Below are 55,881 nucleotides of genomic sequence, written 5' to 3' on the forward strand. Positions count from 1 at the left end.
TGCACGCGGCCGAATTCGCCAATCAGCCGGTGTATTTCGGCGGCCCGGTACAGACCGATCGCGGTTTCGTGCTGCACCGCCCCGCCGGTGAATGGCATTCGACGCTCACCGTCAGCGAAGAAATCGGCCTGACCAGCTCGCGTGACATTCTCGAATCGCTCGGCGAACGCGGCGAGCCGGGCGAGGTGCTGGTGTCGCTGGGCTATGCCGGCTGGTCGGCCGGGCAGCTCGAACAAGAGCTGGCCGACAACGCCTGGCTGACGGTGCCAGCCGAGCTCTCGATCATTTTCGATCTGCCGCCCGAAGAGCGCTTTGCCGCAGCACTGCAAGAACTGGGTGTCGACTTCACTCACCTCAGCGAGGTTGCCGGACATGCCTGAGGCGGCTGCAGCCGCCCCGCTGCTTCCGACCCGTGGCACCGTTCTGGGCTTCGACTTCGGGCTGGCGCGCATCGGCGTGGCCGTGGGCGAACTCGAAACGCAGCACGCCAGCGCGCTGACCACCATTGCCGAAGAATCGCGCGACCGCCGCTTCGGCGCCATCGGCAAGCTGCTCGAAGAGTGGCACCCGGTGGCCATGGTGGTGGGCATTCCGCGCCATCTCGACGGCACAGAGCACGACATGACGGCGCGCTGCCGGCGTTTTGCCAATCAACTGCACGGCCGCTTTTCACTGCCGGTTCACGAGATGGACGAGCGCCTCACCTCCGCAGCCGCCGATGCCTCGCTGCACGACGCCGGCGCCTCGGGTTGGCGCGAGCGCAAGAGCCAGCTCGATGCCGTCGCGGCACAGATCATCCTGCAAGACTTCCTCAACGGATCCGCTCATGCACACCCCTGACGCAGAGACCCTGCTCGAACAGCTGATCGGGCAGATGCGCCCGCAGGTCACGCCCGACACCGCACTGGTGGGCATCCGCACCGGCGGCGTGTGGCTGGCCGAACGTCTGCACGCCGCGCTCGGCCTGACCGGGCCGATCGGCTCGATCGACGTATCGTTCTACCGTGACGACCTCGGCGCCCGCGGCCTGCCCCCCAACCCGCAGCGCACCGACATCCCCTTCGATGTCGAAGGCGCCCACGTCATCATCGTCGACGACGTGCTGTACACCGGCCGCACCACCCGTGCGGCCCTCAACGAACTGTTCGACTACGGCCGCCCGGCCTGCGTTGAACTCGCGGTGCTGGTGGACCGTGGCGGGCGCGAACTGCCCATCGCCGCGCGCTACTGCGCCCACACCCTGCCCGAACCCCTGCCCGCCTCGCAGATCCTCGAACTGGGTCGCGATGGCGCCGGCACGCTCTCCCTGAGGCTGATCGATGCGTAACCCCCAGCTCGACTCCAACGGCGGCCTGCGCCACCTGCTGACGCTCGACGGCCTGCCGCGTGAGATTCTCACCGCCATTCTCGACACCGCCGCGCCGCTCACCGAAGTGGCCGAACGCGAGGTCAAGAAACTGCCGGTGCTACGCGGCAAGAGCGTGTTCAACCTGTTCTTCGAAAACTCCACGCGCACCCGCACCACCTTCGAGATCGCCGCCAAGCGCCTGTCGGCCGACGTGGTGAACCTCAACGTGTCGTCCAGCTCCACTGCCAAGGGCGAGAGCCTGCTCGACACCGTCGACAACCTGTGTGCCATGCAGGCTGACATGTTCGTGGTGCGCCACGCCGCCAGCGGCGCGCCCTTCCTGATCGCGCAGCATCTCATCGCCCACGGCCGCAACGACATCCACGTCGTGAACGCCGGCGACGGCCGGCATGCCCACCCGACGCAGGGCCTGCTCGACATGTACACCATCCGCCACTTCAAGGGCGACTTCAGCAATCTGGTGGTGGCCATCGTCGGTGATGTGCTGCATTCGCGCGTGGCGCGCTCGCAGATCTCGGCACTGCTGACGCTGGGCGTGCCCGAAATCCGCGTGATCGGGCCGAAGACGTTGCTGCCCACCGGCCTCGAAGCCTGGGGCGTGCGCGTTTTCCATGACATGGAAGAGGGGCTGAAAGATGTCGACGTAGTGATGATGCTGCGCCTGCAGAACGAACGCATGAACGGCGCCCTGCTGCCGACGCCGCAGGAGTTCTACAAGGTGTGGGGCCTGACTGCCGAGAAGCTCTCGCACGCCAAACCCGATGCCATCGTGATGCACCCCGGCCCGATGAACCGCGGTGTCGAAATCGAATCTGCCGTCGCCGACGGCGCGCAGGCCGTCATTCTCAATCAGGTCACCTTCGGCATTGCCGTGCGCATGGCCGTGATGAGCATGCTTGCAGCCTGACCGACAGGAACGAACAGCCGACATGAAAATCAAGATCAGCAACGGCCGTGTCATCGACCCCGCGCACGGCGTCGACGCGGTGCAAGACCTCTACATTGCCGCTGGCCGCGTGGTCGGGCTCGGCAAGGCCCCCGAGGGCTTCGAAGCGCAGCGCGTGATCGACGCCACTGGCCTGGTGGTGAGCCCGGGCCTGGTGGATCTGGCCGCACGTCTGCGCGAACCCGGCTACGAATACCGCGCCACGCTCGAATCCGAAATGGACGCAGCAATGGCCGGCGGCATCACCAGCCTCGCCATCCCGCCCGACACCGACCCCGCACTCGACGAGCCCGGCCTGGTCGAAATGCTGTGCTACCGCGCCAAGCAACTCAACCGCGCCCACGTCTATCCGGTGGGCTCGCTGACCATCGGCCTCAAGGGCGAGCATCTTTCCGAGATGGCCCAGCTCATTGAGGCCGGCTGCTTTGCCTTCAGCCAGGCCAACGTGCCCATCGTGGACAACGCCGTACTGATGCGCGCCATGCAATACGCCGCCACCTTCGGCTTCCGTGTGTGGCTGCAGCCGCTGGCGCCCTTCCTGTCGCGCGGCGGTTGCGCGCATGACGGCGAGGTGGCTTCGCGGCTGGGTCTGGCCGGCATTCCGGTCGAGGCCGAGACGGTGGCGCTATTCACCTATCTGCGACTCGCCCGCGTCACCGGCGCGCGCCTGCACATCACGCGCCTGTCCAGCGCCGAAGGTCTGGCACTCATCGAGCAGGCCCGCAGTGAAGGCATGGACGTCACCTGCGACGTGTCGATCAACCACCTGCACCTGTGCGATCAGGACATCGGTTACTTCGACGCCAATTGCCACCTCGTGCCGCCGCTACGCGCCGCCAGCGACCGCGACGCGCTGCGCGCCGGCCTGGCCGATGGGCGCATCAATGCGCTGTGCTCCGATCACACGCCGGTGGATGACGACGGCAAGCTCGCGCCGTTCAGCGAGTCCGAGGCCGGCGCCACCGGCCTCGAACTGCTGCTCGCGCTGACGCTGAAATGGGGTGAGGAATGCGGCGTGCCGCTGCCCACCGCGCTTGCCCGCGTCACCTGCGATGCCGCCGGACTGGTAGGCATCACCAAGGCCGGCCATCTGGCCGAGGGCGCGCGTGCCGACCTGTGCATCTTCGACCCGAGCGCCAAGCGCATCGTCACGCGGGACTGCCTGCGCAGCCAGGGCAAGAACACCCCCTTCCTCGGGCACGAGCTGCCCGGCATCGTGCGCTACACGATGGTCGAAGGTCAGGTGATGTTCGAAGGCTGATGAGGCGTCGCCCCCGGCGGGCATACCGGCCCGGGGGCGATACTGCTGGATCAGTAGCTGCCGACGATCAGCGGCATGAACAGGCCGCGCAAGCCCGCCAGCACCACCAGCAGAATCTGCAGCAACAGCAGCAGCACCAGCGGCGAAAGGTCGACGTTGGCAATCGTCGGGATGATGCGGCGGAACGGCCGCAGGAAGGGCTCTGCAAGCCGACGCACGATCGGGGCCGCCGGCGCGTGCGGCGCCACCCACGACAGCACCGCCGACACCAGCACCAGCGCGAACACCAGATACACCGCCATGCGCATCAGCTCGATGAAGCCCATGCCGGCCAGCCCCAGCGCAACGCCACCCGGCCCGCCGAACGGCACACCGCGCAGCGACAACTCCAGCGCCACGTAAATCACCTGAGCCAGCCAGGCCGGCAGCAGGCTCGCCATGTCGAGCCCCCACACCCCCGGCACGACGCGGCGCAGCGGACGCACCAGCCAGTCGGTGGTAGCCAGCACGAAGTGCCCCATCTGGTTATGGAAGGGCACGCGCTGCCATTGCATGAAGAAGCGCGCGAGTAGCAGCAACGTGAACGCGCCGAAAACGAAGTTGAGCAGCAGGAAAACGATCTGACCGAGCATCTCAGAGGCCTCCGAGCTCGTCGCCAAGCGCACGCCCGCGCGCCTCGGCTGCGGCAACCGCCTGCCCGATCAGGCCACTGAAGCCGCCTTCGCCCAGCACCGCCAGCGCAGCGGCAGTGGTACCCCCTTTGGAGGTCACCTTTTCACGCAGCACGCCGGGAGCGTCCTCGGACGAAGCGGCAAGCTTCGCAGCCCCCAACACCGTGTCGAGCGCCAGCCGGCGCGCCGTTGCTGCATCGAAGCCACGCTCGATGGCCGCAGCCTCCAGCGCCTCGATGAAATGAAAAACATAGGCCGGGCCGCTGCCCGACACCGCGGTGACCGAATCCATGCGGGCTTCGTCATCCACCCACACCACGCTGCCCACAGCAGCCAGCATGCGCTCGGCCAACGCGCGGCCGGCGGGGTCCACCGCGGAAGACGCGAACACGCCCGTCACCCCGGCGCCGATCAATGCCGGCGTATTGGGCATGGCGCGCACCATGCGCGCGTGATTGCCCAACCAGCGCGACAGATCCGCACTGCGCAGCCCGGCTGCAACGCTCACCACCAAGGCGTCACCCAGCGTGCCGGCCAAGGGGGCCAGCGCCTCGCGCATCTGCTGCGGCTTCACGGCAAGCACCACGGCGTCGGCGCCGATTGCCGCACTGACATCCGCGGCCACGCCGACGCCGAGCGACCGCGTCAGCCACTCACGACGTTCCGCGGACAGTTCGACCACGACAATCCCTGATGCCTCGAAGCCGCGCTCGAGCATCCCGCCAATCATTGCGGCGGCCATGTTGCCGCCCCCCAGAAATACGATCTTCATGCTGCCGCTCACTCCGTGATCGCTCATGTATAGGTTCGTGCGCCGAAAATGGCGCTGCCCACGCGCACCAGCGTGCTGCCCTCGGCGATGGCCGCCTCCAGGTCGTCCGACATGCCCATCGACAAGGTGTCGAGCACGATGCCGTCGGCCGCCAGCGCGTCGCGCAGGCCGCGCAGCGCCGCAAAGCGACTGCGCAGCAAGGCAATATCGGACGTGGGCTCGGGAATGCACATCAGGCCGCGCAGGCTGAGCCGCGGCATCTGCGCGACGGCGCGGGCGAGGGCCGGAAGCTCGCTCGGCACAACGCCGCTCTTGCTGTCTTCGCCGCTGACATTGACCTGGAGGCATACCTTCAGCGGCGGCAAATCCGGCGCACGCTGCTCGGACAGGCGGCGGGCGATCTTCTCGCGCTCGATGGAATGCACCCAGTCGAAATGCTCGGCCACCTGGCGGGTCTTGTTGGACTGCAGCGGCCCGATGAAATGCCACTCCAACCCAAGGCTGGCCAACTCGGCCGCCTTGGCGGCGCCTTCCTGCACGTAGTTCTCGCCGAAAGCCTTTTGTCCGGCCGCCGCAGCCTGACGCACATCGTCGGCCGGCCAGGTTTTGCTGACCGCCAGCAAGGACACCTCATCGGACCTGCGTCCGACTGCCTCGGCTGCGGCCGCAATGCGCTCGCGCACGGCTTGCAAGTTGGCAGCGATTGTTGTCATATACCGGCGTCTGGCCTGTGGTTTCAGCAGGCGCCGAGTATAGCATCGCGCTTTCGGCGCCTTTCCCGACCCAACGTATCCCGAAAGCCCATGGACATTACTGAACTGCTCGCGTTTGCGGTCAAGAACAAGGCCTCCGACCTCCACATGTCTGCCGGCTTGCCCCCGATGATCCGGGTGCACGGCGACATCCGGCGCATCAACCTGCCGCCGATGGAGCACAAAGACGTACACGCCATGGTGTACGACATCATGAACGACTCGCAGCGCAAGCAATACGAAGACGAGCTTGAGTGCGACTTCTCGTTCGAGATACCCAACCTGTCGCGTTTTCGCGTCAACGCCTTCAACCAGAACCGTGGCGCCTCGGCCGTATTCCGCACGATTCCGTCCAAGGTACTGACGCTCGAAGACCTCAATGCGCCGAAGATCTTCAAGGAAATCGCCGAGCAGCCGCGCGGCATCGTTCTGGTGACCGGCCCCACCGGCTCGGGCAAGTCGACCACCTTGGCGGCGATGGTCGATTACATCAACGAGAACCAGTATTCGCACATCCTCACCATCGAGGATCCGATCGAATTCGTGCACGGCTCCAAACGTTGCCTGATCAACCAGCGCGAAGTGCACCGTGACACGCTGTCGTTCAACAACGCGCTGCGCTCTGCCCTGCGTGAAGACCCGGACGTGATTCTGGTCGGCGAGATGCGCGACCTCGAAACCATCCGCCTCGCGCTCACCGGCGCCGAAACCGGCCACCTGGTGTTCGGCACGCTGCACACCTCTTCGGCTGCCAAGACCATCGACCGTATCGTCGACGTCTTCCCGGCCGACGAGAAAGAGATGGTGCGCGCAATGCTGTCCGAATCGCTGCGCGCGGTGATCTCGCAGACCCTGCTGAAGACCAAGGACGGCACCGGCCGCGTGGCGGCGCACGAGATCATGCTGGGCACCCCGGCCATCCGCAACCTGATCCGCGAAAACAAGATCGCGCAGATGTACTCGGCGATTCAGACCGGGCAATCGGTGGGCATGCAGACGCTCGATCAGTGTCTGAGTGATCTGGTCCGTCGCAATATCGTTTCGATGCCTGAAGCGCGAATGCGCGCGCAGAACAAGGACGCCTTCGCAGGCTGACGACAACCCCGGCGGAACACCATCATGGAACGCGATCAGGCCCTCAAGTTCATGCACGATCTGCTGCGCCTGATGGCGCAGAAGAACGGCTCCGACCTGTTCATCACGGTGGGTTTCCCGCCCGCCATCAAGGTCGATGGCAAGATCCTGCCGCAATCCAGCCAGGTACTCACCGCCCAGCACACTGCCGAGCTTGCACGCGCGATCATGAACGATCGCCAGGCCGCCGAGTTCGAGTCCACCAAGGAATGCAATTTCGCCGTCGCTCCGCCGGGCATCGGGCGCTTCCGCGCCAATGCCTACATGCAGCAGAGCCGCGTCGGCATCGTGCTGCGCACCATCTCGCAGACCATCCCGAGCTTCGAGGATCTCGGCTTGCCGGCCATCCTGAAGGACGTGGCCATGACCAAGCGAGGGCTGGTGATCTTCGTCGGCGGCACCGGCACCGGCAAGACCACCTCACTGGCTTCGATGGTGGATTTCCGCAACGAGCACTCGCACGGTCACATCATCACGGTTGAAGACCCCATCGAATTCGTGCACCAGCACAAGAACTGCATCATCACGCAGCGCGAGCTGGGTATCGACACCGACTCGTGGGAAGCGGCGCTGAAAAACACCCTGCGGCAAGCGCCCGACGTCATCCTGATGGGTGAAATCCGCGACCGCGAAACCATGGATTACGCCGTCGCCTTCGCCGAGACCGGCCACCTGTGTCTGGCCACGCTGCATGCCAACAGCACCAACCAAGCGCTCGACCGCATCATCAACTTCTTCCCGGAAGACCGCCGTCAGCAGTTGCTGATGGATCTTTCGCTGAACCTGCGCGCATTGGTGTCACAACGCCTGCTGCCGCTGAAAGGCCGCAAGGGACGCGTGCCGGCGGTCGAAGTCATGCTCAACTCGCCGCTCATCGCCGACCTGATCTTCAAGGGCGACGTGCCGGGCATCAAGGAGATCATGAAGCGCTCGCGCGAGCTCGGCATGCAGACCTTCGACCAGAGCTTGTTCGATCTCTACGAAGAAGAACTCATCACCTACGAGGACGCGCTGCGCAACGCTGACTCGATCAACGATCTGCGTCTTCAGATCAAGCTCAACAGCCGCCACGGCGACCAGGACTTCCTGGCCGGCACGCAGAACCTCGACATCGTCTGAAAGCGCTCAGCCCTCGCTCGGCGCCACCGCATCCTTGCGGCCGCTGCCGGCAAACATGCGGTACTCATACAGGCGGCACTCCAGCGCACCATTGAACAGCGGCGTACGGCGGCTGGCCTTGAGGCCCATGCCTTTGGGCAGCTCCGCATCCGCGCTGAGGAAGTAGCAGCGCCAACCGGCCCAATGGCCTTTGAGGGCGTCGCCCAACTCGGGGTAGAACGCCGCCAGCTCGCTCTCCTCGCCCAAGCGCACACCGTACGGCGGATTGGTGACCATCACGCCGCTCTCCGCGGGCGGATCGATTTCGAGAATGTCCGCGGTCATCAGACGCACGCAATCCGCCACGCCCGCCGCGGCAAGATTCACGCCCGTGCGGCGGATCTGCTCGGACACCAGATCGGAGCCATAGATCTTCAGCGCACGCGGCGGCTTGCGGCGCTCTTCAGCCGCCTTGCGCAAACCCATCCACGCCGCGCGGTCGAAATTGCGCAGCTTCTCGAAGCCGAACGAGCGCCCCAGCCCCGGCGCCACATCCAGTGCGATCTGCGCCGCTTCGATGAGGAAGGTGCCGCTGCCGCACATCGGGTCGATCAACGCTTCATCGGGCGTCCAGCCGGTCAGACGCAGGATGCCGGCGGCAAGGTTCTCCTTGAGCGGGGCTTCGACCGCGGCCCGCTTGAAGCCGCGCTTATAGAGCGGCTCGCCAGAGGTATCGAGGTAGAGCGAAACCGTGTCGCGCGTGATGAAGGCGTGCACCCGCACGTCGGGGTTGGCCGTATCCACGCTGGGGCGCTTGCCCGACACCGTGCGGAAGTGGTCGCACACCGCATCCTTGATGCGCAAGGTGACGAACTCGAGACTCTTCAGCGGCGAGCGCTGCGCCGTGACATACACGCGAATGGTGTCGTCGAGCGTGAACCAGCGCGCCCAGGTGGGGGCGTAGGCGATCCGGTAAATATCCTCTTCGCCGCGATAACGCCCCTCGGTGATCTTCCACAGCACGCGGGTGGCAATGCGCGACTCGAGGTTCACGCGGTAGCAGGTCAGCCAGTCGCCCTTGAAGCCGACACCACCATGAGTGGGCTCTACTGCCTTGGCGCCCAGCGCATTGAGCTCATCGGCCAGTGCGGCTTCAAGACCGCGCGGGCAAGGAGAAAAAAACGATTCGGCCATCAGGCCCTCCGGATCAGAACGGTTTGAGCACCGTCAGGAATACGATTGCGAACAGCACCAGCACCGGCACTTCGTTGAACCAGCGGTACCACACGTGGCTGCGCGTATTGCGCCCCGCAGCGAAGTCGCGCATGAGCTTGCCGCAGTAAAGGTGATAGGCCACCAGCACCAGCACCAGCGTCATCTTGGCGTGCAGCCAGCCACCGGAAAACCCGTAGCCCTGCCATAACCACAGCCCCAGGCCAAGCGCCAACACGCCCAGCGGGGTCATGAAGCGATACAGCTTGTACTCCATCAGCGCGAGGCGCTCGCGCGTAGCGGCGTCTTCGACCATGGCGTGGTTCACGAACAAACGCGGCAGGTAAAACAGGCCGGCAAACCATGAAACGACGAACACGATGTGCAGCGACTTGAAGATCAGCACGCATGGTTTCCTGTGTTGGCAAGGGCCGCGGCAAAGCCGTCGGCCACTGTCGGGTGAATCAAGCGCAGCCGCAATTCACGCTGCACGCGCGCGCCGTCGATGCGGCGCGACTCGGACATGAACGACAAGGCCATGGGCGACAGCCTCTCCGCCAACTCGGCGCGCGTCATGCGCGGCGGCGCCGGCAGATCGAACATCGACGCGGCCAGATCGAAGTACTCGCCCATCGTCATGTCGGAGCCATCCACCGCATTGTAAACGCGCCCGGCCTTGCCCCGGAACAAGGCTATGCATGCCATGCGGGCGAGGTCATCGGCGTGGACATGGTTGGTGAAGACGTCCTCTTCGGGCCGCAGCACCGGGTCACCACGCCGCAGGCGTTCCAGCGGCAGGCGATCGGCCGCATAGATGCCGGGCGCGCGCAGGATGCTCACCGCAACGCCGTTGCGTGCACCAAAGGCACGCAGCTGACGCTCGGCATCGACACGGCGAAGCGCACGCGCAGTGGTGGCGGCACAGGCTTGCGTTTCGTCGATGCGCGCGCCCTCGCAATCGCCGTAAACCCCTGTCGTACTTATGTATATCAGGCTCTGTGGTAGACTCCGGCCGCTCGTGAGCGCCGCCAGCAGCCGTTGTGTGCGCGCATCTCCAGCCCCCTGCGCAGGCGGCGGGGCACAGTGCAGAACGGCGTCGGCAATGCCGGCCAGGCGAGTCAGGCTGCTGCGATCGTCAAGATCAGCCAGCAGCGGCATCGCCCCCAGCCGACGCAAACGTTCGCAGCCATCGGCGCGACGCGTCACCGCAACGACGCGAAAGCGCTGCGCGAGCCACGGGATCGCACGACCGGCGACGTCGCCGGCGCCGACGATCAGGATTCTTTTCATCGCAGGATTATCCCACGTCCGATGCCCTTCACGATTTCACTCCAGCCCGGCGAACAGTCCTTCGCCATCGAACCGGATCAAACCATTCTCGAGGCAGCGCTGACTGCCGGCTTCGTTGTGCCCTACGGCTGCCGCGACGGCGCCTGCGGCGCCTGCAAGGCGCGCATCGACGAAGGTGATTTTGAACAAGGCCCCGTATCCGGCACGGCCCTGAATGCCGCCGAACGCGCCGGCGGCATGGCGCTGCTGTGCAAGGCACACGCATTGAGCGACCTCACTATCACCGTGCGCAGCCTGACGCGCGCAGGCGACCTGCCCATCAAGAAACTGCCGTGCCGGGTGCAGTCCATCGAACGCGCAGCCTCGGATGTCATCGTGCTCAAGGCCAAACTGCCCAGCTCAGACACCTTCCGCTTCCGCGCCGGCCAGTACATCGACTTCCTGCTCGACGGCGGGCGCCGCCGCAGCTTCTCGATCGCCAATGCGCCGACCAATGCCGACCACCTTGAACTGCACATCCGGCGCATCGACGGCGGCAGCTTCACCGGCCACGTTTTCGAGAACATGAAAGAGCGCGACATCCTGCGTTTCGAAGGCCCGCTGGGCAGCTTCGGGCTGAGCGCCGGCGACGCGCCGATAGTACTTATCGCCGGCGGCACCGGCTTTGCGCCGATCAAGAGCATGGTCGAAGACCTCATCGCCGCCGGCCGCTCACGCCCGATCACGCTTTACTGGGGCTCACGCACCCAAGACGGCCTGTACATGGATGAACTCGCGCGCAGCTGGGAGCAACAGCTCCCCGGCTTCCGCTACGTGCCGGTACTTTCGGAAGCTACGCCTGAAGATGGCTGGACAGGCCGCACCGGGCTCGTACATCATGCCGTCATGGCGGATTTGCCGGATCTTTCCGGGCACGAGGTCTATGCCTGCGGTTCCCCTGCCATGATCGATGCCGCGCGCGCCGACCTCGCAGACCGTTGCGGGCTGCCCGCCGAGGCATTCTTTGCCGACGCTTTCACCTTCGCCAGCGCCTGAGCCATGCCCCAACCGACCATCTTCACGCGAGAACCCGTCGTCAACCGCAAGCGCGCCATCACGGCCAATCGCCTGATCGCCCACGCGCCCGACGTCGCTTCGGTGGTCGAAGCACTCAACGCCCTGCAGGATGTGTGGCCCACCCAGTATCCGGTCTTCGTGTCGCTGGCACGCCTGGTACCCACGCCGGATCTGATGGACTGGCAGGCGCCTGCCAACGCCATGGTCGAAATCCCGGCTCAGGCAATCAACCACCCACGCACGCTTGAATTGCTCGGCACGCTGCAAGGCGCCGGCGTGCAAACCTGTCTCGCGTGGTACTCGCCGGATGTCGCCGCGCCGAGCGGCACCGACTGGCGCTTCGTCATTGCCGATGCACGCAAGCACGTCACGCCGGGCAATCCGCCGGGCGTGCCGCTGGCTTGGGGGCTGAGCGATCTGGCCGCGTTCCAGACCGCCGTGCAACAAGGCTACGAAGGCGCATCGGGCTGGTTCTTTCTGCGAGGCCACCCGGCCTCGAAGGCGCTTACACCGGCGCACGGGCAGATCGTGCAGTTGCTCAATCTGGTGCGTGCCAACGCCGACATCGGCAAGATCGAGCAGATCCTCAAGCAGGACGTGGCCATCTCGTACAAGTTGCTGCGCTACATCAACTCGGCCGGTTTCGGTCTGATGGTGGAAATCCAATCGTTCCGCCACGCCGTCAGCATCCTGGGCTACGACGCCCTCAACAAATGGCTTTCGCTGCTGCTCGTGACCGCCAGCCGCGACCCCTCCGCCCCTGCGCTGATGCAAACCGCCATCGTGCGCGGCCGCTTCATGGAAATCCTCGGCGCGTCGTGGCTCGACAGCAGCCATCACGACAACCTGTTCATCACCGGCGCGTTCTCGCTGCTGCCCTTGCTGACCGGGGCAAGCATGGCCGAGCTCATCGAAGCCATGTCGCTGCCCGAAGGCATCGTCGATGCCTTGCTGTACGACTCGGGCGAATACGCCCCGCTGCTGCGCCTGGCCCACCTCACCGAAGGCTTTGACGGCGCCGCACTCGGCAAGCAGGTCGAGGAGTTGCAGCTACGGCCGGAGCAAGTGAATGCAGCCCTGCTGTCGGCCTTGAGCTTCGCCGACGCCTTGACCGCCTGAGCCGGCCCAAGTCGTAAACTTTCCGGCAGTTCATGCTGCCCCTTGGGTACAATTCGCGGACATTCACCCCACCAGAACATCCATGGGTTCGAGCATGCGTCACCCGCAGGCGCTCCTGCACGATGCGGCCTCACTGGCGCAGCGCAACACGCTGCTCGGCCTGCTCGGCGCGAGCCCGCTCGACCTCGACGCGGTCACCGACAGCTTTCTGGACGACCCCGTGCTGCTGCACGCCTTGCTGCGGGCCTTACCGCTCGAGGGCGCGCGCATTGGCACCGGCCTGCGCACCGCAGTAGCCCAGCGCATCGGCCAGTTGGGCCCCGACATGCTCACCGCCTGGCTGCTTTCGCGGCCGGCACCGCTACGCACATCCCGCACCGACCTCGCCCTGCGGACGCAATCGCTGCATGCCGCCAAACTTGCGCGCGCCATCGCTCACGTCGCGGGCCAGCCCTTCATCGACGATGCCGCATTGGCCGCGCTGTGGTCGCGCCTGGCGCCGTTGCTGCAGGCCGTCCCCACCCAGCGCGGCGCACAGCCTGCGCCGACCCGTTCGCTGAATGCACAACTGGCGCAGGAATGCGGCTGCCCCGAACTGGTGGTGGACGCGCTGGTGCTGGCCGACAGCGCCGAAGAGCAGATCGTGCAGGCGCACACTCTGGTGGGTGTGGTGTGGAGTGCCAACCGGCTGGCGGCCAACGCCGCCAACTGGCTCGAAGCCTGCGCACGCGTCACCGGCCTCGACACCGACCAGCTCGCCAACATCCTCGCCAGCGTGGGTCAGACCGTGCAGCTTCCGACCGAAGCCGAAAGCGACGGCCCTGCCTCCAGCCTGCCCACACCGCTGGCCACCACGCCATCGCGTCTGGTCGAAGCAGCGCTGGCCGGTTTTGCGCTGAAGGCCTTTGCCGGGCTGGACGATGCCAGGCTGCGGGCACGCTATGAGGCGTGCACCCGCCTGCTATGCGACCAGCAGCCTCTGCTGGTGGTCGTCGCACACGGCGATCAAATCGAAGTGCTGCCGCTCACGGGTCAGTTGCATGTAGCCGCGCTGTATCACGAGACGCCGCACCCGTTGCACGACGAAGCCAGCGTGCTCGCGCTGTGCATTCGCAGCCAGATGCCCACCTCGTGCCATCACGACGACGGCCCCGGCCGCTCGGTGCGCGATTGGCAGTTGAGCCGCTGGCTCGGTCAGCGCGGGTTTGTGTGCCTGCCGTTCATGAGCGGCGGGGTAGCCGGGGCGGTCCTCGTCGCCCCCGAACGCTCTCCGCTGCCCACCACCGACATCACCCGCACGCTGGTGGCGCTCACCTCCAGCGCGGCCGCCGTTGCGCTGGAACAACACCAGCGCCGTGACATTGAAGAGGCCCTGCGCCACAGCATCGAGCTGCGCCACCGCGAACACACTCGCCGCATCGCCCACGAAGCGCGCAACCCCTTGTCGGTGATCCGCAGCTACCTGCATCTGATTCCGCAGCGCCATCGCGACGTCACCGGCCTGGCCGACGACCTGCGCATGGTGCAAGACGAAATCGACCGCCTTGGCGGCCTCATCGACGCCGTCGCTCAACCCCCGGTCGAAGTCGAAGAGCCTCGCTTCTGCGATGTCAGTGTCTTGTTGCACGACATGCGCGCGATGCTCGGCGAAACGCTGTTCGCCAGTCGTGGCATCCATTTCGAGCTACGCACCACACCCGAGCTGCCCCCGGTTGCCATGCCGGCCTCGGCGCTGCGGCAGGTGGTCCTCAACCTGCTGCACAATGCCGCCGACATTCTTCACCCGGGCGGTCGCTGCACGGTTGCACTGGCCGGCGAGCTCATTGCAGACGGTGTCCGCTGCCTCGAAATCCGTGTCATCGACAACGGCCCCGGCCTGCCGCCGGAGCGCCTTGGCGACCTCTTTTCACCGCGCCCGAGCGCCAAGGGGGGTCAGCATCAGGGCATCGGCCTGACGATCACCCGCGAGCTTCTGGAGCAATGGCGGGCACGCATCCTGTGCCGCAGCCAACCCAGCGTCGGTACAAGCTTTCAGCTGCTTGTGCCAGTCGAGGTTTCCGAATAGATTAGGGCGTCATTTCTAGACGCAACCCGGCGCATATGGTCATCCCTGGTGACGCTTTTTTCCAGAATCAACTCTCAGAGTCCCAGGCTGACACCGAGACCACTGCGCGCATTCTCATTGTCGACGACGACGCCTCGTTGCGCCGCGCCCTGCCGCAGGTGCTTGCCGCCCCCGGCCGCAACTTCGACCTGACCTGCAACATCGGCGAGGCCTTGAGCCGCCTGGCCGAGCGGCACTACGACCTGGTGGTGCTCGATTACCGCCTGCCCGACGGCACCGGTCTTGTGGTACTCGACTGGCTGTCCGAGCATCAACGCGAAGAATCGGTGGTGATGATCAGCGGCGAGGACGCCATCGACGCAGTCATCGGCGCACTGCGTCGCGGTGCCGATGACTTCGTGCGCAAGCCCTACCACATTGTGCAACTGCAACGCGCGGTACAGAACGCCTTGCACAAGACCGTGCTGGAGCGCGCCAACCGCGCCATGAGCGAACGCCTGCGGGCGTCCGAGCGGTTGCATCGCTTTCTTGTCGAACATTCGCCCGACCTGATCTTCACCCTCGATGCACAGGGCTGCTTCAGTTACGTCAATCCGCGCATCGAGGAGTTGCTGGGCTTCCAACGCAACTTCCTGCTCAAGCAACCATTTGCCTCACTGGTGGTGGGCGAAGACGCCGAACGCGTCACCGAAATGCTCGAAGCCCAGCATGCGCGGCCGGACACCGGCTTCACGCTGGAGTTGCGCCTGCGTCGGGCCGAAATCGACATGGGCGACAACCACATCAGCGTGGTGCTGCAGGGGATTCCCATGCTGGGCCGGGGCGACGGCAACGATTCGGGCTATGCCGGCCTGTACGGCATTGCGCGCGACATCTCCGACCAGAAGCGCGCCGAAGAAATCATCAGCTTCCAGGCCTATCACGACCAGCTCACGCGCCTGCCCAACCGCAGCCTGTTCCGCGACCGCCTCGAGCTTGCACTGACGCAGGCGCGCCGTCACAGCCGCCCGCTGGCCGTGCTGTTCATCGACATCGACCGCTTCAAGCTGGTGAACGACACCTATGGGCACAGCGAGGGCGATGCCCTGCTGCGCGGAATTGCGGCGCGGCTGTCCGGCACCTTGCGGCGCAGCGACACGCTGGCACGCGTTGGCGGTGACGAGTTCACCATTTTGCTGCCCGATATCCGCGGGGCCGAGTGCGCCGAGACCCTCGCACGCAAGATTCTCACGGCGCTCGACGCACCGCTCACGCTGAGCCACGGCGAATTCCGCGCCACCGTCAGCATCGGCATTGCCATTTACCCGTCGGACGGCGAGAGCTCGGAATCCCTGCTGCAACATGCCGACATCGCCATGTCGCAGGTCAAACGCTCCGGCAAGAACGGCTTCCGCTTCTTTGCGCCCGAGCTCAACACCCACCACCAGGGCAGGCTCGCCCTGGAGAACGACCTGCGCGTGGCGCTCGAACGTGAACAGTTCGAATTGCACTTCCAGCCACAGGTCAGCCTGTCGCGTCGGCGCGTGGTCGGGGTTGAAGCCCTGCTGCGCTGGAATCACCCCGACAATGGCCTGATCAGCCCGGCCACTTTCATCCCCATCGCCGAAGAAGTCGGCATGATCGGCGACATCAGTCTGTGGGTGCTGGAAAATGCCTGCCGGCAGTTGGCGCAATGGCGTGCGCGCGGTCACGACACCATCAAGATGTCGCTTAACCTTGCGCCGCAAGACTTCGACCGCGGCGACATCGTGACTGCGGTCATCGACTGCATTTCACGCCATGAACTGCCGCCCGGGCAGATGACGCTGGAAATCACCGAAAACATGATGATGCAGGACACGCCGGGGGTCACCGCCAAGGTGCGCCAGTTGCGCGAAGCCGGCGTGGGCATTGCCATCGACGACTTCGGCACCGGTTACTCGGCTCTGGCCTATCTGCAAAAGCTGCCGATCAGCACGCTGAAGATCGACCGCAGCTTCGTCAAAGATCTGGGCGGCCTGATGACCAACCCCATCATCTCGGCCATCATCGGCATCGCCCGTGGCTTCGACCTCGAACTCATCGCCGAAGGTGTCGAGCACCCGCAGCAAGCCGCCATGCTGCGTGCTCTGGGCTGCGACGTGATGCAGGGCTACTATTTCGCTCGCCCAGTGCGGGCCGGGGATGCCGAAGCCTTGTTCTCGATGCCTCCGCGCGCCGTGTCGAATTAAGCCCGGATCGCCAAAAACAAAAAAGCCGGCATTGCCGGCTTTTTTACGACTGCATCAAGGGAATTACTTCTTGCCCAGGATCCAGGTGGCGAGCTTCTTGGCCTCGTCATCGGTGACGTTGTTGGGCGGCATCGGAACCGGACCCCATACGCCCGAGCTACCGCCCTTGATCTTGCCAGCCAGCATTGCAACAGCGTCGCCATTACCTGCGTACTTGGCTGCAACATCCTTGTAGGCCGGACCGACCAGCTTCTTGTCTACTGCATGACAGGCCATGCAGTTCTTGGCCTTTGCCAGAGCTTCATCAGCAAAAGCAGGCGCAGTACAGAGAAGACCTGCTACTGCGACCGCGGACAGGATTGCCTTCATGTTTTCTCCTCTTCCCTTGTTGGAGTTGAATCAGCCTTTACGGGCTGCGCTGATACTAAACGACTCCCCTGGCTTTGCCTACCCGCGATTTCCCGCTTCTTCAAGTAGATATGTAAGGGAGTTGGCATCTGACACCGGGGCCATGCATTGGTTGCCAAGACACACCCAGGCCGCGGCTCCGGCGGCTGGCCGAGGCTTAGCCAACACCGGCGGAACGCTGCGTAGATCCTGCGGCACGGTAATGCTCAAAGCATCGAGGCGGGGCTTGGCCTGCACCGCGGCCTGCAGAGGGCGCAGCGCATCGGGCTCACCCGACAGCACTACCAGCGTGGGCGGGCGCAGCACCTCGGCCAAGGCCAGCGCCAGACTTGCGCAGCCGAGCGGATTGCGCGAGAGCACGGGCCAGGCGGCCCGTACCGTGCGCTCCGCGGCGTCCAGATAACGCAGCTCGCCAGTGAGGTGGCCCAGGCGACCCAGCGCACGCGCGGCCACGCCGTTGCCTGACGCCGTGGCGTTGTCGTGCATCGGCTTGGGCCGCAGAATCAGCGTCTCGTGGTCGTGGCGCGTGAAGAAGAAGCCACCGCCTTCACGGTCTTCGAAATCGTCGAGCAAGGCATCGGCCAGTTCTTCGGCAAAGGCCAGCACCTCGGCATCAAACTCGATCTGCAGTAATTCGATAGCCGCATCCATCAGAAAGGCGTGGTCATCCAGATAGGCGTTCAGACGCCCCGCCCCGCCGTCGCTGGTAGCCAGCAAGCGTCCGTCACGCCACATCTGTTCGCGCACGAAGAGGAAGGCACGGCGGGCCGAGGCAAACCAGTCGTCTCGCCCGAACACCCGGGCTGCATGCGCCATGCCGGCAATCATCATGCCGTTCCAGCCCGCCAGCCGTTTGTGGTCGCAGCCCGGCCGTACGCGTTTGTCACGCTCGGCCAGCAAGGCGGCGCGGCCCTGCGCGAGCAATCGCGCCGCCTCGTCTTCGGATACACGCGCCTTCTTCGCGGTGCGCTCCAGGGGCTCGGCCACGTACAGATGCCAGGCGCCCTCGAAGTTGGCGCGCTCGTCCAACCCGTAGTGGCGCTCGAAGGCCTTCCATGCCTCAGGCGGCACGATGCTCTGCGCCTGCTTTCGGTCCCACACGTAAAAGCGCCCTTCGTGCCCCTCGGAATCGGCATCGAGGGCAGCGTAGTACGCGCCTTCGGGCGACTGCATCTCGCGCATGACCCAGCCGGCCGTGCGTTCCACCGCCTCGCGGTGGCAGGCCTCGCCGGTCAGTTGCCACGCCATCGACAACAGACGCAGCAACGGGCCGTTGTCGTACAGCATTTTCTCGAAGTGCGGAATTCGCCACTTGTCGTCGGTGCTGTAGCGAAAGAAACCGCCGCCCAGGTGATCCAGCAAGCCACCTTCGGCGATCTGCCGCAGCGTGCTCAATGCCATCTCGGACGCACGCGCATCGCCCTGTGTGCCCGCCCGGTGCAGCAAGAACTCGAGGTCGCTGCTACGCGGAAACTTGGGTGCTTCGCCGAAGCCGCCATGACGTTTGTCGAAGGCCGAACGCAAGGCGCCGTGCAAGGCGTCGAGCGGGCCCGTGACCAGCTCCGAGTGATGCGCGCCGCCGCTCGGGGCGGCCACGCTCGCCAGCTCGTTGCGCAGCTTCACGCCACCGGCTTCGATCTCGCGCCGCTCGGTGGCAAAGGCCTGCGCCACATCACGCATCAAGTCCATGAAGCCGGGCAGGCGATAGCGCGGCGTCTTGGGAAAGTACGTGCCGCCGAAAAACGGCAGCCCGTCGGGCGTCAGGAACATGGTCAGCGGCCAGCCGCCGGGGCGCCCTTTGAGCAGGTGATGCGCGGTCTGGTAGATGTGATCCAGGTCGGGCCGCTCCTCGCGGTCGACCTTGATGTTCACGAACTCGCGGTTCATCACCGCCGCCACTTCGGCGTCCTCGAAGCATTCGTGCGCCATCACATGGCACCAGTGGCAGGCCGAATAACCGATCGACAGCAGAATCGGCCGATCATGGGCACGCGCGAAGGCCAGCGCCTGCTCGCTCCACGGCCACCAATCCACCGGGTTTTCGGCATGCTGCAGCAGGTAGGGTGAGGTTTCGGAGCTAAGGCGATTGGGCATGAGCGAGTTGCTACGGTGATTGGCTGAGGTGGCTTACTGACGCACTTCGAACACGTTGTCGGGCTCGGGTTCGCCGGGGGTCGCGCGGAAGGGGTTGATGTCGAGCCCGCCGCGGCGCGTATAGCGCGCCCACACGGCCAGGCGGCGTGGGCGGCACGCCGCCAGCACGTCACAAAACACGCGCTCGACGCATTGCTCGTGAAACTCGTTGTGCGTGCGGAACGACACGATGTAGCGCAGCAGCGCTTCGCGGTCGATGGGTGGGCCGGCGTAGCGCACGGCGATCATCGCCCAGTCGGGCTGGCCGGTGACCAGGCAGTTGGACTTGAGCAGGTGCGAATAAAGCAACTCTTCCACCTCCGGCGCATCGCTTGCGCGCAGCACGCCGGGCTCGGGTGCGTAGCGCTCGATGGCGATGTCGAGCTCGTCGAGCAGCACGCCCTGCGGCACGGCAAACACGCGCTGCGGCGCATCCGACAGTGATTCCAACCTCACCGCGACCGGAGAGCCGGCCGCCGCGGACAGGTCGCGCACCAGCGTCTCGCGCGCCGCGTCAAGCGATTCGAAAACCGTCTGATTGAACGAGTTGAGGTACAGCTTGAGCGACTTGGATTCGATCAGATGGGGCGAAGCCGCCGGCACCGTGAAGCGCCCCAGCGCCACCACTGGCTTGCCGCCCGGGTTGAGCCAGGACACCTCATAGGCGTTCCACACATCCTCCCCGATGAAGGGCAGTTGCGTGGCGTTTAGCGCGAGTTCGTCGCGCTTGATCTGGCGGGCAATCGGGAACAGCAGCTCGGGGGCATAGTGATCGCGGTAGGTCACCGAGCGCCCCAGCGGCGAGTCCTCGGCACCCGTAGAAGTAGTTGGATTCATGGGCAAATTGTACGTCAGGCGCAACACCCCGCGCGCCAAAGCACCGCTAACGATGCGCAATCGCGAGGCGGCCGACAAGATGGTGTAAGGTCTGCGACACGCCACTCCGGCAGTGGCCGGACCGTTGCGAGGATGAAGCACGCGCATGCCCGATACGCTGCCCCCGGACACAAGGCCCTCCCCCGCCGGGATTGCCCGCGCAACGGCGCAGCCCGCCGCGGCAGAACCACCTCTTTCACTCAAGACCTGGGCCTGGATCGGCGCGGCACTCATCGCCCTCGCCACCTTCATGGTCAGCGCCTTCATCGTGGTGAAGCTTGCCGGCGGCGCGCTCGAACGCCAACTCCAAACCCACGACCGTGACACCGCGCTGCTGCTGGCACGCCTCATGGCCGATACCGAAACCACCCGCGGCGCGCTGACGGCACTCGTCGAGCCTCTGGTCAGCAGCAGGGACTACGCGCAGATCCGCATCGAGCGGAGCAACGGCGAGATCCTCGTGCAACGCGAGAGCCCGTACGAACAACGCGTGCCACACTGGTTTTCCGCCCTGCGGCCGCTGGCCGCCGAGCCGGCCACCTTTGAATTGCACAGCGGAGCGGAGGTACTCACCATCACCGTTGCGGCGTCGCGCGAGGCAGCTCACGCCGCGCTATGGGATGCGCTGCGTGGCCTGTTGCTGTGGTGCGCTGCGGCCGCACTGCTGATCGGCGGCCTCGGCATGCTGCTGCTCAACCGTCTACTCATGCCGCTGACGGTCTTCACCGCGCAGGCAACCGGGCTTGCCGAACTGAGCTTTGGCCGCGCTCCGCCGCCCGCCCGGCCCGAGCTGCGCCCGCTGGGCGAGGCCATGAACACACTGGCCAAACGCCTCGAAGCGCGCCAATCCGAACAGCTCACACGCATCCACGCGCTGGATCATCTGAGCGCGCATGACGAGCTCACCGGGCTGGCCAATCGCAACCGCTTCCTCGCCGTGCTCGACACCACGCTGGAGCCGTCGGACGCCAACCCGGCCGTGCGCGGCTCCATCGCCGTGCTGCGCGTGGCCAACCTTGCCGCGCTCAACCGCGGCTTCGGGCGCGCCGCTGCCGACAAGCTGCTGGTCGACGTGGCCGCCCGGCTGCGTGGGCTGGCCGCCGCGCACGCGGGCCGCAGCGCCGCGCGCCTCAACGGCTGCGACTTCACCCTGATCACACCGGATATCGAACGCCCCTCGGCGCTGGCCTCCGAACTCTCGAACGCGCTCGCCCCGCTCGAAAGCATGCATGGCGAGGGCTTGATGAAGCGCCTGCCGATCGGCGTGGTGGGCTACGCGGGCGGCGAGCCGCGCGAACGCCTGCTGGCCCGCCTCGACAGTGCGTTGGCCGCAGCCGAACACGCACGTCATGGAGCGGCCCACATCGGCGAAGCCGAAACCATCCTGCCCGCACGCACCGATCTGGCCGGTTGGCGTACCGCCATCGAAAATGCGCTGGATCACGGCCATGTGCGCATCGATGCCTTCCCGGTGCTCGATGCGGCCGGTGCGCTGCTGCATTTCGAAGCGCCTTCGCGCCTGCTCATCGACGACAGGTGGTATCCGGCGGAAGGCTTTCTGGCCTGGGCCGAGCGTCTGGGCCTCACTGCGCGCCTTGATCTGGCGTCGCTCGGGCTGGCACTGCAGCGCATCGAAACCGACGGCCGCCCAGTCGGCATCAACGTAGCGGCCAGTTCGCTGCGCGACGCGGGCTTCTTCGATGCATTCCGCGCCCAGCTCGAAGCCCACCGTCAGGCCGCGGCATCGCTGTGGATCGAGTTGCCTGAGCAGGGCGTGGTGAATGATCTGCCCGCGTTCCGCCTGCTGTGTGTGCTGGCACGCCCCTTCGGCTGCCGGCTCGGCATCGAGCATGCCGGGCGCGAATTCGGCCAGCTTGGCGGCCTGCACGATATCGGCCTGAACTATGTCAAAGTGGACGCTGGCCTGATCCGCGACATCGCCAGCAACAAGGACAAACACGGTTTTCTCGTCCGCGTGTGCGAACTTGCGCGGGCCATCGGGCTGCAGGTGATTGCCGAAGGCGTCGATCATCCCGACGACTTGGCAGTGCTGCGACAGCTTGAGTTCGACGGCATGACTGGATCGGTTATCCGGCTCGGGGAGGGCGCAGCACATGAACATGACTAGCCAACGCAGACATTTCTCGCGCATCGCCTTTGAGGGCGCCGCCAGCTTCACTTGCATGGGCCAAGATCTGCCCTGCGAGCTCAACGACCTATCTCTGAAAGGCGCTTTACTGCGGCTGGCCCAACCGCTTGAATGCCACCTGCAGCCGTGCGAACTACAGCTTGATCTGGGCGCCGACGCCAAGGTGGTGATGCGCGGTCACGTGGCACATTGCGACGGTGGGCGCATCGGCATTTTCTGCGAGCACATCGACCTCGACAGCATCACCCACCTGCGCCGCCTGCTCGAACTCAATCTGGGCGACGCCCACCTGCTCGACCGCGAACTGGCAGCCATGATTGCAGGCTGAGCGAGCTCATTCGCCCGCGTGGTCACCCAGTCACTCGTACTCCACGATGTCCATGCCGGTCATGCTGTAGCCCGACGTACCCAGCTCGGAGCTTGTGCGGTCGGCCTGCAGGACGCCGCTGACCCACACCGGCACCATGTTCCAGTCGGCCGGAATCGGCTTGGTCGGCGTAACCAGAATCAGCTGGTTGGCCGGCGGCGGCGGCACATGGATGCACGCACCGAAGTACGGCACCAACAGGAATTCGCGGATGGTCTTGGCATCGCCTTCGAGCGGCACGACGAAGCCCGGAATGCGCACCTTCTTGCCGTTGTAGGTATCCACCAGCGGCGCGTTGTCCCACGCCTCGCGCACTTTCGCCATCAGTTCCATGGCGCGCGGATCGGCGTCGGTCAGGCTGTCGAGCTCGACATCGTCGAAGAGGCCTTCGAACATCTCCTCGGGCATCCAGTCCTTGGGGATCAGGTCGTCCCACTCGATCTCGCGAAAGCCGTTCACCACTTTGCCGGTGGCTCCGCCCACGCGGTCGCCCACGGCGTAATCACCCTGTTGGGCACCTTGCTGGGCAAATGCCGGAGCAAACAGAAATGTCAGGGAAAGCAGTGCGGGCAGAAATCGCTTCATGTATTCAGATCCGTATCGTCATTCCATCGGCCAGCGAGTAGCGGTACGCACGCACGCCCGGCACCAGACTGGCGACCAGTGTGGCGGCCAGCACCCCTCCAAGCAAGCCCCACTCGAGCGGTGACAACCAGCGGGCAGACAGCAGCAAACCATGCTGCGCCTCCATCCACGGCCCAACCCCCAGCGCGACCCCTTGCACCAGCAGCACGCCAAGCACGCAGCCGGCCACGCCGATCACGAGACTCTCGAGCGCCAGCAGCGCGAACACGTGACGCGGCCCGGCGCCCATCGAGCGCAATATCGCCAACTCGCGCCGGCGCTCGCCCAGGCTTGCGGTGACCACTGCCACCAACCCGGCCAACCCAACCAGCACCACCAGCGCCGACACCGCCAGCAAGGCTTGCTCGGCAATCGCGATGATGCTCCACAGCTGCTGCAACGTGGCACCCGGCAACGCAGCGGTCAGCGCCTCATCCGGGAAGGTGTTGATGTAACGCTGCACGCGGAACACCGCCACGCGCGATTTAAGGCCGACCAGCGCAGCGGTGACTTCTTTGGGCTCAAGGTCAAAGCGCCGCACCTGCTCGGCCGGAATGTTCAGCCCCGGCATGCGGGCGCCGCCCGCCCAGTCGAGGTGAATGGCCTCGATGCCGGCAAGGCTCACCAGCACCGAGCGGTCCACCGGCGTGCCGGTACGTGCCAGCACGCCAACCACCTTGAAGGGCTTGTCGTCGTGCTGGGCAAAGCTCACGTCGCCGGTGCCGTGCGCCACGACGATGGATTCGCCCACCTTGTAACCGAGGCGCGAAGCCACCTCGGCGCCGATCACCGCATCGAATACTTCATCGAAAGGCTTGCCACCCTCGAAGCGCAGCTGGCGCGATTCGCCGTAGCGATAGCGCTCGAAAAACTCGGGCGTGGTGCCCACCACGCGAAAGCCGCGGTGCGAATCGCCCAGCGACAGCGGCACCAGCCAGTCCACCTGCGGGTGCTCGGCAATCGTCTGCATGCTCTTCCACGAGACGTTGTTGGTGGCGTCGCCGATGTGAAACACTGAATACAGCAGCAACTGCACGGCGCCGCTGCGTGCGCCCACCACCAGATCGGTGCCCGAAATGGTCTGCGCGAAACCGTCACGTGCGTCCGAGCGCAAACGCTCGACGCCCAGCAACATGGCTACCGAGAGCGCCACGGCAATGATGGTGAGCACCACGGTGAGGCCGCGGTTGGAGATGCTGCGACGGGTCAGATACCACAGCGGCGTCATGCGGCGGCCTCCGAGGCGGCGCAATTCACCGCAGGCAAATCGATCTGACGCGAAAAGTGCTGCGCCAGACGCGGGTCATGGCTGACGAACAGCAGGCTCGCACCCGAGGCCTCGCACTCGGCCAACAGCAGATCAACGAAGGCCTGCTGGCGATTGGCGTCCAGCGCCGAAGTGGGCTCGTCGGCCACGATCAGGCCGGGCCGGCCAATCAGCGCACGGGCCGCGGCCACCCGCTGCTGCTGCCCTACCGACAACTGCGACGCGGGCCGTGACAGCAACGCCGGATCGAGATCGAGCCGTCTCACCAGCCGGCGTGCCTCATCGGCAGGCGAACCCTGCACACGCGCCGCACGCTCGGGCGAGAAACGGCACGGCAGCAGGATGTTGTCGAGCGCCGTCAGATACGGCACCAGGTTGAAAAGCTGAAACACGAAACCGATGTGGGCGGCGCGAAAACGGTCGCGCGCCGAAGCGCGCAAGGCGCCGAGGTCTTGCCCCAGCACCTTGACGCGCCCGGCCCGCGGCGACACCACACCGCCGATCAGCGACAGCAGTGTGCTCTTGCCGCTGCCGCTGGGGCCGTGCAGGAACACACGCTCGCCAGCGGCCACCGATAGCTCGGGAATGTCGATGCACGGCGCAGCAGCGCCGGGCCATGCAAAAACGATTCCGTTCAGGGCAACCGCGCGATCCGTCACCGCAGCCTCGCTCAAAGCGGCAGACGAGCCTTGGGCGCTTCGATGCGCACGGCCTGCTGGCCGCGCGGGCTGGCCGTCTCGGCGCGCAACACGCGAATGGCCGGGTAGGCCTCGATCACGTCGACTTGAATCGCGTCCAGCGCATCGGCCTTCTTGCACTCGAATTCCCACGCCACGTAGGCATCGGAATGCTCGTGATCGTGGTGAGCGTGCTTGTGATCGTCGTGCTTGTGGCCATGATCGTGTGCATTCTTGTCGCCATGACTGTGGGTGTGCTTGTCGTGCTTGTGGTCGTGATGCGCATGCTCATCCACGCCCGGCATCTCCAGTTCGACGTCCTTGAGCGAGCAACCAGCTGAGGCCGGCAAGCTCACCAAGCCGGTGCCTGCACGCAGGCGCTTTTCCAGATCGGCCATGGCCTTGCGCTCGGCATCGGTACGCGCTTCGTGCTCGAAGCCCACCAGGTTGGCCAGCGGCGATTCGAACTCCACCAGCAGCGTCGAACCTTCCACCGCAACACGCAGATCGGCAACGCCATGTTCATGGGCGTGCTGGGCGAATGCGCCGGAGGCCAGACCAAGGCTCAGCGCGGCGACGAGGGGGCGAAACGGGATATGCACATCGGACTCCTGAAGACCAAGAAAAGGTGGCGGGCGACAAAGCGCTTGTCGGCCATTCGACCGTCAAAATGCTACAATGTTGCATCTTCATTCACAAGCAACATGCCGACGATGTCTCGCGAGGACTCGCACCACCACACCCACCCCGCCCGCGCCACCGCGGGCGCTCGCATTTCGGCGCTGTCATCCGGCGTGGCCTTGCGGCTGGTTGTCGCATGCGCGGCAGGCTGCGCGCTGTGGCTCACCGTACTGTGGGCCATCGCATGAACGCACCGGCGCCCGAATTCGCACTCAGCTGCGACAACCTCACCCTGGGCTACGACCGCCACCCTGCGGTGCATCACCTCGATTGCCGTTTTGGCCGTGGCACCATGGTGGCCGTGGTGGGCCCCAATGGCGCGGGCAAATCCACCCTACTCAAGGCCATCGCCGGCGAGCTGGCCCCCATCGAAGGCCACTACCGCCTGGGCGTGCCACGCGAGCGCATCGCCTACCTGCCGCAAAGCAGCGAGCTTGACCTGAGCTTTCCGGTGTCGGTGTTCGACATGGTGGCCATGGGCCTGTGGCGCGAGATCGGCCCCTTCGGTGGCCTGAGCCGCGCGCACGAGCAGGCGGTACGCCAGACGCTGGCGCGCGTCGGCCTGTCGGGGCAAGAGCAGCGCCCCATCGGCACGCTGTCGGGCGGCCAACTGCAGCGCGCGCGCTTTGCCCGCCTGATGCTGCAAGACGCCGACCTGCTGCTGCTCGACGAGCCCTTCAACGCCATCGACAGCCGCACCACTGAAGACCTCGCGGCGATCATGCAGCAATGGCATGCCGAAGGCCGCAGCATCGTGGCGGTGCTGCACGACCTCGAACTGGTGCGCCGCGTGTTTCCGCATTGCCTGCTGCTCGCGCGCGAGCAGCTTGGCTACGGCAGCACGGCCGAGGTGCTCACGCCGGTGCTGCTGGCGCGTGCCCGCGCGCTGGCCGAATCCTTCGACGAAGACGCCCCAGTGTGCCACCGCCACCCCGACGAGGAACCGGCGCAATGATCGACGCGGTGATCGGCCCCTTCGTAGATTTCGAATTCATGCGCCGCGCGCTGGCCGGCTGCCTGGCGCTTGCGCTGGGCGCCACGCCAGTTGGCGTGTTCCTGCTGCTGCGCCGCATGAGCCTGATGGGCGACGCCATGAGCCACGCCATCCTGCCCGGCGCGGCACTGGGCTATCTGGCGTTCGGGCTGTCGCTGGGAGCGATGACCATCGGCGGCATCGTCGCCGGCCTGGTGGTGGTGTTCGCCGCCGGCCTGGTGGCGCGCTCGTCCATCCTCAAGGAAGACGCGAGCCTTGCGGCCTTCTATCTGATGTCACTGGCGGCTGGCGTGCTCATCGTGTCGCTGCGCGGGCGCAACCTTGATTTGCTGCACGTGCTGTTCGGCTCGGTGCTGTCGCTCGACAACGGCTCGCTGCTGCTGATTGCCGCCATCACCAGCGCCACGCTGCTGCTGCTTGCGCTGCTGTATCGCCCGCTGGTGCTGGAATGCTTTGACCCGAGCTTTCTGCGCAGCATCGGGCGCTGGAGCCCGGTGGCGCACTACGGCTTTCTCACGCTGGTGGTGCTGAACCTGGTCAGCGGCTTTCATGCGCTGGGCACGCTGATGGCGGTGGGCATCATGATTCTGCCGGCCGCCGCGGCGCGCCTGTGGGTCAAGCGCCTGCCCGCCATGCTCGCCACCGCCGTGGGGCTGGCCTTTGCCAGCGGCGTGGTGGGGCTGCTTGCCTCCTTCCACCTCGACGTGCCCGCCGGCCCGGCCATCGTGCTCACAGCCGGCCTCGCGCACATAGCGTCGATCCTGCTCGCACCCGGCGGCGCCTTCGGGCCGCGCCTGTATCGCCGCCATCACCTTGAAGCCTGAATACCCGTGAAACGCGTTCTGACCTGCACCTTCGCCCTCGTACTGATCAGCTTCGGCAGCCTGCTGCATGCGGCAACGCCGCTCAAGGTGGTGACCAGCTTCAGCATCCTCGCCGACATCGCCGAACACATCGGAGGCGAGCGCACGCAGGTGAGCGCACTGGTGGGGGTGGATGCGGACGCCCATGCGTGGTCGCCGCGCCCGTCGGATGCGCGTCAGGTGCTCGACGCCGACGTGGTGATTGCCAACGGCTTGGGTTTCGACGCCTGGGTCGAGCGCCTCGCCGCCTCCACCGGGCAACGCAAACTGGTGATTGCGGCCGAAGGCATCGACACGCTTGAGCACGACGACGCTCACAACCACGCCCACCACGGTCACGACCACGGCCCGCTCGACCCACATGCGTGGCAGAACCCGGCCAACGCCCGCACCTACGCGCGCAACATTGCCCAGGCGTTGATCACCTCCGACCCGGCCGGCGAGGCTCATTACCGCGAGCGCCTTGCGCGCTACGATGCCGAGCTGGCCGCGCTGGATGCCGAGATTCGCCAACGCTTTGCACAACTCCCCGACGACCGCCGCAAGGTCGTCACCTCGCACGATGCCTTCGCCTATTTCGGTGACGCCTACGATCTGCAGTTTCTAGCCGCTGCCGGCGTGGGCAACCGCAGCGAAATTTCGGCCGCCGCCATGGCGCGCCTGATCCGCCAGATCCGCCGCGAGAAAGTGTCCGTGGTGTTCATCGAAAACGTGAATGACCCGCGCCTGATCGAGCGCATCGCCAACGAAGGCGGCGCCAAGGTCGGCGGCACGCTGTATTCGGATGCCCTCTCTGGCGCGGACGGCCCGGCTTCCACCTACGTGAAGATGATGCGCCACAATGCCGAGACCATCTTCGCCGGCATCCAGCCCTGACTTCGGCCCCGCACATCACGGCCGCACCGTCGCATTTCGCCTTCGGCTCAACCGCGACCTACGCGAACCACCTTGCGCACCCGGGCCGTCGTAGATCGCGTTAAGCGCGGCGAATTGCGACGCTCACCCCATCACAACCGCGGCCCGCATCAGAAGAACACGGTGTGCACCATCTTCGCCGACAGCATAAAAAAGAACACCGCAAACACCTTCTTCAGCCGCTGCACCGGAATGCGGTGCGCCATGCGCGCACCGAACGGCGCAGTAATGACACCGGCCACCGCGATGATGATGAAGGCCGGCAGGTAGATGAAGCCCACGCTGCTCTCCGGCAGCCCCGGCGTACCAAGCCCATTCACCAGATAACCAATGGCCCCCGCCACCGCGATGGGCCAACCAATCGCCGATGACGTACCGATGGCATGCTGCAGCTTCACGTTGCACGCCACCATGAACGGAATCGACATCGCCGCGCCGCCGATGGCTGCCAGGGCTGAAATACCACCGATGCCGAAGCCTACCGCCGACACCCCCACCGGGCCGGGTAACTGCCGCGTGGGCTTGGGCTTCACGTCCAGCAGCATCTGCAACGACATCAAGGCCATGAAAGCCGCGAAGAACAAGGCCAGCGGTTTTGACGGCACCGCCGCCGCGAAGAAGGTGGTGGCAAACGCGCCGATCATGATCGCCGGCGTAATCACGCGAAAGATGTCCCAGCGCACCGAGCCCAAGCGGTGGTGCGCGCGCAGGCTGGAGATCGACGTCACCATCATCACCGCCATGGCCGTGCCCAACGCCAGATGCACCACGTTCTCCACCGGCACGCCGCGCGCCACGAAAATCGACGTGAGAATGGGCACCATCATGCCGCCACCGCCGATCCCCAGCAGTCCGGCCAGAAAACCCGCTACCGCGCCCAGCGCCAGATACGCCATCCACCACACGTCAAAACTCATGCCTTCAACCCCATCATGTGCTGCGTGATGTAGCGCCATTCCGCCGGCTCCACCGGCGTGATCGACAGCCGATTGCCACGCGCCAGCACGCGCATTTCTTCCAACTCCGGCGCTTCGCGCAAGGCCTTCAGGCTGATCAATGGTGTCTTCTGCACCAGTTCCACATCCACATGCACCCAACGCGGCTCATCCGGCCGCGACTTGGCATCGTAATACGGGCTCTTCGCATCGAACTGCGTCGCATCCGGATACGGCCCACTCGCCACCCGCACGATGCCCGCAATGCCCGGCTCCGGGCAGCTCGAATGATAGAAAAACGCCAGATCGCCAATCTGCATGGCATCGCGCATGAAGTTGCGTGCCTGATAATTGCGCACGCCCGTCCATGGCACACGCTGACCGGGGAGGCCCGCGAGCGTGTCGATGGAGCATTCGTCAGGTTCGGACTTCATTAGCCAGTAGCGCATTGGTACTCCTGAAACAAGGTGCGCGTCACCACGGACGCCTGCTCATTCACAGCGTAAATCGCCGCGATAGCGATCAACGCCGAACCCAGTCCGCTACTTCACGACGTCATATTTCGATTGCAGCGGAGCGGGGCCGAAGAGTAGCCTTGCGACCGACACGAGATGTAACCACACATTACAAGATACAAGAACCAGGGAGTTTGACGTGGGCCCAAGAAGTAAAACGGTATTGGAACCTTCATTTTGGGTCGTCTCGGTCTCAGGGTTCCCGGAGGAGCAGCGGACGCTCCGACGCTCCCTGCGCGCCCTGAGCCTCGCATTGTGTACAACGGCCATTTGCGCACCTGTCGGGCTTACCCTGGCCGCCGAAACGATTGATGGCCAAACGGTGAACGTTTCTGCGGGCATGCAGCGGGATGCGGATGGACAACTCCTCGTTGGCAATCTTGCCAACGGACAACTCAACATTTCCAGCGGCGGTGAATACACCAATACTGACGCCTACATCGGCGTAAACGATGGGATCCAAGGCGTGGTATTCGTAAGTGGCCCGAACGCCAAATGGACAACGAATGGGTGGTTGACAGTAGGCTTCGACGGACAGGCCGCTGTTTTCATCGAAGACGGTGCGACTGCCTTCGCGCGGGATGGAGTTGACCTTGCTGCGGCCGGAAACGCCTTCGCCCAATTAACGCTCAGCGGCACCCAAGATGCTCGCGGCATGCTCTCGACCCGCTACATGCTGAAAGGTGCTGGCGTGGGCCTGCTTGAGTGGGACGGAGGCATCATCCAGGCCACCAGCAATGAGGCCGAATTTTTCCTCAACTTCGATTTTGGTGACATAGAGATCCAGAGCAACGGAGCTTTCTTCGACACCAACGGCTACAACGTCGGCATGCAAACCCCCGACATCCTCATCGGCGGCGGCGGCCTGACCAAACTGGGTGCAGGCACCCTCTCGATTGCCGGCAGCAACTCGTGGAACGGCAACACGACCGTGACCGCGGGCGCTCTGGAGCTCGGCAGCTACTCCCAGAGCGGCAGCCAGACCCTCACCATCGGCGTAGCCGGCGCGGCAGACTACGGGAGGCTGAATGTCAGCGGCACGGCTAACTTCAACAACGACAGTCTTGCCGTCGATGTCATCGGCAGCCCCACGCTGGCCAACAACCAGACGCTGACCGGGGTCGTCACCGCTGGTACGTTGAATGCGACGGGTTTCACCGTCACGGACAACTCCGCACTGTTCGACTTCGACGCCTTCATCAACGGCAACAGCGTCGATCTCAATGTCATCCGCTCCAGCACCACGTCCATCTACGGCTCCGCTCTCAGCAGCCGACTGTTCCCGGCCTTGGGCGCAGCCCGCGTCCTCGATACGCAAGTTCAAGGATCGCCTACTGGCGACATGGCAGATGTGGTCACCGCGCTGGGCCAACTACCCGACGAGCGCGCCGTCGCCCGCGCCGCGGCGCAGACGCTGCCATTGAACAGTGGAGCACGGGCGACACTTGGAGCGCTCAACACGATCAACTCAGTCTTCGCCGATCGCTTTGCCCCTCGATCCACGGGCATGTCTTCCGGGGATCCGGCTGCGCACAAAAATGCCTGGATCAAGCCCTTCGGCTCGAGAGCCGATCAAAACGACACCGATGACAATGCCGCCGGTTACACCGCCGACACTTGGGGCTTGGCCGCGGGTATCGAAGGGGATATCGGAGAAGCCCAACTCGGCATCGCTTACGCCTATGCCAACACCCGAGTCGACGGCAATACCCACCTGAGCGGCGCAGGCACCCGCTCCAAAATCGATAGCCATGTCATCGCCCTCTACGGCAATCGACCGCTCAATGACATGCTTCTGGGCTTTCAGGTCGACGCTGGCTGGAATGACAACCGCACTAGCCGCAGCCTCGACTTCGGCGGCCTCAATCGAACCGCCAAAGCTGACTACGATAGCTGGAGCCTGCATGTCGGAAGCAGCCTGTCCAAGGCTCTCCCGCTGAACCAAGCCACCACTTTCATCCCGGCATTCCGTGCTGACTACACCTGGCTCAGAAGCGCGAGCCATACCGAACGCGGTGCAGGGGCTCTGAGCCTGGATGTCAAAGCCAATACAATTGAGGCCTTCACCCTGGGAGTGGATGGCCGCATCGTGCATGCGCTCACTCCGAATTCGAGGCTCGAGGCCGCCTTGGGTCTGAGCTATGACTTCATCAATGACAAAGAACGTCTCGTGGCTACGTTTGCGGGTGCGCCGGGACAAAGCTTCGTAGCGGCGGGGATCGATAGCGGCCCGTGGCTGATCAAGGCGGGCGTGGGCTACACCTACACGCTCGAAAGCGGCACGGATATCTCGCTTCGGTATGAAGCCAACGGCCGCGACGACTACTTGCATCAGTCAGCCTCGATCAAGGCGAGCTGGCGTTTCTAAGGCGTCCTTCCACGGGCTCTCTTGCTCATAGTCGCGGCAACAAATGCGGCAGCCTCGCAGAAAATGCGGGGCTGCCGCGTCACTTGCCGCTGATCAGCCCGTCATGGGGATGCTGCCCCGCTTCCGGCGAACCACCGCCCTATCTGTTTGGCGCGCCTTTAAGTTCACCTTGAAGACCTTGCTGCTCACCCGGCCGGCAGTGCTACAGTTGGTAACACTCGACACTGCCTGAGACTCTGCATGGACAAGGTCATCATCCTGTTCCTGTTCGGTGCATTGCTGTTCGCCTCGCCGTGGGTGCATTGGTGGGCGTCGGGCAGTTTGCCGTGGTACGTGCCCTATCTGCTGTGGGCGCTGGTGATCGCATTGATTGCGGTAGTGCAGCGCCGTGACGTCTGAGATCGGTACGCTCTATGCCGTAGGCGTGGCCTATCTGGCCCTGCTGTTTTTCATTGCCCATGCCACCGACAACCGCTGGCTGCCCGACCGACTGGTGCGACACCCGTTGATGTATGCGCTGGCGCTCGGGGTGTATGCGACGTCGTGGAGCTTTTACGGCAGCGTGGGGTTTGCGCAGTCGCAGGGCTACAACTTCCTGACCATCTATCTTGGCGTGACGCTGGCGTTCATTCTGGCGCCGCTGATGCTGGCACCTTTGCTGCGGCTGGTGCGCGAGCATCAGCTCACGTCCATCGCTGATCTGTTCGCCTTCCGTTACCCCAGCCCGTGGACGGGCACGCTGGTGACGCTGTTCATGCTGGTGGGGGTGCTGCCGTACATTGCGCTGCAGATCAAGGCAGTGGCGGAGTCGGTGGCGATCATCACGCAGGAGGCGCCGCCTCACCTGCTCGCGCTGGGCTTTTGCGCCACGTTGAGCCTGTTTGCGATTCTGTTCGGCGCGCGCCACATCACGCCGCGCGAGAAGCACGAAGGGCTGGTGGTGGCGATTGCGTTTGAATCCATCATCAAGCTGATTGCGCTGCTGGCCGTGGGAGCGCTGGCGCTGTTCGGCGTGTTCGGCGGCTTCGACGGCCTCACGGAGTGGCTGGAGAACAATCCGCAGGCACTCGACGCGCTGTATGCGCCGGTACGCGAGGGGCCGTGGTTCACCTTCATTCTGCTGGCTTTTGCGGCCGGCTTTTTGCTGCCGCGGCAGTTTCACATGCTGTTCGTGGAGAACGTAGACCCGCAGGCACTGAAAACAGCCGCATGGGGTTTTCCGGCGTTCTTGCTGCTGCTGAATCTGCCGATTCCGCTGATTCTGTGGGCGGGCTCGATCAGTGCGCTCGAGGTGCCGGCGGATTATTACGTGCTGGGTCTGGCAGCCGAACACGGCTCGCGGCTGATGACGCTATCGACCTTCGTGGGTGGCGTATCGGCCGCCAGCGCGATGATGATCGTCACCACGCTGGCGCTGGCCGGCATGGTGATGAACCACCTGATCCTGCCGGCGCATTTCCGCCAGAAGACCTTTCCGCAAGAAGATCTGTACAACTGGCTGCTGTGGGGGCGGCGCACGCTGATCGTGGTGATCATTGCGTTGGGCTACGGCTTCTACCGGCTGCTCGAAGTACATCAGGGCCTGGTGCAGATCGGGCTGAACTCCTTCGTGGCGGTGGCGCAGTTTCTGCCGGGGCTGGCCGGGCTGCTGCTGTGGCCGCGCGCCACCACCTACGGCTTCATCGCCGGACTGACCGGCGGCATTGCCGTGTGGAGCCTGTCGCTGATCATTCCGCTGCTGTATTCGTCGGGCCTGCCGGTGACCGATTTCAACCTGCAGGAATGGGTGGGCGCCGACGAGCAAGATCGCTGGACCTTCGCCACCTTCTGGTCGCTGTCCATCAACGGCGCGCTGTTTGTGGCGGTGTCACTGATGACGCGGCCTTCGGAGCGCGAGAAATCCGCCGCCGCTGCCGCGCGCCCGCGCGATGCCGGCGACGCACCGCCCACCGTGCCGCAGGCGCGCAGCGTGGGCGAATTCGAAGAGCGGCTGGCGCAGGCGCTGGGCCCGCAAACCGCGCGGCTGGAGATGCAACGCGCCCTGGCCGACCTGGGCATGAGCAACGAGGCCTCGCGCAGCGACGAGCTGCTGCGCCTGCGCGAGCGCCTGGAACGCAACCTGTCGGGCCTGATCGGCGCGCAGTTGTCACGCATGATCGTGGACAACCGCCTGCAGGTGGCCCCGCCTGCACGGCGCGCGCTGGCGGACAGCCTGCGCTTTGTCGAGGCGCGGCTGGAGCACTCCAACGTGCGCCTGCAAGGTCTGGCCGCCGAGCTCGACACGCTGCGCCGCTACCACCGCGAAGTGCTCAACGAGCTGCCGCTGGGCGTGTGCTCGCTGACGCCGGAAGGCGAAATCCTGATCTGGAACAATGCCATGGCGCGCATCTCGGGCATTCCAGGCAATGCCGCCATCGGCCGCCGCCCGGAGCAACTCGATGCGCCTTGGCAAGACGTGCTGAGCGCCTTCGTGCGTGAGGGCAAGAGCCACCGCTACAAACTGCAATGCAACGTGCGCGGGTTGAACCGCTGGATCAACCTGCACAAGGCGGCCATTGAATCGGGCGAATTCGACACCACCAATGCCGATGGCACGGTAGTGCTGGTGGAAGACCTCACCGAGCTGCACGTGCTGGAAAGCGAAGTGGCGCACAACGACCGGCTGGCCTCCATCGGGCGGCTGGCCGCAGGCGTGGCTCACGAGATCGGCAACCCGCTGACCGGCATCGCCTCACTGGCACAGAACCTGCACTTCGAAACCGACCCGGCCGAGCAGGAAGCCGCGCTGCGCCAGATCCTGGTGCAAACGCGGCGCATCAGCAACATCGTGCAGTCGCTGATCACCTTCAGCCATGCGGGCAACGACCCGGCTGCCACCTTGCAGCCGATCAGCCTGCGCGAATGCGTGGATGAAGCCATTCACCTGGTGCAACTGGGTCGCGACGGGCGCGGCATCCAATGCCGCAACGAGGTGCCGGGCGAACTCATCGTGCATGGCAACGCACAACGCTTGCTGCAGGTGTTCGTGAATCTGCTCTCGAATGCCATTCACGCCTCGGCCGCCGGCTGCTGCGTAAGCATTGGCGCCCGGCATGCCGAGGACTTCATCGAGATCGCGGTGGAAGACGAAGGGCACGGCATTCCGCCCGCGTTGATCGCGCGCATCTTCGAACCCTTCTTCACCACCAAGCCGCCGGGCGAAGGCACCGGCCTGGGGCTGTCGGTGGTGTACAGCATCATGGACGAACACGGCGGCTCGGTATCCGCCAGCAATCGCCCCGGTGGCGGCACGCGCATCGAACTGCGCCTACCCGCCGAGGCCACGCAACCTAATGAGGGCTCCACCGCATGAACAGCATTCTCATCGTCGATGACGAGGCCGTGATCCGCAGCGCGCTGCGCCGCCTGCTCGAACGCGAGGGCTACGCCACGGCCGAAGCCGGGCGGCTGGATGAAGCGCGCAGCATGTGCGCCGCCAGCAGCTTCGATCTGGTGATTTGCGACCTGCGCCTGCCTGATGGCGACGGCATGGAGTTGATGCCCGACTGCGGCGAGACGCCGGTGCTGATCATGACCAGCTTCGCCAGCGTGCGCTCGGCGGTGGAGGCAATGCGTCAGGGCGCGGCGGACTACATAGCCAAACCCTTCGATCACGACGAGTTGCTGATGATCGTCGCGCGGCTGCTCAAACAGCGGGGCCTAGAGCGTGAGAACGCCAACCTGCGCAAGGACCTGGCGCAGGTATACCCCATCGAAGGCATGGTCGGCCGCTCGTCGGCGATGGCCAAGGTGTGCGAGACGCTGGCACGCGTGGCGCCCACCAACACCACCGTGCTGATCCGCGGCGAATCCGGCACGGGCAAAGAACTGGTGGCACGCGCCATCCATTCCAAGAGCCCGCGTGCCGAGGTGCCGCTGGTGTCGGTGAACTGCGCCAGCATTCCCGAGACACTGCTCGAATCAGAACTGTTCGGGCACGAAAAAGGCGCTTTCACCGGCGCCACCGCCAGTCACCGCGGCCTGATCGAGGCCGCCGACAGCGGCACGCTGTTCCTCGACGAAATCGGTGAGCTCACCAGCGCCGCGCAATCGCGCCTGCTGCGCGTGCTGCAGGACGGCGAGATCCGCCGCGTGGGGGCCACCACCAGCCGGCGCGTGGATGTGCGGCTGGTGGCCGCCACGCACCGTGACCTCGAACAGATGGTTCGCGACGGGCGCTTCCGCGAAGACCTGTATTACCGGCTGGAGGTGGTTCAGATTCACCTGCCGCCGCTGCGCGAGCGGGGCGACGACATTCCGCTGCTGGCCGAATTCCTGCTGGACGAAGCCTGCAACCGCGTCAAACGCCAGAAGCTGCGCTTCACCCCCGAGGCCATGCAGGCACTGCAGCGCCACACCTGGCCAGGCAACGTGCGCGAACTGCGCAACGCCATCGAGCGCGCGGTGATCCTCGCCGACGACCGCATCACCGCCGACCTGCTGGCGCTGCAGCCGCCAACCGACGCGCGCGGCGAAACGCGCGAGTTGAGCCTGGACGATTACTTCCAGCGTTTCGTTCAGGAACACCAGGGCTCCCTGACCGAGACCGAACTGGCGCGGCGCCTGGGAATCAGCCGCAAGGCGCTGTGGGAAAGACGCGCCCGCATGGGCATTCCACGGCCGCGCGCAGAACCCCGCTAAGCCGCTTCAGGCGCGGCTTTCAGCCCGCTTACACGGCCTTTCACCAGCCTTACATGATGCGAAACGGGCGTTACCCCAGGTAACGGGTGTTACCCAAGGTAACGCCCGTTTTTTCGTGCACACGCCTGCATCCCGCTCATAGCAAGCAACACTCTTTTGGCATGCCCCTTGCTGGTGCGTACACCAGCGCCGGAATACATGTGCGCATAACAAGGCAGTACATATCAAAGGAGGAACACCCGTGACTGAACTCACCGCAGAGAATCGTGCTGCGCACTGGCAGCGCACGCGGAACCTGATGATCGGGCATCTGACCGTCTGGTTCGTCTTCGCCTACGGCGTGCACTGGTTCGCCAGCTCGCTGAACAGCATCAACTTCTTCGGCTGGCCGCTCGGTTATTACTTTGCCGCGCAGGGCTCGCTGATCGTGTTCGTGGTGCAGCTGTTCCTGTTCAACAGGCAGCAACACGCCATCGACGTCGAGTTCGGCGTCGACGAAGACGAATAAGGGGAGAGCGACCATGGGTATGCAATGGGAAGGAAAATCCTTCATCGACAATCTCCCGAAGATCTACGGTATCTACACGGGCGGTTTTCTCGCATTTTTCGCGCTGATGGCATGGCTGGAAACCATGGGCGTGGGCGCCGGCACCATCGGCATTCTGTTCGTGGCCTTCACTATCGTGATCTATGCCTTCATCGGCATCCTTTCACGAACCATGGAGGTCGGCGCGTACTACGTCGCCGGCCGCTCCGTACCGCCGGTGTTCAACGGCATGGCCACTGCGGCGGACTGGATGTCCGGCGCGTCTTTCGTGGCGATGGCCGGTGGCGTGTTCATGGCGGGCCACAGCTACATGGCCTTCATCGTGGGCTGGACAGGCGGCTACATTCTCGTCGCCACGCTGATGGCGCCGTATCTGCGCAAGTTCGGCTGCTACACGGTGCCTGACTTCATCGGCACGCGCTACGGCGGCAAATCCACGCGTTTCATGGCCATCGTGGTGCTGGTGGTAGCGTCCTTCACCTACGTGACGGCGCAGATCACCGCAACCGGCACCATCGCGGCACGTGCCTTCCAGATTCCGTTCGAGGCCGGTGTGTGGTTCGGTCTGGCCGGCATTCTGGTGTGCTCGATGCTGGGCGGCATGCGCGCGGTGACGTGGACACAGGTGGCGCAGTACATCGTGCTGATCTTCGCCTACCTCATCCCGATCTTCTGGATGTCCGGTGCGCAGGGCTTCGGCTGGTTCCCGCAACTGGCCTACGGTGGCGCGGTCGAGCGCATCATGGAGCTAGAGCCGACGCTCGGCATCGGCACCCCGGCAGCCGAATCGGTGGCGGGTCTGTCGGTGCTGACGGCACTGCATGCGACGCCGAAGGAAGGCGCACTGGCGGCATGGCAGTTCGTCACGCTGGTGGCATGCATGATGATCGGCACGGCTTCGCTGCCGCACATCCTGATGCGTTACTTCACCACCCCCTCGGTGCGTGATGCGCGCAACTCGGTGGCCTGGTCACTGTTCTTCATCTTCCTGCTGTACTTCTCAGCACCGGCACTGGCAACCTTCAGCAAGCTGCAGCTGATCGACCCCAACCTGGCAACCTCGATCATCGGTGACCGCATCGAAGACGTCATGTCGCTGGAGTGGATCCAGAAATGGGGTGCGATCGGCATGATCGCCATCCGTGACAGCAACGCCGACGGCATCCTGCAGATCAACGAGTTCTTCCTGAACCCGGACATCATCGTGCTGGCAACGCCGGAAATCGCCGGCCTGCCGTACGTGATCTCGGGCCTCGTTGCCGCAGGCGGCATGGCCGCTGCAATGTCCACCGCCGACGGCCTGCTGCTGGCCATGGCCAACGCCCTGTCGCATGACCTGTATTACAAGATCATCGACCCGAAGGCGGAAACCAAGAAGCGGCTGCTCACTGCGCGCGTGTTGCTGCTGATCATCGGTGCAGGTGGCGCGTTGGTGGCTTCGATGAAGCTGACAGGCATTCTGGGCGCGGTGGCCTGGGCCTTCTGCTTCGCAATGTCCGGGCTGTTCTTCCCGCTGGTACTGGGTGTGTGGTGGAAGCGCGCCAACCGCGCGGGCGCACTGGCCGGCATGATCGCCGGTCTGGGTGTCGGCTGGTGGTACCTGATCGCCGTGCGCAGCGGCATGGAGCCTTGGCTGGGCCTTGATCACCTGCGCTTCGGCATCGTCGGCATCGCCGCCAGCCTGGTCGCAATGGTCGTGGTAAGCTTGCTCACACCCGCGCCGGACGAGGAAATCCAGCGCATGGTTGATGAAGTTCGCATCCCCAGAGGGGCGACCATCATCGGCAGCGGATCACACTGATCGCGTAGCAAGGTGACCGGGCCGGGGCGAGGCAACTCGCCCCGGCCTTTGCTTGGGGACTGCCTGCAGCGCCCCATGAATCAACGGGCCAGACGGCCCTGCTGCGGAGTGCTTGAATGATCGAAGGAGTTCCTGGCTGGGCAATTGCCCTGGACTACGTGCTCGGCATGATCATGTGGACCCTGATCGGCCGATTCGGCATGCGCTTGTTTTTGCCCGAAGACAGCAAGTTCTTTTTCAGCCGCTTTTTCATCCGCGTCACCGACCCACTGCTCAAGCTGTTCGCGCCGATCACGCCGGGCTTTCTGGTGCCCATCATGATCCCGCTTTATGTGGCGTGGTTCTTCTACATGGCGCGCTTCTACGTCTTGCCCTGGCTACTCGGATATTCCGTGCTGGGCATGCTGTCATTTCCGCTTGAGGGCGAAATCGCCCGCGGCATCAATCACTTGTTCGGCCTAATCACCCGCTGAGGGGCTCAGGCACGCTCACCGCCGGCGAGCACGCCGGCGGCATCGAGACTTCCGCGCAGATCACGGCGCACTTCCTGCCAGCGAAACCGCACTGAGTTCTGCACAATCTCGCCATCGAGCTGCTTGAACTCGGCCACCACCGGCGCCCAGTGCACGAGCGAGGCCGGGCTTTCCGAAAACGGCCCCTCGTCATCCGTCATGGCATGCCAGTCGCACGCGGCAATGCGGGCGCGCAAACGCTGAGCGTGCGCCTCGAACTCTTCACCGCAATCGTGCGGCACGCCTTTGTCGTCGAGAATTTCATGCACCAGCGTCTGCATCAGGCTGCCCACCTGATCGGCATCATGCCCGGCACGCACCAAGGCGCCACCGGTGAAGCACGTAAGGTCTCCCAGACAATCGAGCCAAATTTGCCATTTCGCGATGTTGATGCTGACGACGAAGGCGTCATCGTCGAACAGCTCGGGGTAGCGAGTGCCGGCGCGGGTGCGCAGGTAGCCATACAGTGAAGTCTGCGCAATGAAGCTTGCGCGGGTATCGAGGAAGCGGCGCAGCGCGTCGCGATCATTGAGAGGCTCGACGTGACGGCGGGACATGCCGAAATACGAGCGCAAGGTATCCAGAAGGGTAACGGGAGACTTGAGCGCTTCAAGCAGGGTGAAGCGCGGTTCGGCTGCAGCGGGTGCGGGTGGCTTCTCGTTCACGTTGTACTCTTCCCCAAGGTCCGGAACCTCGAACCATTATAGGGGCAAAGCCGCGCGCCACATTGCGCCGCAAGACGAATCGAGGCCACTGCAAAACAAAAGGCGCACAAGCCTTGTGCGCCTTTGAATAGTGGCCCCCCGCCAATGCCGTTTCCACCGATATCCTGAACCGGGGGTTCAGGGTGGTCGCCTGATCTCCGCATTAGGCTTCCTCTCGAGGAGGCTTGCACACCAGCGGAAGAAGTATTCGGCAACCGTGCTCGAAAGCATTGGTTCTAGGAAATTACGGCTTCCTCGGACACGGCAGGGGATTGAAACTGTTGACTCGCCGGAGGCTTCAGAACAGCCTTTCCTGACTGTCGAGCGCCTCGTGAAGACGGGCCGTGATGGAATCGATTCTACGCCTCAAGTCCGGCATGTCAAACCCGCCGGAACGCTGAAATGCAATGAATTCGTGACTGATATTGAGCGCCGTCATGACCGCCAGTTTTTCACCCACGGCGCCGGTCTTGGCGCTCAGACGCCGCAGCTGCTCGTCGAGGTAGGCGGCGGCCTCAGCCAGCGCTTCACGCTCTTCGGGCGGGCAGGCTACGCGGTATTCGCGGCCGTTGAGGCTGATGTCGAGAGTATCGTCAGGCATCGTCGGGCTCCGGCAGACGCTGCAGGATGGCTTCGAGCCGTTCCGTGGCGGCCATGAGGCGGTCACGCAACGCACCGTTTTCGGCACTCAGCTCGGCGGCTTGGGCGCGTGCCGCGCGCAATTCCGATCGACCCGCTTCGTAAAGCGCAATCAGCTTGTCGAGCTGCTCTTCCAGGCGGGTGATTTCGGCATCCATGCGCGGCATGGTAGTGTCCGCCCTCGACCCGGTCAAGAACGGCGGCAGTGCCCGTCAAATACTGCTCCCTAGGCCTTCTCGTCGCACACCCTCCTCATCGCTCCGGACCCTACGCAATGCTCGTTCATCCCAGCTTCGATCCAGTCGCCATATCGATTGGCCCGCTTTCGATTCACTGGTATGGCGTGATGTATCTGCTGGCCTTTGCGCTGTTCGCCGGCCTGGGCCGTCTGCATGCGCGGCGGCGGCCGGAACTCGGCTGGAACGGCAAACACATCGACGACCTGCTGTTCTACGGCATGCTCGGGGTGATCGTCGGCGGGCGACTGGGCGAGGTGCTGTTCTTCCAACCGGCGCACTACCTGGCCAATCCGCTCGACATCCCCAAGATCTGGGAAGGCGGCATGAGTTTTCACGGCGGCTTCCTCGGCGTGCTGGTGGCAATGTGGTGGTACGGCCGCGCGCAAGGGCGCAGCTTCTGGCAAGTCACCGATTTCATCGCACCGCTGGTACCCACCGGCCTGGCGCTCGGCCGCATCGGCAACTTCATCAACGGCGAGTTGTGGGGCCGCGTCGCGCCGGCCGACCTGCCGTGGGTAATGGTTTTCCCGTGGGTGGACAATCTGCCGCGCCACCCTTCCCAGCTGTACCAGGCCGCCGGCGAAGGCCTGCTGCTGTTCATCATTCTGTGGCTGTACGCCGCAAAACCGCGCGCAGTCGGGGCAGTATCGGCAGTCTTCCTGATCGGATACGGCAGCCTGCGCTTCCTCGCGGAATTCTTCCGCACGCCCGATCCGGGCATTTTCGGCACCCTGTCTCTCGGGCTGTCTACCGCCCAATGGCTGTGCGTGCCGATGGTGGTCGCTGGCATCTGGCTGTTGGTTTCACGCACGCGTTCCTGAGAACCGCACTCATCCGCACTTGACCCAAGCCCTGCATCGGTAGTTAAATACGAATTGTTTTCATTTGTGTTTGTTTGCTGCCATGACTTCCAGTGCCCACGCGCACGAAACGCAACGCGCTCCTGACGCTCTGCCCGCAGACAGCCTCGGCACCTCCTCCTGTGCCGAAGCCCTGTCCAGCGTGGCGCTGCTGCAAGGCAACGCGAGCATCGAGATCGATCATCTCGGCACGCGTTACGTGCTGCGTGCAACACGAGCCGGCAAGCTGATTCTCACCAAATAAGTCCAAGCATGGCTACGCCATGCGGTTTCTTTGAGAGCCTGTGCGATGTACATTTGCATTTGCAATGCGGTCACCGAAAAGCAGATTGAGCACGCCGTCGAGAACGGCGCGTGCCGCATGCGCGATTTGCGCAGGGAGCTCGGGGTGGCCTCTGATTGCGCTTGCTGCGCGGAATCCGCGCGGCGCTGCCTCGCCACCGCGCTCGAGAATCGCGCAGATCGCACATGGAACCCCATGCCGGCCTGCGCCGGCAGCGTCGCCCTTGCCCTGGAGGCGTCATGAAAGGCGACAAGAAAGTCATTCAGCACCTGAACCGACAGCTCACCATCGAACTCACCGCAATCAACCAGTACTTCCTGCATGCGCGCATGTACAAGAACTGGGGCCTCACCAAACTCGGCAAGCACGAGTACGAAGAGTCCATCGAAGAGATGAAGCATGCCGACATGCTCATCGAGCGCGTGCTGTTCCTCGAAGGCCTGCCGAACCTGCAGAACCTCGACAAGCTGATGATCGGCGAGAACGTGCCAGAGTGTCTGGCCGGCGACCTGAAGCTTGAAACCACCGGCCGCACTCACCTGATCGAAGCCATTGCTCACAGCGAGTCCTGTAAGGACTACGTCTCGCGCGATCTCTTCAAAGAGATCCTGGAAGACACGGAAGAGCACATTGACTACCTTGAAACCCAGATCGGTCTGGTCGAACAGGTCGGCCTGCAGAACTACCTGCAATCACAGATGGAGGCTGGCAGCTAAACACTGCCGCAGGCGCCACGCGGATGCGTGCAGCGCAGCTTCAGCCCACTCCCGCGTGCCGGCTCTTGCACAATACGAGCCAACACGCGGGAGTTTTACTCAAACCGGAAACATGCTCGACTCACCCGCCCCGATCTTCCACCGGCCGAACCCCTCTCGCCAGACAGCCTTTGCGCCTGCGCGCACCCTTGCTGCCGTAGCGCTCGTCGCCGTATTGCTTGATCTGATACTGCGATGACCTCTAGCCTCATTTCACGATTTGCCGAATCCCGCGGCGAGCGACGCGTGCTTCTCGCCGCTGTCGTTGTTGCTCACGCGGGCGGGCTTTTTGCGCTGACCCAAGCGCAGCAAAAGCCCGAGATCATGCCCGAGCCGATGTTCGCCGTAAGCCTCGTGGACGAGGTCGTAAATGTCGCGGAGACAGCTCCGGCCGCACCGCCAGCGCCTCCCGAGCCGCCCACACCGCCCGAGCCCGAACCGGAGCCGCCGCCCCCCGAGCCGGAGCCCCCGCCGCCGCCGGAACCCGAGCCTGTTCCTGAGCCCACGCCAGAGCCGCCGCCGCCGCCGAAGCCCAAACCCGAGCCAAAGCCGGAGCCCAAGCCGCAACCGAAGCCGAAGCCCAAACCGGAGCCCCCGCCGCAACCGGCGCCTGAGCCCCGCACTGAGCCCGAGCCCACGCCGCCCGCCCCGACACCGGCGCCGGTGGCTGCAGCCAGCACTGCGCCCAAGCCCAGCCCGCAGGCGGACGAGAATCAGCCGGTCATCGAACCACGTCACGATGCCGACTACCTCAATAACCCGAGCGTGACCTATCCGTCGATTTCCCGACGCATGCGCGAGGAGGGCAGCGTGATGCTGAGGGTCTTCGTGTCGGTCGATGGTCGTGCCGAGAAGGTCGAAATCTCGAAAAGCTCTGGCTCCAGCCGGCTGGATCAGGCGGCCAGCAGCTCGGTGGCGCGCTGGCGCTTCGTGCCGGCCAAGCAGGGACAACGCAACATTGCTTCGTGGGTACTCGTACCCGTCGTATTCAAACTTGAGGGATAACGTGAAATGACCCCATCCGAAACCTTCGGCCTGGCCCATCTGTGGGAACAATCCGACTACGTCATCAAGTTCGTGGCCTTCACGCTGGTCGTGATGTCGGTCGCCAGCTGGTATCTGATCGTGCTGCGCAGCCTGCGCCAGATGCGCGCCCGCAGCAACGAGGCCGCAATCGAAGCATTCTGGAAAGCCCCGAGTCTCGACGAGGGCCTGGCCCGACTGTCTAGCGTGGCGCCCGATTCGCCTTTCGAGGCCCTTGCCCTGCAAGGCAAGGCCGCCACCGAGCACCTGCGCACCCATGCGGGCAACGAAACGCTGGGCGGCACCATGGACGCCGACGAGTTCGTGACGCGCGCGCTGCGCAAGTCGATTGCGCTGTCCACCGCCAAGCTCGAATCCGGTCTGACAGTGCTGGCATCGATCGGCTCGACCGCCCCGTTCGTAGGCCTGTTCGGCACCGTGTGGGGCATCTACGGTGCGCTGATCGGCATCAGCGCCTCGGGCGTGGCGACGCTGGACGCAGTGGCCGGCCCGGTGGGCGAGGCGCTGATCATGACCGCCTTCGGCCTGTTCGTGGCCATTCCGGCCGTGTTGGCCTACAACGCCTTCAACCGCGCCAACCGCCTTGAGCTCAACGAGCTCGACGCCTTCGCGCACGATCTGCACGCCTGGTTCTGCACCGGCTCGCGTCTGGCCAGCGGGCAGCAGAGCGCCGCCGCACGCAAACAGGCGGTGGCTGAGCTGCGCGCCTCGGTGCAAGGGGCGTCGTAATGGCCTTCGGTGGATTCAATCAGCAGGGCGGCACCCCACAGATGAGCGAAATCAACATGGTTCCGCTGATCGACGTGATGTTGGTGCTGCTCATCGTGTTCATGATCACCGCACCGTTGCTGACGCACTCGGTGCAGATCGATCTGCCCAAAGCCTCCAGCCAGGCCACCAACCAGAAGCCCGACACCGTGACACTTTCGATGAATGGCGAAGGCGAACTGTTCTGGAACAACGACATGGTCTCGCGCACCGATCTGCCGGCCCGGCTCGCCGCAGCGGCGCAGCAGGATCCGCAACCCGAGCTGCACCTGCGTGCGGACCAGGACACGCGTTATCAGGTGATTGCCGAAATCATGGCCGAAGCGCGCAGCGCCGGCATCGAGAAGATGGGGTTCCTCACCGTACCGGCTCGCTGATCGACCGCTTCCGGCACGCTGCATGAAATTGAATCGAGAGGGTGCATCACCCTCTCGATTCTTGTTTGTGGGGCGCTGCAATGCGATACAAAAGGCGAACATCGCCCAAGTATGCTTGTCTTCATGACACTCTGTGCCGGCCTTCCTAACCAGACTTGACCATGACGACACGCCCGCCCCGCTCCCGCAAACAACGCATCATCGTCGCCTCGTGTGCCGTCGTCATCGCACTGGCCGCCACGGCCTGGTTCGCACGCGACGCCCTGTTCGGCGCGGCCGACCCGACAGCCGATCTGGTAATCACCACCGTGCAGCGCGGCAAGCTTGAAGATCTCGTAACAGCCACCGGCACCTTGCAACCGCGCGACTATGTCGATGTCGGGGCACAGGTTTCGGGGCTGTTGAACCGCATTCACGTGGAGGTGGGCAATACCGTGACAAGCGGCCAGTTGCTGGCCGAAATCGACGCGCGCGTGCTGGCCAGCCGCGTGGAGGCTACGCAGGCGCAGTTGCGCAGCCAACGCGCGCAGATGCTCGAGCGCGAAGCCAACCTCGAACTGGCCGAATCGCAGGCGCGCCGCCAGCGCAACCTGATGGCCGAAGACGCCACCACACGCGAATCGCTGCAGAACGCCGAGGCCTCCCTGCGCGCCGTGCGTGCCCAGATCGACTCGCTCAAAGCGCAGATCGAGCAGACCGAAGCCTCGCTGCGCGCCGACGAGGCCAACCTGGAATACACGCGCATCTCGGCACCGATGGACGGCACCGTAGTGTCGATCGAAGCGCGCCAGGGCCAGACGCTGAACGCCAACCAGTCGGCCCCGACCATTTTGCGCATTGCCGACCTTTCGGTGATGACGGTGGAAACCCAGGTATCGGAGGCCGACGTGGGCCGTCTGCGCCTCGGCATGCCGGTGTGGTTCACCACGCTGGGTGGCACCGGTCAGCGCTGGGAAGGTACGCTGCGCCGCATCGACCCCACGCCCACCGTCACCAACAACGTGGTGCTGTACAACGCGGTTTTCGACGTCCCCAACCCTGACCGCCGTTTGATGACGCAGATGACCGCGCAGGTCTTCTTCGTGGTCGCGCAGGCAGATGACACCCTCACGGTGCCGCTGGCCGCCCTGTCGGGCCTGGCTCCCCGCGCGCAGCGCCCCGTCGGCGATGCAGGCGAGCGCTCTGGCCGCAGCCGTGCCGAGGGGCGTGACGCCGGCCAGGCTCGCGAAGCCCCGCGCGCCCGGGCTGAGCCTCCTGCAAACGTCACTCGCAAGGCCACCGTTCGGGCGGTAGAAGCCGGCGGCCGCGTGGTCGAGCGTGAGGTGGAAGTCGGCTTGACCAGCCGCGTTGCTGCGCAGATCGTTGCCGGCCTGAGCGAAGGTGACCGCGTCGTCGCAGGCAGTCGCGCGGCCGGCGCTGGCGCCGCGCGCAGCGCCATGCCGATGCACCCGCGATGAACGCAGCCCCGGCCAACGCCTCTGCCACCACGCCGGTCATCCAGCTCACCGGCGTGACACGCAGCTACCACAACGGCGAGATCGAAACCCGTGTGCTGCATGGCATCGACCTGACCATCCATGCGGGCGAGTTCGTCGCCATCATCGGGGCTTCGGGCTCCGGCAAGTCGACGCTGATGAACATCCTCGGCTGCCTCGACCGCCCCAGCAGCGGCGAATACCTCTTCCTCGGGCAGGACGTATCCAAGCTCGACCGTGACGAATTGGCCCGGCTGCGCCGCGAGGATTTCGGCTTCGTCTTTCAGAGCTACAACCTGATCGGCTCGGCCACCGCGGCCGAGAACGTCGAAGTGCCGGCCATCTACGCAGGCATGCCGCCCGACGAGCGTCACGCCCGTGCCGCGGCACTGCTGGGCGAACTGGGCCTGGCCGAACGCTTGCACCACCGCCCCGCGCAGCTTTCGGGGGGCCAGCAACAGCGTGTCTCGATTGCCCGCGCATTGATGAACGGCGGCCGCATCATTCTGGCCGACGAGCCCACCGGCGCGCTCGACACCAAGAGCAGTGCCGACGTGATGCAGTTGATCCGCGACCTGTCGGTAAAGGGGCACACCATCATCCTGATCACGCATGACCGCGAGGTGGCAGCTCACGCCGACCGCATCATCGAGATCAGTGACGGCCGCATCCTCAGCGACCCCGGTGCCAAGCCGCCGCAAACCGCGCCGGATTTCGCGCCCCATGTCGACCGCAGTTCCCCCTTGGGCGAATTGCTCGAAGCCTCGCGCACGGCGCTGCGCTCGATGAGCGCAAATGTCTTCCGCACCGTGCTGACGCTGCTGGGCATCGTCATCGGCGTGGCCTCGGTAATCGCCATGCTTGCGATTGGCGATGGCGCACGCCAGAACGTGGTCGACCGCATCAGTGCCATGGGGTCGAACCTGCTCACGGTGCGCCCCGGCGCACCCAACCAGCGCGGGCGCGACGTCACCGCCACACTCACCATCGAAGACGCCCGCGCCATGGCCGGGCTGCCCAACGTGCTGGCCTCGGTACCCGAACAGAACGGCAGCGTGACGGTACGCTTCGGCAACGCCGATCAGCGCACGCAGGCCACCGCCACTTCGGCGGACTTCGTGATTGCACGCTCGTGGCCGGTGGCGCGCGGCACCTTCTTCAGCGCTGACGACGAGGACCATTACGCCACCGTCGCCGTGCTCGGCCAGACAGTGGCCAACGCACTGTTCGGTGAGCGCGACCCCATCGGCGAGTACGTGATGGTGCAGAACATCCTCTTCCAGGTAGTCGGCGTGATGTCGCCGATGGGTGCCACCGGCTGGGGACGTGATCAGGACGACGTGATCTTCGTGCCCTGGAGCACCGGCAGCCTGCGCCTGTTCGGACAGCGCTACCTCGCCAGCGCCATGGTGGCCGTCGAGGACGTGTCGCGCATCGACGACACGCAGGAAGAAGTGCATGCGCTGCTGATGTCGCGCCACGGCGTGGAGGATTTCCAGATCCGCAACATGGCCTCGATCATCGACAGCGTCTCGGCCACGCAGGACACCATGACCATCCTGCTCGGCTCCATCGCCGCCATTTCGCTGCTGGTGGGCGGCATCGGGGTGATGAACATCATGCTGGTGTCGGTCACCGAACGCACGCGCGAGATCGGCATCCGCATGGCCACCGGTGCTCGCACGCGCAACATCCTCCAGCAGTTCCTTATCGAAGCACTGGCGGTTTCCGCGCTGGGCGGTTTGATCGGAGTGGGCGCCGGCCTCGGCACCGCCGCGCTCATCGAATGGCTCGGCACGCCCATCCTGTATTCGGTCGCCCCGGTGGTGCTGGCCTTTGGCTGCGCCTTTGCCACCGGCCTGATCTTCGGCTTCCTGCCCGCACGCAAAGCCGCCCGCCTCGACCCCGTAGCCGCACTTGCCTCGGAATGATCGCCACGATGTCCTCCCGCCTTTTGCTGACTTCACTTGCCGCCCTGGTGCTGACCGGCTGCGCCGTTACCGAACCCGCCTCGCGCCCCGATTACGTGCTGCCGGGCAGCTGGACCGAAGCCGCCACACCCGCCGCCGGCAGTGTCGACGCCCAGTGGTGGCAGGCTTTTGACGCACCAGCGCTCGACACGCTGGTGCGCGAAGCCCGCACCGGCAACCCCAACCTGGCCATCGCCACCGAACGCGTCATCCAGGCCGAACTGGCACTGCGTTCGGTCGGCGCCTCACGGCTCCCCGCCGTCAGTCTCGGCGCCAGCACCAGCGAGCGCCGCACACAGCCCGACGGCGCCCCCACCAGCACCAGCGAGGCCACTTCGGCCACGCTGTCGGTGTCATGGGAGGTCGATCTGTGGGGCCGCCTCGCCGCCGGCGTGGATGCCGCTTCGGCCGGTCTCGCGGCCACCCGCTACGACCTCGATGGCGTACGCCTGAGCCTGGACGCCAACGTCGCCACCACCTGGTTCCAAACGCTGGCGCTGACCGAAAGGCTGGCGATTGCCCGCGAGAATCTCGCCCTGGCCGAACGCCTGCTGAGCCTGGTGGAAGTGCGCTATCGCAACGGCGCCGCCTCGGCCCTCGACGTGAGCCGCCAGCGCTCCACCGTGCTGGCCCAACGCGCCACCATCACCCCGCTCGAAGTGCAGTTGCGCCAGACGCGTTCCGCCCTCGCGCTGCTCGCCGGCACCATGCCGCAGGGCTATGCCGTGGCGGACGCACCGCTCAACGGGCTGGCCGTGCCGGCCATCTCGCCTGGCCTGCCGTCCGACCTGCTGCTGCGACGCCCCGACCTCGCCGCAGCCGAAGCGCGGCTGGCCGCCGCCGACGCCAACGTCGCCGCCGCGCGTGCAGCGTTGCTGCCGTCGGTCCAACTCTCCGGCTCGGGTGGCCTCGCCTCGGCCGCGCTGCTGTCGCTCACCGACCCGACACGCACCTACTCGCTCGCCGCCAGCCTGGCACAGACCATCTTCGACGGCGGCCGCTTGCGTGCACAAGTGGATACCGCCCGCTCACGCCAGCGCGAACTCGTCGAAACCTATCGCTTCACCGTACTCACCGCCCTCAAGGAAGTCGAGGACGCACTCGGCAACGCTGCACGCGCCCGCGAGCTTGAAGCATCCCAACGCGCCATCCTCGAAGAAGCCCAGCGCAGCCTGCGCCTGTCCGAACTGCGCTACCGCGAAGGCGCCGACGACCTCGCCGCCGTGCTCGACGCCCAGCGCACGCTCTTCCAGGCGCAAGACCAACTCGCCCAGCAACGCCTCGCCCAACTCACTGCCGCCACCGACCTGTACAAAGCACTCGGCGGCGGCTGGCAGCCACCAACTCCACAACAGTGAGTCATTCTCACCACACTTGTTGCGAACTTTAATGCGAGTCATTATCATTCATTGATCTTGTAGCCAGCCATCTGAAGCACGCGCCCGCGTCATCCAGTCAGCCAGCCAACACCCCTACTGACTGGAGTTCTGATGATGGTTTCTCACCAACGGGATCACGCGCCCGTTTTTGCTCTTCACCCTCTCGGTTGCGCCTTGGCGCTGGCATTTGCCACGTCCTCAGCTTTTGCACAAGACACGGACACCCGCTTGCAAGACGTCGTGGTGACCGCCACCGGCTTCGAACAAAAGATCACTGATGCGCCAGCAAGCATTTCGGTCGTCACGCAAGAAGAACTGACGAAGCGCCCCTACACCACGCTGATCGATGCTGTCCGTGACCTGGAAGGCGTCGACGTCGGGGAGACTTCCGACAAGACAGGTCAGAGAACCATCAGCATGCGCGGGATGGGTTCCGAATACACGCTGGTGCTGATCGACGGGAAACGCCAAAACAACCATGGCGACATCTACCCCAACAGCTTTGGCGGCAACCAGTTCAATCATGTTCCGCCGCTTGATGCCATCGAACGCATCGAAGTGATCCGGGGCCCCGCCTCTACGCTTTATGGCGCCGACGCCCTCGGCGGTGTCATCAATATCATCACGAAAAAAGATGCGAAAGAATGGACTGGCTCGGTAACGGTCGGCCGGACTTTCCAAAGTGACAGCGCATTCGGCGAAGACTCAACCGTCGACTTCAGTCTGCGTGGGCCGATCAAGCCCGGGGTGCTATCGATGAGCGTGCGCGGTAGCCGCTACGAGCGGGACGCTTCAAATCCCGAATTCGAAGCGGCTCGCGACCCCAACGGAGTCCTGCGCAGCCGCACGCTGGGTTTCGGTGGCGGCGGCAAGACCGTCGACAACGTCAACAAGGCGCTCGGCTTCAGTCTGTACCTCACGCCTACCGAGAACCAACGGATCACGTTTGATTACGACACCTCGAAGCAGGTGTATGACAACCGGCCGGTTACCGACCCGATTACCGGGGAAACAACGTTTCCGCTTGGCACCGTTGACAGCATTGAGACCATCTGGCGAGCAAGTGGCGGCGTCGTGCAGCCCCGCGCCGGCTACACCGATGAGCAGGAATTCACTCGCAACGCGTGGTCGTTGAGCCATGAGGGCAGGTGGGATCTTGCCACCAGTTTTGTTGCCTTGTCATATGTGGAGTCCGACAACAAGGGTCGCACCATGCCGTTCTCTGTCGCAGAGCGACAGCAACTTCAAGCGCTTTGGGATGCCGTGCCAGGGGGCAACGCCGCCACCAAGCTGGCGAACATGACGCCCGCACAGCGGGCACAGCTTGACGCCTTTCTTCCGCGCGACAAGCGCACCTTGCAGAGCAACCAGTACACGCTTGACGGCAGGCTCGATATTCCGCTGACCGATCTGGCCGGCGATCACCTGCTTGTCGTCGGCGGGCAAATCATTCGTGGCGAACTGAAGGACGACATTTTCGGGTTGGAGTCCGGTGCGGGCGGTGCAGTGCAGGATCACAAGATGTGGGCACTGTTCGTTGAAGACAATTGGATGCCTACGGACCGCTTCACACTAACCGCGGGGGTCCGTCACGACCACCACAACCTGTTCGGCAACAATCTGTCGCCGCGACTTTACGGCGCCTACAAAGTAAGCCCCCAGTGGACAGTGAAAGGTGGTGTCAGCACTGGCTACAAAACCCCGAAGACAACCGACTTGTATGACGGCATCACCGGTTTCGGTGGTCAAGGCGTTACGCCTTTCGTCGGCAACCCCGATCTGAAGCCCGAGAAGAGCCGCAATACCGAGGTGGCGGTGTACTGGAACCACCCTCAGCGTCACAGCTTCAACCTCACGGTATTCCGCAATGACTTCAAGGACAAGATCATGCGCGGCGAAGCTACCCAGAGTTGTGACGTAACGGGCGGCGTACGCCCTTGCGCCAACCTCGGCGACTACGCAGATCTTGGCTACACGAGCTACGCACAAAACATCAACGTCGCGAAAGCCCGTATTCAGGGCGTCGAGATTGCCGGGCGTTATCAGATCAGCGAGCGCTGGGCTGTGCGCGCCAACTACACCTATACCGACAGCGAACAGCAAAGCGGTGCCGACAAAGGCTTGCCCCTCACCAACAGCGCAAAACACATGCTCAACGCCACTGTCGACTGGCAGGCACTGCAAGACCTCAACGTATTCCTTGGCATGGAGGCACGCTCCAAACGCTACCGCGGCACGGACGCCTCAGGAAACCCCCGCTACTTTAAGGACTACGAAGTGTTCCACCTGGGAGCGAGCTACGACGTGAGCAAGAACTTCACGATCAACGCACGCATAAACAACCTGCTCGACGAAGACTTCACCACCTATTCGTTCGTGAGTTGCACAACCGGCAACCAGTGTGTTGGCGGCTGGGCGCCAGAGGACGATTTCAACAACAAGGACAAGGCCCGCAGTCTGTGGGTTTCGGCCAACCTCAGGTTCTGACCAGCGCTGAGCCGGCTTCCTTCTTGAAGGGCCGCCACTCTCTCCAATGACAAGCTCCCACCCCCTCCTTTCAGTCGGCAAACCAGGCGCATCAACTCAGGCACGCCGTGCCTGGTGGATGCGCCATCTCATGCAGTGGCATTGGATCAGTTCGGCCATCTGCCTGGTGGGGATGGTGATGTTCGCCGTAACCGGCATCACGCTGAACCACCCCGGCGCACTGGAGCCGGCGCCGGAGCGCACCAGCGAGACGCGCAGCGTGCCGGCCGAGCTGCTTGCCGGAATGGCCGGCGTCACCGAGGACGCAGCCCCGTTGCCGCGCGATCTGCGGCGCTGGATCGGTGGCGAGTTGGGTCGTCACATTCCGGCGCTTGCGGCGGAGTGGTCGGAGGAGGAGGTGTATCTGGCGTTGCCGCGCCCCGGTGGCGATGCGTGGCTGGTGATCGACCGCGCCAGTGGCGAACTGGAGTACGAGCTGACCGAGCGCGGCACCGTGGCGTGGCTCAACGACCTGCACAAAGGGCGCAACACGGGTACGGCGTGGAGCTGGTTCATCGACATCTTCGCCGTTGCCTGTCTGGTGTTTTCACTGACCGGCCTGTTCATTCTGGCGCTGCATGCACGGCAACGTGCCAGCGTGTGGCCGCTGGTGGGGCTGGGCGCTTTGATACCGGCCTTGCTCATTCTGCTGTTCATTCATTGATAGGAAGTTCACCGATGAAACGACCTCTGTTGGGCGCGCTGTGCGCGGCCTTGGTACCGCTGGCTGCTGCGGCGGACCTGCGCGTGGAGATCGAGTTGCCCGACCTTTCGCCGCGCCCCTACGTGGCGGTGTGGCTGGAGCGCCCGGACAACAGCGTGGCCGCCAATCTGGCCGTCTGGTACGACGTGCGCATGCGCAACGACGAAGGCAAGACCTGGCTGAAAGACATGCGACAGTGGTGGCGCCGCACGGGGCGTGATCTGGCGCTGCCGATTGACGGCGTCACCGCGGCCACGCGTGGCGCAGGCAAGCATGCATTGACCTTCAAGGAGGGCAGTGCGCCGCTCGGCATGCTGGCCAAAGGCGAGTACCGGCTGATGGTCGAGGCCTCGCGCGAGCACGGCGGGCGCGAAGTGATCAGCGTGCCGGTGCAGTGGCCGCCCGCCTCCCAACAACGTGCCACGGCCCGTGGCGAAAGCGAACTCGGCCAGATCACGGTCGAGCTCGTCCCCTGACATGACCGCAAGGAGCACTTTGATGAAATTCCGCACCCGCATCGCACTCGCCGCCATCGCCTCGGCGCTGGCTGTTCCGCTTGCCAGCGCGCACGAGCGCTGGCTGCTGCCGTCGTCCACGGTGTTGTCGAAGGCCGACTACGTCACCTTCGACGGCGCATCGTCGAACGAGGTGTTCTACTTCAACCACCGCCCGCTGCCGGTGAACGAAAGCCTCACCATCGTTTCGCCGGACGGCAGCAAGGTCGATCCTGAGAATGTCGTCACCGGCAAGCTGCGCTCGGTGTTCGACCTCAATCTGACCGCTCAGGGCACCTACCGCATCGCCATGGTCAGCTCCGGCGTGATGGCCATGTGGAAGGAAGGCGGGGAAAACAAGCGCTGGCGTGGTCCGCGCGCTGAACTCGAAGCCAACGTGCCGGCCAAGGCCACCGATCTGTCGGTGCGCGAAGTCGCCAGCCGCGTGGAAACCTTCGTCACCGTCGGCAGCCCGAGCGAGATCAAGCCCAGCGGCGAAGGCATCGAACTGCTCGCCGTCAGCCACCCCAACGACCTGCACGCCGGCGAAGCAGCCACGTTTGCCTTCACGCTCAACGGCAAACCTGCCGCCGGGCTGGAGGTAACGGTACTGCCGGGCAACATGCGCTATCGCAACGCCCAGGGCGAAATCAAGCTGGTGGCCGACGCCAAGGGGCGCGTTACGGTGAAATGGCCGAACGCAGGCATGTTCTACGTCAGCGCATCGATCAACGACACCGAGAAGGCCGAGGGCAACATCGAGCGTCGCGCCTCCTACACGGCCACGCTGGAAGTGCTGCCGGAGTGATTGCGGCAGCATGATCACCGACCAGTTGCCTCGTCTGGCCGGCGCGGCGGGCCTGTTTGCGGCCTGGGCAGGGCTCAGCCTGCGCGCCTGGTGGCATGTGCGCAGTGCGCGTCGGGCGGCCCTTGCGCCCCCTGACGCGCCAGCCACCGAAGCTCCCGCGCTGGTGGCCTTCGCCAGCCAGACCGGCTATGCGCACGAGCTGGCAGACGAGGCTGCAAACGCCTTGCGCGCCGGCGGCGTGGCTTGCGAGATCGCACCGCTGGGCGACCTTGACGCCGCGCGCCTGCGCAGTGCATCGCAGGTGCTGTTCATCGTCAGCACCTGCCGCGAGGGCGACGCACCGGACAACGCCACGCACTTCGTTGAACGCCTGATGAATCAGCAGCCCGACTTGCGCGGCGTACGTTACGCCGTGCTGGCCTTGGGCGACAGGCATTACGCCCACTTCTGCGGTTTTGGCCGGCAACTCGATGCCTGGCTGGCCGATTGCGGCGCGGTGGCCCTATTCCCACGGGTCGAACTCGACGGCGCCGACGCCGACGGGCTGCACACCTGGCGGCATCGCCTGGCCGAGTTTGCCAACGCCGCCG

57 protein-coding genes and 1 other RNA gene (2 of these 58 running past the window's edge) are annotated in these 55,881 nt (G+C 64.8%); 39 read left to right on the plus strand and 19 right to left on the minus strand.

Features of this window, described 5'->3' with window-relative positions; all coding sequences use genetic code 11:
- The 5 genes in view from AC6H0W_RS00265 to AC6H0W_RS00285 are tightly spaced (at most 22 nt apart) and all read left to right on the plus strand, a layout consistent with a single transcriptional unit that may run on beyond the window.
- Window positions 1-380: the 3' portion of a YqgE/AlgH family protein gene (locus AC6H0W_RS00265; protein WP_497575102.1), read on the plus strand. The gene continues 187 nt to the left of window position 1, outside the view; 380 of the gene's 567 nt are visible here — the last part of the coding sequence; its start codon lies off the left edge, out of view; the stop codon is at window positions 378-380.
- A complete protein-coding gene (ruvX, locus tag AC6H0W_RS00270) occupies window positions 373-840 on the plus strand; it encodes a Holliday junction resolvase RuvX (RefSeq protein ID WP_497575103.1) in 468 nt (155 codons plus the stop codon). The genes AC6H0W_RS00265 and ruvX overlap by 8 nt, the downstream gene beginning before the upstream one ends.
- Window positions 827-1,327: a bifunctional pyr operon transcriptional regulator/uracil phosphoribosyltransferase PyrR gene (pyrR, locus tag AC6H0W_RS00275; RefSeq protein WP_497575104.1), complete on the plus strand. Its 501-nt coding sequence runs from the start codon at window positions 827-829 to the stop codon at window positions 1,325-1,327. Before ruvX ends, pyrR begins: the two co-directional genes overlap by 14 nt.
- On the plus strand, window positions 1,320-2,276 hold the full coding sequence (locus AC6H0W_RS00280; protein WP_497575105.1) for an aspartate carbamoyltransferase catalytic subunit: 957 nt from the start codon (window positions 1,320-1,322) through the stop codon (window positions 2,274-2,276). The genes pyrR and AC6H0W_RS00280 overlap by 8 nt, the downstream gene beginning before the upstream one ends.
- Window positions 2,277-2,298: 22 nt before the next feature.
- Window positions 2,299-3,576 (plus strand): dihydroorotase, encoded by a 1,278-nt coding sequence (locus AC6H0W_RS00285; RefSeq protein WP_497575106.1) that lies wholly within the window; start codon window positions 2,299-2,301, stop codon window positions 3,574-3,576.
- A 50-nt stretch (window positions 3,577-3,626) separates the two neighbouring features.
- Here the strand turns inward: AC6H0W_RS00285 and AC6H0W_RS00290 are convergent, their stop codons facing one another.
- From AC6H0W_RS00290 to AC6H0W_RS00300, 3 genes are read right to left on the minus strand one after another with little or no spacing between them, the layout of a single operon-like run.
- Window positions 3,627-4,208 (minus strand): YggT family protein, encoded by a 582-nt coding sequence (locus tag AC6H0W_RS00290; RefSeq protein ID WP_497575107.1) that lies wholly within the window; start codon window positions 4,206-4,208, stop codon window positions 3,627-3,629.
- Between the two features lies 1 nt (window position 4,209).
- Window positions 4,210-5,019, minus strand: a complete 810-nt coding sequence (proC, locus tag AC6H0W_RS00295) for a pyrroline-5-carboxylate reductase (RefSeq protein ID WP_497576171.1) — start codon at window positions 5,017-5,019, stop codon at window positions 4,210-4,212.
- Between the two features lie 23 nt (window positions 5,020-5,042).
- Window positions 5,043-5,732 carry a YggS family pyridoxal phosphate-dependent enzyme gene (locus AC6H0W_RS00300; protein WP_497575108.1) on the minus strand — a complete coding sequence of 230 codons (690 nt, stop codon included), beginning with the start codon at window positions 5,730-5,732 and terminating at the stop codon, window positions 5,043-5,045.
- A 90-nt stretch (window positions 5,733-5,822) separates the two neighbouring features.
- On the opposite strand from AC6H0W_RS00300, the gene AC6H0W_RS00305 reads away from it, so the two are divergent.
- Together AC6H0W_RS00305 and AC6H0W_RS00310 are read left to right on the plus strand one after the other, a co-directional pair.
- A complete protein-coding gene (locus tag AC6H0W_RS00305) occupies window positions 5,823-6,866 on the plus strand; it encodes a type IV pilus twitching motility protein PilT (protein ID WP_497575109.1) in 1,044 nt (347 codons plus the stop codon).
- Between the two features lie 24 nt (window positions 6,867-6,890).
- Entirely contained in the window at window positions 6,891-8,024 is a 1,134-nt protein-coding gene (locus tag AC6H0W_RS00310) for a PilT/PilU family type 4a pilus ATPase (RefSeq protein ID WP_497575110.1), read from the plus strand.
- Window positions 8,025-8,030: 6 nt separating this feature from the next.
- Here the strand turns inward: AC6H0W_RS00310 and AC6H0W_RS00315 are convergent, their stop codons facing one another.
- The 3 genes from AC6H0W_RS00315 to AC6H0W_RS00325 are packed head-to-tail and all read right to left on the minus strand — an operon-like array spanning window position 8,031 to window position 10,505.
- Window positions 8,031-9,197 (minus strand): THUMP domain-containing class I SAM-dependent RNA methyltransferase, encoded by a 1,167-nt coding sequence (locus tag AC6H0W_RS00315; RefSeq protein WP_497575111.1) that lies wholly within the window; start codon window positions 9,195-9,197, stop codon window positions 8,031-8,033.
- Window positions 9,198-9,210: 13 nt separating this feature from the next.
- Entirely contained in the window at window positions 9,211-9,621 is a 411-nt protein-coding gene (locus tag AC6H0W_RS00320) for a CopD family protein (RefSeq protein ID WP_497575112.1), read from the minus strand.
- On the minus strand, window positions 9,615-10,505 hold the full coding sequence (locus AC6H0W_RS00325; protein WP_497575113.1) for an SDR family oxidoreductase: 891 nt from the start codon (window positions 10,503-10,505) through the stop codon (window positions 9,615-9,617). The genes AC6H0W_RS00320 and AC6H0W_RS00325 overlap by 7 nt, the downstream gene beginning before the upstream one ends.
- A 21-nt stretch (window positions 10,506-10,526) precedes the next feature.
- Here AC6H0W_RS00325 and AC6H0W_RS00330 point away from each other — a divergent pair, with 21 nt between their 5' ends.
- The 4 genes from AC6H0W_RS00330 (at window position 10,527) to AC6H0W_RS00345 (ending at window position 16,955) form a co-directional block, all read left to right on the plus strand.
- A complete protein-coding gene (locus tag AC6H0W_RS00330) occupies window positions 10,527-11,540 on the plus strand; it encodes a CDP-6-deoxy-delta-3,4-glucoseen reductase (RefSeq protein ID WP_497575114.1) in 1,014 nt (337 codons plus the stop codon).
- Between the two features lie 3 nt (window positions 11,541-11,543).
- The gene (locus AC6H0W_RS00335) at window positions 11,544-12,680 is read left to right on the plus strand and encodes an EAL and HDOD domain-containing protein (RefSeq protein ID WP_497575115.1); all 1,137 of its coding nucleotides are present in this window, start codon (window positions 11,544-11,546) and stop codon (window positions 12,678-12,680) included.
- A gap of 82 nt (window positions 12,681-12,762) precedes the next feature.
- Window positions 12,763-14,745, plus strand: coding sequence for an ATP-binding protein (locus AC6H0W_RS00340; RefSeq protein WP_497575116.1), 1,983 nt, complete (start codon window positions 12,763-12,765; stop codon window positions 14,743-14,745).
- 35 nt (window positions 14,746-14,780) lie between these two features.
- Complete coding sequence (locus AC6H0W_RS00345; protein WP_497575117.1) at window positions 14,781-16,955, plus strand: EAL domain-containing response regulator; 2,175 nt, start codon at window positions 14,781-14,783, stop codon at window positions 16,953-16,955.
- 63 nt (window positions 16,956-17,018) lie between these two features.
- Here the strand turns inward: AC6H0W_RS00345 and AC6H0W_RS00350 are convergent, their stop codons facing one another.
- The 3 genes from AC6H0W_RS00350 to queF form a co-directional block, all read right to left on the minus strand.
- Complete coding sequence (locus AC6H0W_RS00350) at window positions 17,019-17,324, minus strand: c-type cytochrome (protein WP_497575118.1); 306 nt, start codon at window positions 17,322-17,324, stop codon at window positions 17,019-17,021.
- 78 nt (window positions 17,325-17,402) lie between these two features.
- On the minus strand, window positions 17,403-19,457 hold the full coding sequence (locus AC6H0W_RS00355; RefSeq protein WP_497575119.1) for a thioredoxin domain-containing protein: 2,055 nt from the start codon (window positions 19,455-19,457) through the stop codon (window positions 17,403-17,405).
- Window positions 19,458-19,490: 33 nt separating this feature from the next.
- Window positions 19,491-20,333 carry an NADPH-dependent 7-cyano-7-deazaguanine reductase QueF gene (gene queF / locus AC6H0W_RS00360; protein WP_497575120.1) on the minus strand — a complete coding sequence of 281 codons (843 nt, stop codon included), beginning with the start codon at window positions 20,331-20,333 and terminating at the stop codon, window positions 19,491-19,493.
- 145 nt (window positions 20,334-20,478) lie between these two features.
- Between queF and AC6H0W_RS00365 the strand changes: the two genes are divergently transcribed.
- Together AC6H0W_RS00365 and AC6H0W_RS00370 are read left to right on the plus strand one after the other, a co-directional pair.
- Window positions 20,479-22,500, plus strand: coding sequence for an EAL domain-containing protein (locus AC6H0W_RS00365; protein WP_497575121.1), 2,022 nt, complete (start codon window positions 20,479-20,481; stop codon window positions 22,498-22,500).
- A complete protein-coding gene (locus tag AC6H0W_RS00370) occupies window positions 22,487-22,849 on the plus strand; it encodes a PilZ domain-containing protein (RefSeq protein WP_497575122.1) in 363 nt (120 codons plus the stop codon). Before AC6H0W_RS00365 ends, AC6H0W_RS00370 begins: the two co-directional genes overlap by 14 nt.
- 30 nt (window positions 22,850-22,879) lie before the next feature.
- Here the strand turns inward: AC6H0W_RS00370 and AC6H0W_RS00375 are convergent, their stop codons facing one another.
- The 4 genes from AC6H0W_RS00375 to AC6H0W_RS00390 are packed head-to-tail and all read right to left on the minus strand — an operon-like array spanning window position 22,880 to window position 26,058.
- Complete coding sequence (locus AC6H0W_RS00375; RefSeq protein ID WP_497575123.1) at window positions 22,880-23,473, minus strand: DUF3299 domain-containing protein; 594 nt, start codon at window positions 23,471-23,473, stop codon at window positions 22,880-22,882.
- A gap of 4 nt (window positions 23,474-23,477) precedes the next feature.
- Window positions 23,478-24,740 (minus strand): ABC transporter permease, encoded by a 1,263-nt coding sequence (locus tag AC6H0W_RS00380; protein WP_497575124.1) that lies wholly within the window; start codon window positions 24,738-24,740, stop codon window positions 23,478-23,480.
- Window positions 24,737-25,438 (minus strand): ABC transporter ATP-binding protein, encoded by a 702-nt coding sequence (locus tag AC6H0W_RS00385; protein WP_497575125.1) that lies wholly within the window; start codon window positions 25,436-25,438, stop codon window positions 24,737-24,739. The genes AC6H0W_RS00380 and AC6H0W_RS00385 overlap by 4 nt, the downstream gene beginning before the upstream one ends.
- Window positions 25,439-25,449: 11 nt before the next feature.
- Window positions 25,450-26,058: a ZrgA family zinc uptake protein gene (locus tag AC6H0W_RS00390; RefSeq protein WP_497575126.1), complete on the minus strand. Its 609-nt coding sequence runs from the start codon at window positions 26,056-26,058 to the stop codon at window positions 25,450-25,452.
- 111 nt (window positions 26,059-26,169) lie between these two features.
- Here AC6H0W_RS00390 and AC6H0W_RS00395 point away from each other — a divergent pair, with 111 nt between their 5' ends.
- From AC6H0W_RS00395 to AC6H0W_RS00410, 4 genes are read left to right on the plus strand one after another with little or no spacing between them, the layout of a single operon-like run.
- Window positions 26,170-26,325, plus strand: coding sequence for a hypothetical protein (locus AC6H0W_RS00395; RefSeq protein WP_497575127.1), 156 nt, complete (start codon window positions 26,170-26,172; stop codon window positions 26,323-26,325).
- The gene (locus tag AC6H0W_RS00400) at window positions 26,322-27,092 is read left to right on the plus strand and encodes a metal ABC transporter ATP-binding protein (protein WP_497575128.1); all 771 of its coding nucleotides are present in this window, start codon (window positions 26,322-26,324) and stop codon (window positions 27,090-27,092) included. Before AC6H0W_RS00395 ends, AC6H0W_RS00400 begins: the two co-directional genes overlap by 4 nt.
- Entirely contained in the window at window positions 27,089-27,955 is an 867-nt protein-coding gene (locus AC6H0W_RS00405) for a metal ABC transporter permease (RefSeq protein ID WP_497575129.1), read from the plus strand. The genes AC6H0W_RS00400 and AC6H0W_RS00405 overlap by 4 nt, the downstream gene beginning before the upstream one ends.
- A 6-nt stretch (window positions 27,956-27,961) precedes the next feature.
- The gene (locus AC6H0W_RS00410; protein ID WP_497575130.1) at window positions 27,962-28,870 is read left to right on the plus strand and encodes a metal ABC transporter solute-binding protein, Zn/Mn family; all 909 of its coding nucleotides are present in this window, start codon (window positions 27,962-27,964) and stop codon (window positions 28,868-28,870) included.
- A 149-nt stretch (window positions 28,871-29,019) separates the two neighbouring features.
- Here AC6H0W_RS00410 and AC6H0W_RS00415 read toward each other — a convergent pair whose 3' ends face one another.
- Window positions 29,020-29,826: a sulfite exporter TauE/SafE family protein gene (locus AC6H0W_RS00415; protein ID WP_497575131.1), complete on the minus strand. Its 807-nt coding sequence runs from the start codon at window positions 29,824-29,826 to the stop codon at window positions 29,020-29,022.
- Entirely contained in the window at window positions 29,823-30,293 is a 471-nt protein-coding gene (locus AC6H0W_RS00420; protein WP_497575132.1) for an EVE domain-containing protein, read from the minus strand. Before AC6H0W_RS00420 ends, AC6H0W_RS00415 begins: the two co-directional genes overlap by 4 nt.
- 319 nt (window positions 30,294-30,612) lie before the next feature.
- On the opposite strand from AC6H0W_RS00420, the gene AC6H0W_RS00425 reads away from it, so the two are divergent.
- The 7 genes from AC6H0W_RS00425 to AC6H0W_RS00455 all read left to right on the plus strand — a co-directional run bounded on the left by AC6H0W_RS00425 (window position 30,613) and on the right by AC6H0W_RS00455 (window position 40,228).
- Entirely contained in the window at window positions 30,613-32,727 is a 2,115-nt protein-coding gene (locus tag AC6H0W_RS00425; protein WP_497575133.1) for an autotransporter family protein, read from the plus strand.
- Between the two features lie 240 nt (window positions 32,728-32,967).
- On the plus strand, window positions 32,968-33,126 hold the full coding sequence (locus tag AC6H0W_RS00430; RefSeq protein ID WP_497575134.1) for a hypothetical protein: 159 nt from the start codon (window positions 32,968-32,970) through the stop codon (window positions 33,124-33,126).
- Window positions 33,116-36,079 carry an ATP-binding protein gene (locus AC6H0W_RS00435; RefSeq protein ID WP_497575135.1) on the plus strand — a complete coding sequence of 988 codons (2,964 nt, stop codon included), beginning with the start codon at window positions 33,116-33,118 and terminating at the stop codon, window positions 36,077-36,079. The genes AC6H0W_RS00430 and AC6H0W_RS00435 overlap by 11 nt, the downstream gene beginning before the upstream one ends.
- Entirely contained in the window at window positions 36,076-37,407 is a 1,332-nt protein-coding gene (locus tag AC6H0W_RS00440) for a sigma-54-dependent transcriptional regulator (RefSeq protein ID WP_497575136.1), read from the plus strand. The genes AC6H0W_RS00435 and AC6H0W_RS00440 overlap by 4 nt, the downstream gene beginning before the upstream one ends.
- A gap of 241 nt (window positions 37,408-37,648) precedes the next feature.
- Window positions 37,649-37,915: a DUF4212 domain-containing protein gene (locus AC6H0W_RS00445; RefSeq protein ID WP_497575137.1), complete on the plus strand. Its 267-nt coding sequence runs from the start codon at window positions 37,649-37,651 to the stop codon at window positions 37,913-37,915.
- A 13-nt stretch (window positions 37,916-37,928) separates the two neighbouring features.
- Window positions 37,929-39,755, plus strand: coding sequence for a sodium:solute symporter family protein (locus AC6H0W_RS00450; protein WP_497575138.1), 1,827 nt, complete (start codon window positions 37,929-37,931; stop codon window positions 39,753-39,755).
- 116 nt (window positions 39,756-39,871) lie between these two features.
- Entirely contained in the window at window positions 39,872-40,228 is a 357-nt protein-coding gene (locus tag AC6H0W_RS00455) for a hypothetical protein (protein ID WP_497575139.1), read from the plus strand.
- A gap of 5 nt (window positions 40,229-40,233) precedes the next feature.
- Here AC6H0W_RS00455 and AC6H0W_RS00460 read toward each other — a convergent pair whose 3' ends face one another.
- From AC6H0W_RS00460 to AC6H0W_RS00475, 4 genes are all read right to left on the minus strand, one after another.
- Window positions 40,234-40,932 carry a hypothetical protein gene (locus tag AC6H0W_RS00460; protein ID WP_497575140.1) on the minus strand — a complete coding sequence of 233 codons (699 nt, stop codon included), beginning with the start codon at window positions 40,930-40,932 and terminating at the stop codon, window positions 40,234-40,236.
- Between the two features lie 131 nt (window positions 40,933-41,063).
- Window positions 41,064-41,245: non-coding RNA, 6S RNA (gene ssrS, locus AC6H0W_RS00465), on the minus strand.
- 24 nt (window positions 41,246-41,269) lie between these two features.
- Complete coding sequence (locus tag AC6H0W_RS00470; protein ID WP_497575141.1) at window positions 41,270-41,572, minus strand: cell division protein ZapA; 303 nt, start codon at window positions 41,570-41,572, stop codon at window positions 41,270-41,272.
- Entirely contained in the window at window positions 41,565-41,777 is a 213-nt protein-coding gene (locus AC6H0W_RS00475) for a hypothetical protein (RefSeq protein WP_497575142.1), read from the minus strand. The genes AC6H0W_RS00470 and AC6H0W_RS00475 overlap by 8 nt, the downstream gene beginning before the upstream one ends.
- A 107-nt stretch (window positions 41,778-41,884) precedes the next feature.
- On the opposite strand from AC6H0W_RS00475, the gene lgt reads away from it, so the two are divergent.
- The 15 genes from lgt to AC6H0W_RS00550 form a co-directional block, all read left to right on the plus strand.
- Complete coding sequence (lgt, locus tag AC6H0W_RS00480) at window positions 41,885-42,670, plus strand: prolipoprotein diacylglyceryl transferase (protein ID WP_497575143.1); 786 nt, start codon at window positions 41,885-41,887, stop codon at window positions 42,668-42,670.
- An 82-nt stretch (window positions 42,671-42,752) separates the two neighbouring features.
- Window positions 42,753-42,953: a hemin uptake protein HemP gene (locus AC6H0W_RS00485; RefSeq protein WP_497575144.1), complete on the plus strand. Its 201-nt coding sequence runs from the start codon at window positions 42,753-42,755 to the stop codon at window positions 42,951-42,953.
- Window positions 42,954-42,998: 45 nt separating this feature from the next.
- Window positions 42,999-43,235, plus strand: coding sequence for a (2Fe-2S)-binding protein (locus AC6H0W_RS00490; protein WP_497576172.1), 237 nt, complete (start codon window positions 42,999-43,001; stop codon window positions 43,233-43,235).
- Window positions 43,232-43,708, plus strand: a complete 477-nt coding sequence (gene bfr, locus AC6H0W_RS00495; RefSeq protein WP_497575145.1) for a bacterioferritin — start codon at window positions 43,232-43,234, stop codon at window positions 43,706-43,708. The genes AC6H0W_RS00490 and bfr overlap by 4 nt, the downstream gene beginning before the upstream one ends.
- Window positions 43,709-43,993: 285 nt before the next feature.
- Complete coding sequence (locus AC6H0W_RS00500; protein WP_497575146.1) at window positions 43,994-44,752, plus strand: energy transducer TonB; 759 nt, start codon at window positions 43,994-43,996, stop codon at window positions 44,750-44,752.
- Window positions 44,753-44,758: 6 nt separating this feature from the next.
- Entirely contained in the window at window positions 44,759-45,520 is a 762-nt protein-coding gene (locus AC6H0W_RS00505; RefSeq protein ID WP_497575147.1) for a MotA/TolQ/ExbB proton channel family protein, read from the plus strand.
- Window positions 45,520-45,936 carry an ExbD/TolR family protein gene (locus AC6H0W_RS00510; protein WP_497575148.1) on the plus strand — a complete coding sequence of 139 codons (417 nt, stop codon included), beginning with the start codon at window positions 45,520-45,522 and terminating at the stop codon, window positions 45,934-45,936. Before AC6H0W_RS00505 ends, AC6H0W_RS00510 begins: the two co-directional genes overlap by 1 nt.
- Before the next feature lie 161 nt (window positions 45,937-46,097).
- Window positions 46,098-47,393, plus strand: a complete 1,296-nt coding sequence (locus AC6H0W_RS00515) for an efflux RND transporter periplasmic adaptor subunit (protein ID WP_497575149.1) — start codon at window positions 46,098-46,100, stop codon at window positions 47,391-47,393.
- Window positions 47,390-49,342: a MacB family efflux pump subunit gene (locus AC6H0W_RS00520; RefSeq protein WP_497575150.1), complete on the plus strand. Its 1,953-nt coding sequence runs from the start codon at window positions 47,390-47,392 to the stop codon at window positions 49,340-49,342. The genes AC6H0W_RS00515 and AC6H0W_RS00520 overlap by 4 nt, the downstream gene beginning before the upstream one ends.
- Window positions 49,343-49,350: 8 nt before the next feature.
- Window positions 49,351-50,739 carry an efflux transporter outer membrane subunit gene (locus tag AC6H0W_RS00525; protein WP_497575151.1) on the plus strand — a complete coding sequence of 463 codons (1,389 nt, stop codon included), beginning with the start codon at window positions 49,351-49,353 and terminating at the stop codon, window positions 50,737-50,739.
- A 132-nt stretch (window positions 50,740-50,871) separates the two neighbouring features.
- A complete protein-coding gene (locus AC6H0W_RS00530) occupies window positions 50,872-53,247 on the plus strand; it encodes a TonB-dependent receptor domain-containing protein (RefSeq protein WP_497575152.1) in 2,376 nt (791 codons plus the stop codon).
- Window positions 53,248-53,293: 46 nt separating this feature from the next.
- Window positions 53,294-53,950, plus strand: a complete 657-nt coding sequence (locus AC6H0W_RS00535) for a PepSY-associated TM helix domain-containing protein (RefSeq protein ID WP_497575153.1) — start codon at window positions 53,294-53,296, stop codon at window positions 53,948-53,950.
- Between the two features lie 14 nt (window positions 53,951-53,964).
- Entirely contained in the window at window positions 53,965-54,465 is a 501-nt protein-coding gene (locus AC6H0W_RS00540; RefSeq protein ID WP_497575154.1) for a DUF2271 domain-containing protein, read from the plus strand.
- A 22-nt stretch (window positions 54,466-54,487) separates the two neighbouring features.
- Complete coding sequence (locus AC6H0W_RS00545) at window positions 54,488-55,291, plus strand: DUF4198 domain-containing protein (RefSeq protein WP_497575155.1); 804 nt, start codon at window positions 54,488-54,490, stop codon at window positions 55,289-55,291.
- A 10-nt stretch (window positions 55,292-55,301) separates the two neighbouring features.
- Window positions 55,302-55,881 carry the 5' end (the start) of a sulfite reductase subunit alpha gene (locus AC6H0W_RS00550; protein ID WP_497575156.1) on the plus strand. The gene runs 773 nt beyond the window's last position, so only the first 580 of its 1,353 coding nucleotides appear in the window; the start codon lies at window positions 55,302-55,304; its stop codon lies off the right edge, out of view.

The organism is Pseudazoarcus sp. NS20 (genome assembly GCF_059703745.1).

Bases quoted from the DNA above. Each gene is read 5' to 3' on its own strand.
- AC6H0W_RS00400 (WP_497575128.1), top strand. From the start codon at position 26,322: ATGAACGCACCGGCGCCCGAATTCGCACTCAGCTGCGACAACCTCACC.
- AC6H0W_RS00290 (WP_497575107.1), bottom strand. From the start codon at position 4,208: ATGCTCGGTCAGATCGTTTTCCTGCTGCTCAACTTCGTTTTCGGCGCG.
- AC6H0W_RS00405 (WP_497575129.1), top strand. From the start codon at position 27,089: ATGATCGACGCGGTGATCGGCCCCTTCGTAGATTTCGAATTCATGCGC.
- AC6H0W_RS00485 (WP_497575144.1), top strand. From the start codon at position 42,753: ATGACTTCCAGTGCCCACGCGCACGAAACGCAACGCGCTCCTGACGCT.
- proC (WP_497576171.1), bottom strand. From the start codon at position 5,019: ATGAAGATCGTATTTCTGGGGGGCGGCAACATGGCCGCCGCAATGATT.
- AC6H0W_RS00285 (WP_497575106.1), top strand. From the start codon at position 2,299: ATGAAAATCAAGATCAGCAACGGCCGTGTCATCGACCCCGCGCACGGC.
- AC6H0W_RS00355 (WP_497575119.1), bottom strand. From the start codon at position 19,457: ATGCCCAATCGCCTTAGCTCCGAAACCTCACCCTACCTGCTGCAGCAT.
- AC6H0W_RS00315 (WP_497575111.1), bottom strand. From the start codon at position 9,197: ATGGCCGAATCGTTTTTTTCTCCTTGCCCGCGCGGTCTTGAAGCCGCA.
- AC6H0W_RS00545 (WP_497575155.1), top strand. From the start codon at position 54,488: ATGAAATTCCGCACCCGCATCGCACTCGCCGCCATCGCCTCGGCGCTG.
- AC6H0W_RS00450 (WP_497575138.1), top strand. From the start codon at position 37,929: ATGGGTATGCAATGGGAAGGAAAATCCTTCATCGACAATCTCCCGAAG.
- AC6H0W_RS00305 (WP_497575109.1), top strand. From the start codon at position 5,823: ATGGACATTACTGAACTGCTCGCGTTTGCGGTCAAGAACAAGGCCTCC.
- AC6H0W_RS00470 (WP_497575141.1), bottom strand. From the start codon at position 41,572: ATGCCTGACGATACTCTCGACATCAGCCTCAACGGCCGCGAATACCGC.
- AC6H0W_RS00375 (WP_497575123.1), bottom strand. From the start codon at position 23,473: ATGAAGCGATTTCTGCCCGCACTGCTTTCCCTGACATTTCTGTTTGCT.
- queF (WP_497575120.1), bottom strand. From the start codon at position 20,333: ATGAATCCAACTACTTCTACGGGTGCCGAGGACTCGCCGCTGGGGCGC.
- AC6H0W_RS00345 (WP_497575117.1), top strand. From the start codon at position 14,781: ATGGTCATCCCTGGTGACGCTTTTTTCCAGAATCAACTCTCAGAGTCC.
- AC6H0W_RS00335 (WP_497575115.1), top strand. From the start codon at position 11,544: ATGCCCCAACCGACCATCTTCACGCGAGAACCCGTCGTCAACCGCAAG.
- lgt (WP_497575143.1), top strand. From the start codon at position 41,885: ATGCTCGTTCATCCCAGCTTCGATCCAGTCGCCATATCGATTGGCCCG.
- AC6H0W_RS00395 (WP_497575127.1), top strand. From the start codon at position 26,170: ATGTCTCGCGAGGACTCGCACCACCACACCCACCCCGCCCGCGCCACC.
- AC6H0W_RS00515 (WP_497575149.1), top strand. From the start codon at position 46,098: ATGACGACACGCCCGCCCCGCTCCCGCAAACAACGCATCATCGTCGCC.
- AC6H0W_RS00350 (WP_497575118.1), bottom strand. From the start codon at position 17,324: ATGAAGGCAATCCTGTCCGCGGTCGCAGTAGCAGGTCTTCTCTGTACT.
- AC6H0W_RS00310 (WP_497575110.1), top strand. From the start codon at position 6,891: ATGGAACGCGATCAGGCCCTCAAGTTCATGCACGATCTGCTGCGCCTG.
- AC6H0W_RS00415 (WP_497575131.1), bottom strand. From the start codon at position 29,826: ATGAGTTTTGACGTGTGGTGGATGGCGTATCTGGCGCTGGGCGCGGTA.
- AC6H0W_RS00490 (WP_497576172.1), top strand. From the start codon at position 42,999: ATGTACATTTGCATTTGCAATGCGGTCACCGAAAAGCAGATTGAGCAC.
- pyrR (WP_497575104.1), top strand. From the start codon at position 827: ATGCACACCCCTGACGCAGAGACCCTGCTCGAACAGCTGATCGGGCAG.
- AC6H0W_RS00280 (WP_497575105.1), top strand. From the start codon at position 1,320: ATGCGTAACCCCCAGCTCGACTCCAACGGCGGCCTGCGCCACCTGCTG.
- AC6H0W_RS00420 (WP_497575132.1), bottom strand. From the start codon at position 30,293: ATGCGCTACTGGCTAATGAAGTCCGAACCTGACGAATGCTCCATCGAC.
- AC6H0W_RS00525 (WP_497575151.1), top strand. From the start codon at position 49,351: ATGTCCTCCCGCCTTTTGCTGACTTCACTTGCCGCCCTGGTGCTGACC.
- AC6H0W_RS00365 (WP_497575121.1), top strand. From the start codon at position 20,479: ATGCCCGATACGCTGCCCCCGGACACAAGGCCCTCCCCCGCCGGGATT.
- AC6H0W_RS00300 (WP_497575108.1), bottom strand. From the start codon at position 5,732: ATGACAACAATCGCTGCCAACTTGCAAGCCGTGCGCGAGCGCATTGCG.
- AC6H0W_RS00340 (WP_497575116.1), top strand. From the start codon at position 12,763: ATGGGTTCGAGCATGCGTCACCCGCAGGCGCTCCTGCACGATGCGGCC.
- AC6H0W_RS00530 (WP_497575152.1), top strand. From the start codon at position 50,872: ATGATGGTTTCTCACCAACGGGATCACGCGCCCGTTTTTGCTCTTCAC.
- AC6H0W_RS00440 (WP_497575136.1), top strand. From the start codon at position 36,076: ATGAACAGCATTCTCATCGTCGATGACGAGGCCGTGATCCGCAGCGCG.
- AC6H0W_RS00540 (WP_497575154.1), top strand. From the start codon at position 53,965: ATGAAACGACCTCTGTTGGGCGCGCTGTGCGCGGCCTTGGTACCGCTG.
- AC6H0W_RS00535 (WP_497575153.1), top strand. From the start codon at position 53,294: ATGACAAGCTCCCACCCCCTCCTTTCAGTCGGCAAACCAGGCGCATCA.
- AC6H0W_RS00520 (WP_497575150.1), top strand. From the start codon at position 47,390: ATGAACGCAGCCCCGGCCAACGCCTCTGCCACCACGCCGGTCATCCAG.
- AC6H0W_RS00325 (WP_497575113.1), bottom strand. From the start codon at position 10,505: ATGAAAAGAATCCTGATCGTCGGCGCCGGCGACGTCGCCGGTCGTGCG.
- ruvX (WP_497575103.1), top strand. From the start codon at position 373: ATGCCTGAGGCGGCTGCAGCCGCCCCGCTGCTTCCGACCCGTGGCACC.
- AC6H0W_RS00430 (WP_497575134.1), top strand. From the start codon at position 32,968: ATGGACAAGGTCATCATCCTGTTCCTGTTCGGTGCATTGCTGTTCGCC.
- AC6H0W_RS00330 (WP_497575114.1), top strand. From the start codon at position 10,527: ATGCCCTTCACGATTTCACTCCAGCCCGGCGAACAGTCCTTCGCCATC.
- AC6H0W_RS00505 (WP_497575147.1), top strand. From the start codon at position 44,759: ATGACCCCATCCGAAACCTTCGGCCTGGCCCATCTGTGGGAACAATCC.
- AC6H0W_RS00475 (WP_497575142.1), bottom strand. From the start codon at position 41,777: ATGCCGCGCATGGATGCCGAAATCACCCGCCTGGAAGAGCAGCTCGAC.
- AC6H0W_RS00455 (WP_497575139.1), top strand. From the start codon at position 39,872: ATGATCGAAGGAGTTCCTGGCTGGGCAATTGCCCTGGACTACGTGCTC.
- AC6H0W_RS00370 (WP_497575122.1), top strand. From the start codon at position 22,487: ATGAACATGACTAGCCAACGCAGACATTTCTCGCGCATCGCCTTTGAG.
- bfr (WP_497575145.1), top strand. From the start codon at position 43,232: ATGAAAGGCGACAAGAAAGTCATTCAGCACCTGAACCGACAGCTCACC.
- AC6H0W_RS00510 (WP_497575148.1), top strand. From the start codon at position 45,520: ATGGCCTTCGGTGGATTCAATCAGCAGGGCGGCACCCCACAGATGAGC.
- AC6H0W_RS00380 (WP_497575124.1), bottom strand. From the start codon at position 24,740: ATGACGCCGCTGTGGTATCTGACCCGTCGCAGCATCTCCAACCGCGGC.